The 55,196-nt window shown below is 51.6% G+C and carries 56 protein-coding genes and 2 tRNA genes; 28 read left to right on the top strand and 30 right to left on the bottom strand.

Annotated features, from left to right (window positions below; genetic code table 11):
- Window positions 1–53: 53 nt before the first annotated feature.
- The 6 genes from HMPREF2871_RS05550 to HMPREF2871_RS05525 all read right to left on the bottom strand — a co-directional run bounded on the left by HMPREF2871_RS05550 (window position 54) and on the right by HMPREF2871_RS05525 (window position 5,159).
- On the bottom strand, window positions 54–1,766 hold the full coding sequence (locus HMPREF2871_RS05550) for a flotillin family protein (RefSeq protein ID WP_004519001.1): 1,713 nt from the start codon (window positions 1,764–1,766) through the stop codon (window positions 54–56).
- A gap of 239 nt (window positions 1,767–2,005) precedes the next feature.
- Window positions 2,006–2,686: a hypothetical protein gene (locus HMPREF2871_RS05545; protein WP_049344987.1), complete on the bottom strand. Its 681-nt coding sequence runs from the start codon at window positions 2,684–2,686 to the stop codon at window positions 2,006–2,008.
- Window positions 2,687–2,735: 49 nt separating this feature from the next.
- Window positions 2,736–3,401 carry a YqiJ family protein gene (locus HMPREF2871_RS05540; protein WP_070629688.1) on the bottom strand — a complete coding sequence of 222 codons (666 nt, stop codon included), beginning with the start codon at window positions 3,399–3,401 and terminating at the stop codon, window positions 2,736–2,738.
- 90 nt (window positions 3,402–3,491) lie between these two features.
- Window positions 3,492–3,935 carry a hypothetical protein gene (locus tag HMPREF2871_RS05535; protein ID WP_049344989.1) on the bottom strand — a complete coding sequence of 148 codons (444 nt, stop codon included), beginning with the start codon at window positions 3,933–3,935 and terminating at the stop codon, window positions 3,492–3,494.
- Window position 3,936: 1 nt separating this feature from the next.
- Window positions 3,937–4,605: a PspA/IM30 family protein gene (locus tag HMPREF2871_RS05530; protein ID WP_049344990.1), complete on the bottom strand. Its 669-nt coding sequence runs from the start codon at window positions 4,603–4,605 to the stop codon at window positions 3,937–3,939.
- A 53-nt stretch (window positions 4,606–4,658) separates the two neighbouring features.
- Complete coding sequence (locus HMPREF2871_RS05525; protein WP_049344991.1) at window positions 4,659–5,159, bottom strand: hypothetical protein; 501 nt, start codon at window positions 5,157–5,159, stop codon at window positions 4,659–4,661.
- A 181-nt stretch (window positions 5,160–5,340) separates the two neighbouring features.
- Here HMPREF2871_RS05525 and polA point away from each other — a divergent pair, with 181 nt between their 5' ends.
- The 6 genes from polA to HMPREF2871_RS05495 all read left to right on the top strand — a co-directional run bounded on the left by polA (window position 5,341) and on the right by HMPREF2871_RS05495 (window position 14,756).
- Window positions 5,341–8,157, top strand: coding sequence for a DNA polymerase I (polA, locus tag HMPREF2871_RS05520; protein ID WP_049344992.1), 2,817 nt, complete (start codon window positions 5,341–5,343; stop codon window positions 8,155–8,157).
- Between the two features lie 12 nt (window positions 8,158–8,169).
- Complete coding sequence (locus HMPREF2871_RS05515) at window positions 8,170–8,850, top strand: hypothetical protein (RefSeq protein ID WP_049344993.1); 681 nt, start codon at window positions 8,170–8,172, stop codon at window positions 8,848–8,850.
- 395 nt (window positions 8,851–9,245) lie between these two features.
- Window positions 9,246–9,740 carry a GlcG/HbpS family heme-binding protein gene (locus tag HMPREF2871_RS05510; RefSeq protein WP_004518991.1) on the top strand — a complete coding sequence of 165 codons (495 nt, stop codon included), beginning with the start codon at window positions 9,246–9,248 and terminating at the stop codon, window positions 9,738–9,740.
- A 236-nt stretch (window positions 9,741–9,976) separates the two neighbouring features.
- On the top strand, window positions 9,977–13,264 hold the full coding sequence (locus HMPREF2871_RS05505) for a DUF2339 domain-containing protein (protein ID WP_141747917.1): 3,288 nt from the start codon (window positions 9,977–9,979) through the stop codon (window positions 13,262–13,264).
- A gap of 268 nt (window positions 13,265–13,532) precedes the next feature.
- Window positions 13,533–13,913 carry a putative zinc-binding protein gene (locus HMPREF2871_RS05500; protein WP_003748129.1) on the top strand — a complete coding sequence of 127 codons (381 nt, stop codon included), beginning with the start codon at window positions 13,533–13,535 and terminating at the stop codon, window positions 13,911–13,913.
- 42 nt (window positions 13,914–13,955) lie between these two features.
- Window positions 13,956–14,756, top strand: coding sequence for a sulfite exporter TauE/SafE family protein (locus HMPREF2871_RS05495; RefSeq protein WP_003748132.1), 801 nt, complete (start codon window positions 13,956–13,958; stop codon window positions 14,754–14,756).
- Between the two features lie 52 nt (window positions 14,757–14,808).
- Here HMPREF2871_RS05495 and HMPREF2871_RS05490 read toward each other — a convergent pair whose 3' ends face one another.
- The 3 genes from HMPREF2871_RS05490 to gap form a co-directional block, all read right to left on the bottom strand.
- On the bottom strand, window positions 14,809–15,342 hold the full coding sequence (locus HMPREF2871_RS05490) for an SMI1/KNR4 family protein (protein ID WP_049335999.1): 534 nt from the start codon (window positions 15,340–15,342) through the stop codon (window positions 14,809–14,811).
- 154 nt (window positions 15,343–15,496) lie between these two features.
- Window positions 15,497–17,704 (bottom strand): DNA helicase II, encoded by a 2,208-nt coding sequence (gene uvrD, locus HMPREF2871_RS05485; RefSeq protein ID WP_049335998.1) that lies wholly within the window; start codon window positions 17,702–17,704, stop codon window positions 15,497–15,499.
- A 100-nt stretch (window positions 17,705–17,804) separates the two neighbouring features.
- A complete protein-coding gene (gene gap, locus HMPREF2871_RS05480; protein ID WP_049335996.1) occupies window positions 17,805–18,833 on the bottom strand; it encodes a type I glyceraldehyde-3-phosphate dehydrogenase in 1,029 nt (342 codons plus the stop codon).
- A gap of 774 nt (window positions 18,834–19,607) precedes the next feature.
- Between gap and HMPREF2871_RS05470 the strand changes: the two genes are divergently transcribed.
- The 3 genes from HMPREF2871_RS05470 to HMPREF2871_RS05465 all read left to right on the top strand — a co-directional run bounded on the left by HMPREF2871_RS05470 (window position 19,608) and on the right by HMPREF2871_RS05465 (window position 21,921).
- Entirely contained in the window at window positions 19,608–21,143 is a 1,536-nt protein-coding gene (locus HMPREF2871_RS05470) for a sodium-dependent transporter (RefSeq protein ID WP_049335994.1), read from the top strand.
- Window positions 21,143–21,235, top strand: coding sequence for a methionine/alanine import family NSS transporter small subunit (locus HMPREF2871_RS11400; protein ID WP_036472778.1), 93 nt, complete (start codon window positions 21,143–21,145; stop codon window positions 21,233–21,235). Before HMPREF2871_RS05470 ends, HMPREF2871_RS11400 begins: the two co-directional genes overlap by 1 nt.
- 308 nt (window positions 21,236–21,543) lie before the next feature.
- The gene (locus tag HMPREF2871_RS05465) at window positions 21,544–21,921 is read left to right on the top strand and encodes a hypothetical protein (RefSeq protein WP_004518977.1); all 378 of its coding nucleotides are present in this window, start codon (window positions 21,544–21,546) and stop codon (window positions 21,919–21,921) included.
- An 80-nt stretch (window positions 21,922–22,001) separates the two neighbouring features.
- Here HMPREF2871_RS05465 and HMPREF2871_RS05460 read toward each other — a convergent pair whose 3' ends face one another.
- Window positions 22,002–22,697, bottom strand: a complete 696-nt coding sequence (locus HMPREF2871_RS05460; protein WP_039861867.1) for an LrgB family protein — start codon at window positions 22,695–22,697, stop codon at window positions 22,002–22,004.
- A 15-nt stretch (window positions 22,698–22,712) separates the two neighbouring features.
- Window positions 22,713–23,186: a CidA/LrgA family protein gene (locus tag HMPREF2871_RS05455; protein WP_004518974.1), complete on the bottom strand. Its 474-nt coding sequence runs from the start codon at window positions 23,184–23,186 to the stop codon at window positions 22,713–22,715.
- Between the two features lie 14 nt (window positions 23,187–23,200).
- On the opposite strand from HMPREF2871_RS05455, the gene HMPREF2871_RS05450 reads away from it, so the two are divergent.
- From HMPREF2871_RS05450 to HMPREF2871_RS05425, 6 genes are all read left to right on the top strand, one after another.
- Window positions 23,201–24,094 carry a LysR family transcriptional regulator gene (locus HMPREF2871_RS05450; RefSeq protein ID WP_049344995.1) on the top strand — a complete coding sequence of 298 codons (894 nt, stop codon included), beginning with the start codon at window positions 23,201–23,203 and terminating at the stop codon, window positions 24,092–24,094.
- 242 nt (window positions 24,095–24,336) lie between these two features.
- The gene (mgtE, locus tag HMPREF2871_RS05445) at window positions 24,337–25,809 is read left to right on the top strand and encodes a magnesium transporter (RefSeq protein ID WP_049344996.1); all 1,473 of its coding nucleotides are present in this window, start codon (window positions 24,337–24,339) and stop codon (window positions 25,807–25,809) included.
- 123 nt (window positions 25,810–25,932) lie between these two features.
- A complete protein-coding gene (gene thiE, locus HMPREF2871_RS05440; RefSeq protein WP_049344997.1) occupies window positions 25,933–26,550 on the top strand; it encodes a thiamine phosphate synthase in 618 nt (205 codons plus the stop codon).
- A gap of 41 nt (window positions 26,551–26,591) precedes the next feature.
- Entirely contained in the window at window positions 26,592–26,786 is a 195-nt protein-coding gene (gene thiS / locus HMPREF2871_RS05435; protein ID WP_049344998.1) for a sulfur carrier protein ThiS, read from the top strand.
- A gap of 58 nt (window positions 26,787–26,844) precedes the next feature.
- Window positions 26,845–27,138, top strand: a complete 294-nt coding sequence (locus HMPREF2871_RS05430) for a YciI family protein (protein WP_049344999.1) — start codon at window positions 26,845–26,847, stop codon at window positions 27,136–27,138.
- 53 nt (window positions 27,139–27,191) lie between these two features.
- Window positions 27,192–27,980 (top strand): thiazole synthase, encoded by a 789-nt coding sequence (locus tag HMPREF2871_RS05425; RefSeq protein WP_049345000.1) that lies wholly within the window; start codon window positions 27,192–27,194, stop codon window positions 27,978–27,980.
- A 71-nt stretch (window positions 27,981–28,051) separates the two neighbouring features.
- Here HMPREF2871_RS05425 and HMPREF2871_RS05420 read toward each other — a convergent pair whose 3' ends face one another.
- The 9 genes from HMPREF2871_RS05420 to HMPREF2871_RS05380 form a co-directional block, all read right to left on the bottom strand.
- The gene (locus HMPREF2871_RS05420; protein ID WP_049345001.1) at window positions 28,052–28,819 is read right to left on the bottom strand and encodes a uracil-DNA glycosylase family protein; all 768 of its coding nucleotides are present in this window, start codon (window positions 28,817–28,819) and stop codon (window positions 28,052–28,054) included.
- Entirely contained in the window at window positions 28,813–29,256 is a 444-nt protein-coding gene (gene rimI / locus HMPREF2871_RS05415) for a ribosomal protein S18-alanine N-acetyltransferase (RefSeq protein ID WP_049345002.1), read from the bottom strand. The genes HMPREF2871_RS05420 and rimI overlap by 7 nt, the downstream gene beginning before the upstream one ends.
- The gene (gene tsaB, locus HMPREF2871_RS05410; protein ID WP_049345003.1) at window positions 29,253–29,927 is read right to left on the bottom strand and encodes a tRNA (adenosine(37)-N6)-threonylcarbamoyltransferase complex dimerization subunit type 1 TsaB; all 675 of its coding nucleotides are present in this window, start codon (window positions 29,925–29,927) and stop codon (window positions 29,253–29,255) included. Before tsaB ends, rimI begins: the two co-directional genes overlap by 4 nt.
- A gap of 161 nt (window positions 29,928–30,088) precedes the next feature.
- On the bottom strand, window positions 30,089–30,763 hold the full coding sequence (locus HMPREF2871_RS05405; RefSeq protein ID WP_049345004.1) for a glutathione S-transferase family protein: 675 nt from the start codon (window positions 30,761–30,763) through the stop codon (window positions 30,089–30,091).
- 8 nt (window positions 30,764–30,771) lie between these two features.
- Window positions 30,772–31,167, bottom strand: coding sequence for a DarG family dialkylresorcinol biosynthesis protein (locus HMPREF2871_RS05400; protein WP_049345005.1), 396 nt, complete (start codon window positions 31,165–31,167; stop codon window positions 30,772–30,774).
- A complete protein-coding gene (locus tag HMPREF2871_RS05395; protein ID WP_049345006.1) occupies window positions 31,168–32,334 on the bottom strand; it encodes a beta-ketoacyl-ACP synthase III in 1,167 nt (388 codons plus the stop codon). It abuts the gene before it with no gap.
- 19 nt (window positions 32,335–32,353) lie between these two features.
- Window positions 32,354–32,599, bottom strand: coding sequence for a GNAT family N-acetyltransferase (locus HMPREF2871_RS05390; RefSeq protein ID WP_049336668.1), 246 nt, complete (start codon window positions 32,597–32,599; stop codon window positions 32,354–32,356).
- A gap of 34 nt (window positions 32,600–32,633) precedes the next feature.
- The gene (locus HMPREF2871_RS05385) at window positions 32,634–33,542 is read right to left on the bottom strand and encodes a hypothetical protein (protein WP_004518954.1); all 909 of its coding nucleotides are present in this window, start codon (window positions 33,540–33,542) and stop codon (window positions 32,634–32,636) included.
- 308 nt (window positions 33,543–33,850) lie between these two features.
- Window positions 33,851–33,926 (bottom strand) — tRNA-Phe (locus HMPREF2871_RS05380).
- Window positions 33,927–34,130: 204 nt separating this feature from the next.
- Between HMPREF2871_RS05380 and HMPREF2871_RS05375 the strand changes: the two genes are divergently transcribed.
- Window positions 34,131–34,691, top strand: coding sequence for a hypothetical protein (locus HMPREF2871_RS05375; RefSeq protein ID WP_049345007.1), 561 nt, complete (start codon window positions 34,131–34,133; stop codon window positions 34,689–34,691).
- Between the two features lie 47 nt (window positions 34,692–34,738).
- Here the strand turns inward: HMPREF2871_RS05375 and coaD are convergent, their stop codons facing one another.
- The 3 genes from coaD to HMPREF2871_RS05360 all read right to left on the bottom strand — a co-directional run bounded on the left by coaD (window position 34,739) and on the right by HMPREF2871_RS05360 (window position 36,484).
- Window positions 34,739–35,251, bottom strand: coding sequence for a pantetheine-phosphate adenylyltransferase (gene coaD / locus HMPREF2871_RS05370; protein ID WP_049345008.1), 513 nt, complete (start codon window positions 35,249–35,251; stop codon window positions 34,739–34,741).
- Between the two features lie 107 nt (window positions 35,252–35,358).
- The gene (locus HMPREF2871_RS05365; RefSeq protein ID WP_049345009.1) at window positions 35,359–36,045 is read right to left on the bottom strand and encodes a Bax inhibitor-1 family protein; all 687 of its coding nucleotides are present in this window, start codon (window positions 36,043–36,045) and stop codon (window positions 35,359–35,361) included.
- Between the two features lie 163 nt (window positions 36,046–36,208).
- On the bottom strand, window positions 36,209–36,484 hold the full coding sequence (locus HMPREF2871_RS05360; RefSeq protein ID WP_003682648.1) for an oxidative damage protection protein: 276 nt from the start codon (window positions 36,482–36,484) through the stop codon (window positions 36,209–36,211).
- Between the two features lie 128 nt (window positions 36,485–36,612).
- Between HMPREF2871_RS05360 and glnE the strand changes: the two genes are divergently transcribed.
- On the top strand, window positions 36,613–39,297 hold the full coding sequence (gene glnE / locus HMPREF2871_RS05355; RefSeq protein WP_049345010.1) for a bifunctional [glutamate--ammonia ligase]-adenylyl-L-tyrosine phosphorylase/[glutamate--ammonia-ligase] adenylyltransferase: 2,685 nt from the start codon (window positions 36,613–36,615) through the stop codon (window positions 39,295–39,297).
- A 90-nt stretch (window positions 39,298–39,387) separates the two neighbouring features.
- Window positions 39,388–39,900 carry an SH3 domain-containing protein gene (locus HMPREF2871_RS05350; RefSeq protein WP_049336662.1) on the top strand — a complete coding sequence of 171 codons (513 nt, stop codon included), beginning with the start codon at window positions 39,388–39,390 and terminating at the stop codon, window positions 39,898–39,900.
- A 110-nt stretch (window positions 39,901–40,010) separates the two neighbouring features.
- Here the strand turns inward: HMPREF2871_RS05350 and HMPREF2871_RS05345 are convergent, their stop codons facing one another.
- Entirely contained in the window at window positions 40,011–40,232 is a 222-nt protein-coding gene (locus HMPREF2871_RS05345) for a hypothetical protein (RefSeq protein WP_049336663.1), read from the bottom strand.
- A gap of 324 nt (window positions 40,233–40,556) precedes the next feature.
- Here HMPREF2871_RS05345 and HMPREF2871_RS05340 point away from each other — a divergent pair, with 324 nt between their 5' ends.
- The 4 genes from HMPREF2871_RS05340 (at window position 40,557) to HMPREF2871_RS05325 (ending at window position 45,261) form a co-directional block, all read left to right on the top strand.
- The gene (locus tag HMPREF2871_RS05340) at window positions 40,557–41,651 is read left to right on the top strand and encodes an FAD-dependent oxidoreductase (RefSeq protein ID WP_049345011.1); all 1,095 of its coding nucleotides are present in this window, start codon (window positions 40,557–40,559) and stop codon (window positions 41,649–41,651) included.
- Between the two features lie 168 nt (window positions 41,652–41,819).
- Window positions 41,820–43,883, top strand: a complete 2,064-nt coding sequence (gene glyS, locus HMPREF2871_RS05335; RefSeq protein WP_049345012.1) for a glycine--tRNA ligase subunit beta — start codon at window positions 41,820–41,822, stop codon at window positions 43,881–43,883.
- Window positions 43,884–44,047: 164 nt separating this feature from the next.
- Window positions 44,048–45,127, top strand: coding sequence for an iron-sulfur cluster carrier protein ApbC (gene apbC, locus HMPREF2871_RS05330; protein ID WP_049345013.1), 1,080 nt, complete (start codon window positions 44,048–44,050; stop codon window positions 45,125–45,127).
- Window positions 45,128–45,185: 58 nt separating this feature from the next.
- Window positions 45,186–45,261: transfer RNA gene (locus HMPREF2871_RS05325), tRNA-Lys, on the top strand.
- A 192-nt stretch (window positions 45,262–45,453) separates the two neighbouring features.
- Here the strand turns inward: HMPREF2871_RS05325 and HMPREF2871_RS05320 are convergent.
- The 5 genes from HMPREF2871_RS05320 to HMPREF2871_RS05300 all read right to left on the bottom strand — a co-directional run bounded on the left by HMPREF2871_RS05320 (window position 45,454) and on the right by HMPREF2871_RS05300 (window position 50,393).
- The gene (locus HMPREF2871_RS05320; protein ID WP_049335981.1) at window positions 45,454–46,707 is read right to left on the bottom strand and encodes an ABC transporter permease; all 1,254 of its coding nucleotides are present in this window, start codon (window positions 46,705–46,707) and stop codon (window positions 45,454–45,456) included.
- Entirely contained in the window at window positions 46,704–47,618 is a 915-nt protein-coding gene (locus HMPREF2871_RS05315) for an ABC transporter ATP-binding protein (protein ID WP_049335983.1), read from the bottom strand. Before HMPREF2871_RS05315 ends, HMPREF2871_RS05320 begins: the two co-directional genes overlap by 4 nt.
- Before the next feature lie 28 nt (window positions 47,619–47,646).
- Window positions 47,647–48,390, bottom strand: a complete 744-nt coding sequence (locus tag HMPREF2871_RS05310) for an SH3 domain-containing protein (RefSeq protein ID WP_049344556.1) — start codon at window positions 48,388–48,390, stop codon at window positions 47,647–47,649.
- Between the two features lie 82 nt (window positions 48,391–48,472).
- Window positions 48,473–49,471: a BtrH-related acyltransferase DarH gene (locus HMPREF2871_RS05305; protein WP_049335977.1), complete on the bottom strand. Its 999-nt coding sequence runs from the start codon at window positions 49,469–49,471 to the stop codon at window positions 48,473–48,475.
- 73 nt (window positions 49,472–49,544) lie between these two features.
- Entirely contained in the window at window positions 49,545–50,393 is an 849-nt protein-coding gene (locus tag HMPREF2871_RS05300; protein ID WP_039861917.1) for an RnfABCDGE type electron transport complex subunit B, read from the bottom strand.
- Window position 50,394: 1 nt separating this feature from the next.
- Between HMPREF2871_RS05300 and HMPREF2871_RS05295 the strand changes: the two genes are divergently transcribed.
- Together HMPREF2871_RS05295 and HMPREF2871_RS05290 are read left to right on the top strand one after the other, a co-directional pair.
- Window positions 50,395–50,574: a hypothetical protein gene (locus tag HMPREF2871_RS05295; protein ID WP_004518937.1), complete on the top strand. Its 180-nt coding sequence runs from the start codon at window positions 50,395–50,397 to the stop codon at window positions 50,572–50,574.
- A 6-nt stretch (window positions 50,575–50,580) separates the two neighbouring features.
- Entirely contained in the window at window positions 50,581–51,048 is a 468-nt protein-coding gene (locus tag HMPREF2871_RS05290) for a YchJ family protein (protein WP_004518935.1), read from the top strand.
- 264 nt (window positions 51,049–51,312) lie between these two features.
- Here the strand turns inward: HMPREF2871_RS05290 and HMPREF2871_RS05285 are convergent, their stop codons facing one another.
- On the bottom strand, window positions 51,313–52,101 hold the full coding sequence (locus HMPREF2871_RS05285) for an inositol monophosphatase family protein (RefSeq protein WP_004518934.1): 789 nt from the start codon (window positions 52,099–52,101) through the stop codon (window positions 51,313–51,315).
- 180 nt (window positions 52,102–52,281) lie between these two features.
- Here HMPREF2871_RS05285 and HMPREF2871_RS05280 point away from each other — a divergent pair, with 180 nt between their 5' ends.
- The 4 genes from HMPREF2871_RS05280 (at window position 52,282) to HMPREF2871_RS05265 (ending at window position 55,104) form a co-directional block, all read left to right on the top strand.
- Window positions 52,282–53,007: a 16S rRNA (uracil(1498)-N(3))-methyltransferase gene (locus HMPREF2871_RS05280; protein WP_004518933.1), complete on the top strand. Its 726-nt coding sequence runs from the start codon at window positions 52,282–52,284 to the stop codon at window positions 53,005–53,007.
- An 83-nt stretch (window positions 53,008–53,090) separates the two neighbouring features.
- The gene (locus HMPREF2871_RS05275; protein WP_003748215.1) at window positions 53,091–53,381 is read left to right on the top strand and encodes an acyl carrier protein; all 291 of its coding nucleotides are present in this window, start codon (window positions 53,091–53,093) and stop codon (window positions 53,379–53,381) included.
- Window positions 53,378–54,433, top strand: coding sequence for a beta-ketoacyl synthase N-terminal-like domain-containing protein (locus HMPREF2871_RS05270; protein ID WP_004518932.1), 1,056 nt, complete (start codon window positions 53,378–53,380; stop codon window positions 54,431–54,433). The genes HMPREF2871_RS05275 and HMPREF2871_RS05270 overlap by 4 nt, the downstream gene beginning before the upstream one ends.
- Window positions 54,415–55,104, top strand: coding sequence for a hypothetical protein (locus HMPREF2871_RS05265; RefSeq protein ID WP_004518931.1), 690 nt, complete (start codon window positions 54,415–54,417; stop codon window positions 55,102–55,104). Before HMPREF2871_RS05270 ends, HMPREF2871_RS05265 begins: the two co-directional genes overlap by 19 nt.
- Window positions 55,105–55,196 lie beyond the last annotated feature (92 nt).

Genomic DNA, 55,196 nt, shown 5'->3' with positions numbered 1-55,196 from the left:
AAGGCCGTCTGAAACTTTTCAGACGGCCTTTAAACCATTATTACGGTATTCATTTATGATTGGTCGATGGTTTTATCCAGTCCTTGGGTCAGACCGTTGATGTCGCCACCATTCAGTCCCAACTCTTTCAATAGACCGTCAACCAACGGAGCTTGGCTGCGGTAGCGCAGGGCGCTGTTGACCATTTGATCGGCAAGGCTGGCTTGTGTGGTTTGGCCGTCTGAAACACCTTCCGCACCGTTTGCACCACCGGCAAAGCCACCCAGACCATTGACTTGCAAGATTTTGATGTCTTCGATTTTTTCCATCGGGCGGACGGATTCGCGGATGATGTCCGGCAGGTGTTTTAAGAGGGCAAGGCGGACTTGCATTTCAACCTGTTCAACGCTCAGGACGTTGGCAGCCTCGTTTACAGCGCGGGTACCTTCTGCATCAACCTTGTATTGTTGCTCTTGCGCTTGCGCCAACAGAATTTTGGCATCGGCCTCACCTTTGGCTTGCAGGCGGTGTTTTTCGGCTTCGGCTTCGGCGGCAATACGCACGGCTTCAGCGCGGTCTTGTGCAGCTTGTTTTTCAGCTTCGGCGGCAACAGTGAGCGAAATCGCATCTTTTTGCGCGGCTTCTTCTGCGGCAATCAGTTCGACCGCTTTAGCACGCTCGGCGCGTTCGGTTTCGCGTACGGTAATCACGCTTTCTTCTTCACGAACAGCTGCGGCACGGGCTTTGTCGGCTTCGGCTTTGGCTTCGGATTCGGCGCGTGATTTTTCGGCAACGGCGATGGCGCGGTCTTGCTCGGCCAATTCGATGGCTTTGCGGCGTTCAACCTCTGCCTGTTCAACGGCTTGGGCTTTTCTAATGTCTTCGTTTTTAATATCGCGCTCGGCGGCAATGCGTTTCAAATCCACTTCGCGTTCAGCGGCAATTTTGGCTTCTTCCGCTTCACGTTTTTTCTGAGATTCTTGTTCGGCAATGCTGGCCTCTTGTTCGGCACGGCGGACGGCAATCTCACGCTCTTGTTCGAGTTTGGCGTATTCTTCTTCGCGTGAGATTTTCAGGCGTTGCTGCTCGGCTTCGAGGTTTTTGGTTTTGATTGCCAAATCGGTGTCTTGTTCGATTTCGTTACGTTTTTTGCGGCGGCCTTCGATGGTTTCGGTCAGTTTGGTCAAACCTTCCGCGTCAAAGGCGTTTTGCGGGTTGAAAAATTCGAAGCTGGTTTGGTCGAGGCCGGTCAGGGAAACGGTTTCGAGTTCGAGACCGTTTTTGAACAAGTCTTCACTCACGACTTGCTGTACTTTCTGAACGAAATCAACACGTTTTTCATGCAGTTCTTCCATCGCCATTTCGGCGGCAACAGCGCGCAGGGCGTCAACGAATTTACCTTCGACGAGGTCTTTCAGCTCATCGGGAGACATGGTTTTCATACCCAGCGTTTGTGCGGCGGTCGCAATGCTCTCGGCGCTGGGTTTGACGCGGACGTAAAATTCAGCCATCACGTCAACGCGCATACGGTCGCGGGTAATCAGCGCTTGTTGGGCAGCGCGGCGCACTTCAAGGCGCAGTGTATTCATGTTGACGGGGATGATTTCGTGCAATACGGGCAGCACCATCGCACCGCCGTTCATGATGACTTTTTCACCACCAAAACCGGTGCGGACAAATGAGACTTCTTTGCTGGCACGGCGATACAGACGGGTCAGGATGAGGCCGAGTACAAACAGCGCGACGAGTATGACGCCGGCGATAGTGCCGATGGAGACCAAATTCATGGTTTTTCCTTTCTTCTTGTTAATATGCCTTTGGGGGCGGTGGATTCAGAAGGCTTTGAGGGAAAGAGGCCGTCTGAAAGGGCTAAGAATTTTGGGTAGATGATAATTGCGTACTATTTCTGTTTTTTGCAAACCGTAGTGTGGGCTTTGTCCGCGATCTATTGCTGTTTGAATCAAACGATCATTCGAGCTGTTTGCTTCGTGAGCGAAGCCCACGCTACGGACTAGTTGTACCAAAACTATTCATCTTGATTAACCATTTGCGACATTTCCATTTCGTTATGATTTGTTTCTTGCTTTGCTACTATTTCTTTAGCTAAACGCATTCTCATTCCTTGAATCATGCAGAAAATAGATATTAAAAAAATAATGATAATTATGGAGTTTATGGTTATTGCCGTCTGCCACCAAGACCAATCTCTTTCATCAACAAACTTACTCTTAAAAACGACAACTATAAAACCATACCCAAATAAATAATATAGGAGAAATAACAAATAATTCCCAAGCCAAGATAAATTTCTTACCCATTTATTTTTATACCGACCTTTAAAAACGATGATATTTTTATCATAAGAATATTCTAAATATTTACCACGAACAGATGGATAATTATTCAAGAACAATGTTGGATTTTTTTGCTTTAAGCAATATAGTATTTCCGTTGCTGATAAATTTCCCTTACCTGTTAACGCATAAAATCCCTTTTCTATGAATAACGGATGTTCATATTCTTCTAAATTCTTATCTTTTTTCTTAATTTCAGACAAAAATTTTTTAGTAAAAACATAATCATCATGTCGGTTTTTACGTTTCCTATTAAAAGAGTTTGAAACAAAATTATTTGCAAGCCGCACAATTCCAAAAAAACCTCCTACAATAGCAACGATATTAGCCAATATTCCAAAATACAAACCCATAAATATCAATCCTTGTTCAAAAATTTAGATTTCTATCTTAAAAATAGCCTTAATCAACCAAGCTGCCGCTCGGATTCAAAATCGCTTTAAATGTATTTCCGTCCAACGACACCAGCAATACCGCATCTCCTTGTTTCAATACATCATCAGAGTCAGGTTCTACCATCACATAATGCTGTTGGCCGTAAGCATCTTTCACGCGCACCTGCGCCGCATTGCCTACCCGAGCTTCGCCCAATACCACCGTGCCGACGTGGCCGATTAAACTTTCCTGCAAAACGGCAGTGGTTTCATCTTTCGGCATAATTTTGTACAAACCACTAGCCGTTACGCGCACCAAGGGCAGGGAAAGAAACCAAACGATGACTGCTGCCAGCGTGCCATTCAGATAACTGCCGAATACAGTGGCAAAGGCCGTCTGAAACAGATAACCCGTCAGTCCGTATACGGCAAGAAACACCACCATCACCATCAACACCGGGATACGTCCGACATACAGCCAGCTCAGGAAACGCACGAATATGCCTGCGTCCGCCACATCCAATCCGACCTCGGCGTGCGCAGTTTCGGTCAGGCTGTCGGGCAACAGGTTGTCCAACCAGTCGCTGATACCGCCTGCCAGCATGGAAATGACTTCAAACACACCGAGCAAAACCATCAGCGCAATGGCAATGCCGAAGATTTCAGTTTCGGGGGCGTTGATTAAATTCCACATATTGCATTTCCTTATTCTTTTTAATTTTTTCTTTATTGGAGTTGTATTTGGAATAATACATTTTTAATGTTGGTGGGGTTTGTTTGGATTTTATCTATTTAATATAAGTAAATCTAAAAGCATCCACACCCAAAAGATATATGCAATCCAAAATAAACGGTGCTTGAAGAAGTTTTTAAACTGTATTTGAGTTAGGCATTTCTTCTCCAATAAATCTAAGAGTTTTTGCTGCTCTTGGTTGTCACATTTTTCCAAGATTTCGGTTTTTAACAATTTTATGGCTTTTTCAATAGAAACTTTCCGTCCATCTGCAATTAATTTGTCTCCATATTTTGTCTTCATGTCATTCATAATAATAACAGCATAGAATCCCATAATTAAAATAGCAGCAACTATTGCGGGTATGGGGTGATTATCACTAAGAGACCAAACCGCGATAGTTGATAACAGCAACCATGCAGCATGGTGATTCAACATCTTATGGCGGTAAGCAATCTGCTCAGCAAGCTCATAAATCTTATTAACAAAATTCATCTTATTTCCCTGCTTTCAATGCCGCCAATCTTTCGGCAATGCGGTTGTTGCGGCTTAAGTCTTCCAGTTCTTTCAGCTTTGCCAACTGCGCCGCATCGGTGCTGTTGTGTACCGCGTTCTGACGACCCATCACGCGGTCGAAAGCGTTGCCGCTTTTTTCAGCATCACGGGCAATGCGGTTGAGGTCGCTACCGTTGCCACCGGCTGTTTTGCCTGTACCCATGCTTTGCTGTGCGGCATGCCAGTCTTGCAACTGCTGCTGCATCTCGCGTTTTTTCGCCTGCAGGGCGGCGATAAAGCCTTCGAGCTCTTTTTCTTGTGCGGCACAGTCGGCAATGGTGTTTTCCAAGATGGGCAGACGCGCTTCGATGTCCATCTGCTCGGCGATACCCGCTTCGGCAAGATCATCGCGACCGGCATTTACGGCGGTTTGCAGGTTGGCATCGATGGCCTCGTGGCGGTTGCTTTCATCGGCCATTTTCTTGGCGGCAAGGTGTTTCTGCGCCAACACTTTGCCTAATTCAGTACGCACTTCATCTACTGCGCGTTCAATTTCGCGGATGCTTTCGTTCATGACCGCTTCAGGCGCGAGGTTTTCCGCCGCATCAATCAGGGCATGAAAACCGCCGCTCACCAGACGGCCTACTCGGCGGGATAGGGTTTCGCTCATTTGGATTTTCCTTTCACTAAAATGTGTTTGTTTCATTTGGTATGGCGGCAGTCTTAAACTTCATTTGCCTGCTGCACAATCTTCGCCAGTTTCAAAGTATTTTCAAGCTGTTGCAACACGGTATCGTCATATGCCGCGCCTTTGCCGGTTACGGCGAGTTGTAGGATGCTGTCGGTGAGGCGGACGATGCGCCACATCAGTTCGCGTTCGTATTTTTTCAAATCGTCGAGGTCAGCTTCTTCGGGCAGGTCGGCGGCGAGCGTCGCACCTAAGTCGGGAAGCTGTTCAAACAACCTCGCCACGATATGCGAATGCACTCCGGCCTGTTTTTCAGCGTGCAAGATTTCGTGTTTTGCCGCTTGGAAAAATTGCTCCTGCGCCGTCAGTGCGGAGCTGTAATCGCGTGTTTGCGTATGCGCCAAGCGAGCCAGTTTGAGCAATTCGCGGATTTTTTCAGACGGCGTATTTGCTCCTTCGATTTTAAGTTCGGCAATAAAATCAGCATCTTCCTGAGTGATGCGCACACTAATTGGGATACGGTTCGTTGCATTCATATTCGTCTGCTTTGGTTTGTATTCATTTGAATACAAATATACAAGATGGGATTCTGAGGCGCAATACCTGAAACCGTATATTTATGTAAACATCAGGCCGTCTGAAACTTGATTTTCGGTTTTCAGACGGCCTTTTCCTTTATAATCCGTACATTATTTTCATACACACAGCAGGTTCTCCATGTCCAACAAACCCACACTCCTTCTCGTTGACGGCTCTTCTTATCTTTACCGCGCCTATCATGCTATGGGGCAGAATTTGTCTGCGCCCGACGGTGCGCCGACTGGGGCGATGTATGGCGTGTTGAATATGCTGCGCCGGCTGCGTGCGGATTATGTGCACGACTATTGCGCGGTGGTGTTTGATGCTAAGGGTAAGAATTTCCGCCACGAGATGTTCCCCGACTATAAGGCGACGCGCCCGCCGATGCCGGACGATTTGCGCCCGCAGGCGGAAGCCTTGCCGGATTTGGTGCGCCTGATGGGCTGGCCGGTATTGGTGATTCCGCAGGTGGAAGCGGATGACGTTATCGGCACTTTGGCTAAGATGGCTAGCGAAGCAGGGTGGAACGTGGTGGTATCTACCGGCGATAAGGACATGGCGCAGTTGGTGAACGAGCGCGTGACGCTGGTGAACACGATGAGCGGCGAAACGCTGGACATTGAAGGCGTGAAAGAAAAATTCGGCGTGCGTCCCGACCAAATCCGCGATTATCTCGCGCTGATGGGCGACAAGGTGGACAACGTGCCGGGTGTGGAAAAATGCGGCCCGAAAACGGCGGTGAAGTGGCTGGAAGCCTACGGCTCGCTGGCCGGCGTGATGGAACACGCTGGCGAAGTCAAAGGCAAGGTCGGCGAAAACCTGCAAGCCGCTTTGGAACAACTGCCGCTGTCGTATGATTTGGTAACGATTAAAACCGATGTGGACTTGCACACCGAGCTTTCAGACGGCCTTGAAAGCCTGCGCCGTACTACGCCTAAATGGGCGCAGCTGGTTGTCGATTTCAAACGCTGGGGTTTCCGCACTTGGCTGAAAGAGGCGGAAAGCCGTATGCACGAAGCGCAAAACACAGATTTGTTCGGCAGTGAGCATATCGGCGAACAAGCCGCATTGGCGATGGAAACACAGCCTGAAAAACAACCCGAACTCGCCCCAGTCCCTGAAAAGCTGGATTATCAAGCCGTTACCACCGAAGCGCAGTTTGCCGCCTTGTTGGACAAACTGGCTCAGGCGGACAAAATCGGCATCGATACGGAAACCACGTCATTAGACGCGATGAACGCCGCGCTGGTTGGCATCAGCATCGCGTTCCAGGCAGGCGAAGCGGTTTACATCCCCGTAGGACACAGCCTGACTGCCGCACCCGAACAGCTCGATTTACAAGACGTATTAGGCCGTCTGAAACCGCATTTGGAAAATCCCGCCCTGAAAAAAATCGGGCAAAACCTCAAATACGACCAACATGTTTTCGCCAACTATGACATCGCCCTGAACGGCATTGCCGGCGATTCCATGCTCGCTTCCTATATCATCGAGAGCCATCTCGGACATGGCTTGGACGAGTTGTCCGAACGCTGGCTCGGCTTGGAAACCATTACCTACGAATCGTTGTGCGGCAAAGGCGCAAAGCAAATCAGTTTTGCCGATGTCGCCATCGTGCAGGCGACTGAATACGCCGCCCAAGACGCCGATTTTGCCCTGCGTCTCGAAGCGCACCTGCGCGCGCAAATGGACGACAAACAGCTTGAAATGTATGAAAAAATGGAGCTGCCCGTCGCGCAAGTATTGTTTGAAATGGAACGCAACGGCGTGCAAATCGACCGTGCCGAACTCGCCCGCCAAAGTGCAGAACTCGGCGCCGAGCTGATGAAGCTTGAACAAGAAGCCTACGCCGCCGCAGGCCAGCCGTTCAACCTCAACTCGCCCAAACAGCTGCAAGAAATCCTGTTCGACAAAATGGGCATCCCCACCAAAGGCCTGAAAAAAACCGCCAAAGGCGGCATTTCCACCAACGAAGCCGTGCTCGAACAGCTCGCGCCCGACTACCCCCTGCCCAAAATCATCCTGCAAAACCGCAGCCTGGCGAAGCTCAAATCCACCTACACCGACAAACTGCCCGAAATGATTTCCCCCAAAGACGGCCGCGTGCATACCACCTACGCCCAAGCCGTCGCCATTACCGGCCGCCTCGCCAGCAACAACCCCAACCTGCAAAACATCCCCATCCGCACCGCCGAAGGCCGCCGCGTGCGCCGCGCCTTCACCGCACCGCAAGGCAGCGTCATCGTTTCCGCCGACTATTCCCAAATCGAGCTGCGCATCATGGCGCACCTCTCCGGCGACAAAAACCTCATCGCCGCGTTCCAAAACGGCGAAGACGTACACCGCCGCACCGCCGCCGAAGTATTCGGCACTGCCCCCGAAAACGTCTCGTCCGAACAACGCCGCTACGCCAAAACCATCAACTTCGGCCTGATTTACGGCATGGGCCAATACGGCCTTGCCAAATCATTGAGCATCGACAACATCTCCGCCAAAAACTTTATCGACCGCTACTTCGCCCGCTATCCCGGCGTCGCCGAATACATGCAGCGCACCAAAGAACAAGCCGCCGCACAAGGCTTTGTCGAAACCCTGTTCGGCCGTCGCCTCTACCTGCCCGACATCCACAACAAAAACGCCAACGCCCGCGCCGGAGCCGAACGCGCCGCCATCAACGCCCCCATGCAAGGTACCGCCTCCGACCTCATCAAACGCGCCATGATAGACGTATCCTGCTGGCTTTCAGAGTGCGAAGCCTCCCCGTGGGACGACCTCTTGCAAAGCAAACTGATCATGCAGGTGCATGACGAACTGGTGCTGGAAGTACCCGAAGCCGAACTGGATTTGGTCAAAGAAAAACTGCCGCAGATTATGGCGAAAGTGGATGAAGGGATGTTGAACGTGCCACTGGTGGCGGAAGTGGGTGTGGGGATGAATTGGGAAGAGGCGCATTGAGACGGAGAAAATATGTTTTTTAAAAATAAAGATTTTGTAAGTATTAGTGATGTTAGAAGGTCAAAAAGGGAAAAAATAGAAACTTATTATGCTAATTTGAATTGGAATTTTCATGCAAAACCAATAATCTTAGAAGTAATCGAAGAGTTTGAATATGAAATTAAAGAAAAACTTAAAGATAGAGTATTTCATAATATATTAAAGGAACAAGGAAATGGAAGAATAAAAACAGATAAAACAATTTATGGAGATAGTATAACTATTTATTTTGGGCAACGTCCCCTTCCATGTAGACCAACTATTTTAAAACCAGGAGTCAGTATGGAAGTATTAGTAGAAAAAGGGCCATCATTAGTTTTTTCTTGTGCGTTTAATGGCTCCGTTGCTGCTTTTATCTATCCTCAAGAAACAGATTGGTCTCACTCCAGTCGTAACGCGTATGTTGTTTCGGCATGGAGAAACAGTAGGGAATTTAATAAATCCGATATTCGTAGGGTATTTAAACTTTTCATTCAAATTTATTTATTTGGAAGCTCTTATATATCAAGTAAAAAATCAGCAAAAGTTTATGCTAAATTAGAGGCAAAGCATTTACAGACTTTGGAAGGTAAAAATGCAATAATAGGATATTTATATTATTTAAAATATATTATAAATGGGCTAAGGAAAATTTATGGAATCGCGAAGCCCTAATAAACTGTAGTAGTTATAGGTCAGTAACTTAATATTTAGCAAAAACTATTCAGCAAAAGTTGGTGCTATTTCAAAAGCCAGTTGTAGGTCGAATACTTGGATCTGATAAAATCAGCAACCATCTCAAAAGTCGTTGGATCCAAGAATCTGACCTCTCCCAACCGAAACTACGTGCATGCCTTAAGCCGCTCACCCTACCTGAACATCACGCGAAACTGGGTATCGGGTGTAGGGTGTGTGCGGTACGCAGGCACGCGATGTTTGAAACCTAAAACCCATCCGAGGCCGTCTGAAAACCTATCTTATGGTTTTCAGACGGCCTTTATTCTTCCCGCCGATAGGCATACAATCAAAAGTGCAGTACCTTTCATTGATTCAATACAAGGAGACCAGTTATGCGCGGCATAAAATCAGTTGCATTGTTGTGTACTTTGGCATTGGGTGCGCCGGCGTTTTCTGAGGGTTTGACCAAAACGCTGCCAGGCGATTTGACGACGGCTCAGGCGCAGGCGGTGGTGCAGGCTTCGATGAAAAAGGCGCGTGAAATCAAGGTGCCGATGAATATCGCGGTTATGGACGCGGGCGGTAATTTGAAGGCGTTCGCGCGTATGGACGATGCGTTTATCGGCAGTATTGATATTGCGCAGAAAAAGGCGAAAACGGCGCGCTATTTCAATATGTCCACCCGCGATTTGGGCAAGGCTTCGCAGCCGGGCGGCGAGCTTTACGGTATTGAGGTGACCAACGACGGTTTGGTGATTTTTCCCGGCGGTGTGCTGTTGGTGGATAAAAACGGTGTTATCGTCGGCAGTGTCGGTGTGAGCGGCGGCTCGGTCGATGAAGACGAAAGCGTCGCGAAAGCAGGTGCGGCAGTATTGTCGGGAAGTTAAGCCGTAGTTTGAAACAAGACCCAATGCGTTTCTTTTCATGATTTGCGTTGGGTTGTTGAAATAGGTAGAGGCCGTCTGAAAATCCCTAAATATTTTCAGACGGTCTTTTTCTATTCCGATTCTCTATATTCTATTTGCCGTATGCTTTTATTCTCGGCCTTTTATCTCTTTTTTTCATGAATAATGTTGTCGGTGTTACAATCGGCATATTCTTATTGTTATCAAACAGGTGTTTCATGCAGTTTTTCGGCCTGCTTATTCCTATTATTATCGGCTATTTTGCTGATGAGATGTTCACCGGCGTCATTGTTGGGTCGTTGTTTTGGCTGGTTGCTTGGTCAATCTCGAAACAGCGTCAAGAAGAGCGTTTGGCTGAATCTGCTACGGCAGGCGACAGGATGCAGAAGCTGGAGCAGGAAATCGAGCTGCTGAAACAGCGTTTGTTGGTGTTGGAACATGAGGCTGTCCGTGATGAGGCGAAGGTAGGGCAGGGGCTTGAGGCTCGGGCTGTTGCCGATGTTCAGACGGCCTCTGAGCCGCTTCATGTTCGGGTTGAGCCTGAGGCGGAAGCTGCGCCTGTTAAGCAGAAAATTGAAGAGGCATTTGCTCCTTCTTTTTCTATACCTATTGATCCTGTACCTACCAAGGCTTCTGCTTCGTCTGAGCCTGTTGTGGAAGAAGTTGTCGAGGCGGTTGCTCCGGTTGCTGCTGAACAAGAAGAGCTGCCTAAAGAAGAGGTTGTTGTTGCTTCGATGCCGTCTGAAAACGAAGAGGCTCCATCGCGTCAATTCGTTATCCATAAAGATAAGGTGGAAGGCGGAGAATATAAGTTTTCCGACAATCCGATTGTTGCTTGGTTCTTGCGCGGTAATCCGCTGTTGAAAACCGGTATTGTGGTGCTGTTCCTCGGCTTGGCGTTCCTCTTGCGCTATGCCTCCGAGCGGGTTCATGTGCCGGTGGAGCTGCGTTATTTGACTGTGGCAGGCGCGGGTTTGGCGGCGGTAGTCGGCGGCTGGAAGCTGCAAAGCCGTAAGCGTGAATATGGCTTAGTGTTGCAGGGTTTTGGCGTGGCGGTAATGTATTTGACGGCATTGGCGGCGTTGAAACTGCATCCGCTGCTGCCTGTGTCGGTCGTGTTCGGGCTGATGGTGGCGATGGTTGTGCTGATGGCGTGGCTGGCGGTAAGGCAGAATGCGCAGATTATGGCGCAGGTTGCTTTAATCGGCGGTATGGCCGCGCCTTTGCTGACTTCAGACGGCAGCGGCAATTATTTGGTGCTGTTTTCTTATCTTGCCCTACTCAATGCCGGTGTGGCCGCGATTGCTTGGTTTAAGGCATGGCGTCCGCTGAACCTGACGGGCTTTGTCGCTACTTTTGCGATTGCCGCGCTGTGGGGCATGCGAAGTTATACGCCGCAACATTTCTCCACTACCGAGCCTTTCTTGATTTACCACTGGCTGCTCTATACCTTTATCGCGTATCTGTTCGCACGCCGTAAGCTGACGGAAAATAGCGAAGACGGCGTTACGCCGATTGCCGACAATGCGACTTTGGAAGAAATCGGCAAGAGTATTTATACACACGGCCTGCGCGTTCATGTCCTCGACCATACTTTATTGTTTGGCACGATGGCGGCAGCGTTTGGCCTGCAATACCGCATGGTGGAGCATTGGCCGTCTGCAGATGCGCTTTCCGCATTGGGTTTTGCCGCTGTTTACGGACTGGCCGCGCTGTTGCTGAAACGTCAGCAGGGGCTGTATATTTTGCGTCAGGCGTTTTTTGCGTTGGCGTTGTTGTTCCTCACGATTGCCGTTCCGCTTTATTTTGAACCGAGCAATACGGTCATTTTGTGGAGTGCCGAATCCGCACTGGTTTATTTCTTAGGTCTGCGCCAACAGCGTCCGCATATCCGTTTGGGTGCGCTGATGGTTTATCTCTTGGCGGCACTGATTCAGTTGGGCAATTATCAGGGCTTCGGCACGGATACCGTTCTGGAAGGGCAGTGGTTTACAACGGTTGTGGTGTTGCTTGGCGGAGCAGCGATTTACTTGCTGTGGTATTTCTTGCGTCGCGAAGGTTCGGCGCAATGGGAAAAATCCGTTCAGACGGCCGTGTTGTCTGCCGCCTTGCTGTACATCTCTATTTTGCCTTTGCTTTTCTTGGCCGACCAAGGCAGCATTGTCGCTCTCTCCGCTTTGGCGGCGGCGTGGGCATTCTGCCGGCGCAAACATGAGCCGAATGTGTTTATCACATTTGTCTTGGGCAATGTATTGTTCGCCCTGTTGCTGCAATCCAGCATCATTTATGAATCCCAAGGCTTCCTGAGTCATCTGTACCTTATTGCCGCTACGCCTTTGCTTTTTGCGGCTGCCTACGCGCTGCAATATCCACGCGTGCCGGTTAACACTGAAAAGCCGGAAGGAAACGAGGTTTACTTTGCGCAGGTTTCAGGCTGGATCATCCTGCTTACTGCGTTGGCAACAGGCAGCTACGCCCTCTATATGCAATGGACAGGCGAGGAAACCCTGTTTATCGAGTTGTGGATGTGGCCGATATTTGCCAGCTTGCTGCTGTTTGCAAAACGTTTGAAATGGGAAGAGCTGTTGCAGGCAAACTTGGCATTCCTGCCCGTGTTTGCCCTGCATTTCGTCTTCTATCATACCGAACACGCATGGACAGCCGCCGCAGCCTTGCCGCTTGCCGCCGCTACCGTGTTGAACTTCATTATTTTGAACAACTATCCGCGCCATGATCTGATTTGGTTGCACAAACTCAATATCACGATACTCGGCGTACTTTGGACGCTTTGGACGGCGCTGTATGTCGGCTGCCTCCTCTCCGGCGTTTGGTCGCAGCTCTCATGGCTGGTTGTACCTTTGGCGATGTGGATTGTTTTCCATACGCAGCGCCAACGTGGATTTTTCAGACGGCATCAAGCCATTTATCAGCATTTTGCTATGCTGTGGTGCGCCCTTGCCGCTGCCTGTTGGATGCTGTGGACCAACTTCTCCACGCCGTTCCAACCTTCGCCGTTGCCGTATATTCCCGTGCTCAATCCGGTGGAACTCGCTAGCGCCGGTATGCTTTGGTTTGCACTGAAATCCCTGCCCGAAGCCTTGCCGCCCGACCTTCGCCGTACCACGGCAACCACAGTTTCCGCCTTGGCATTTATACTGATCAGCGCAGGCGTGATGCGCGTATGGCATTTCTACGACGGCATCACTTGGCGTCTTGACATCATGCTCCAATCCTTCGGCCTGCAAGCCAGCCTCTCCGTCGTTTGGGCGGTAACCGCCATCATCTTGATGGTACTCGGCAACCGCCGCAAACAGCGTTCCTACTGGATGACAGGCGCGACGCTGATGGGCATCGTAGTCGTCAAACTCTTCCTGATCGAGCTTTCCAACAGCGGCGGTATTGAGCGCATTGCCTCCTTCATCATCGTCGGCTTACTGCTGCTTCTGGTCGGCTGGTTTGCACCCGTTCCGCCCAAAGCAGAGAATGATGGCGAACCTAAAGCCTAATTATTAATCTCAAATAAAAAGGCCGTCTAAAAAAGCAGCGTTATCTGTTTTCAGACGGCCTTTATTTTTTAGAAGGTGCAATCTGCTTTGTTCTAGAATGTCTAATCGTATTGAGTTATGATGCCTTTTAATATGTAAATGGATAAGCCATAGGCAGTCTGAAAAAACGGGTGCAACCCGAATACCCACATACCACGCATGATGCGCCCGACAGACTGACCATGGGTGGACATATAAAGATAAAAACCGCTACCGAAGGAAATAGAAAATGCCTAACCGCAATGAGCTTCCCTTAATTTATTCTTGTTCCGGATGCTCCGATGTGGCGCAGCTGGCCAACAACACTGCCGTGGCGCTCGACCATGCCGGAGAATTTGAAATGTCGTGCATTTCCGGTGTGGGCGGCAAAGTCGCGCCGTTGGTGCGCAAAGCGCAGTCCGGACGGCCGATGTTGGTTATTGACGGCTGTCATCTGCATTGTGCCAAATCGTGTTTGGAAAATGTGGGCGTCGAAATCCCGGAAGGGCATCATGTAAAACTATACGAACTGGGCTACAAAAAACGCTTTGGCAAAAGCTATGACGAAGCTACGGTAGAAGAAGTTTATCAATATGTTTTGACGAAGAAGGGCGATGTATTGAGCAGTTAATAACTTTTAATAACAAAGAATTTAATCAAGAGGAAACAATCCATGGAACAATTATTTATTCCCGGCAGCATTATTGCCGATTATTTTTATCTCGGCCTTTTCTTGCTGGTTGCCGCGTCTTTGATTGCGGGCTATGTCGATGCTATTGCGGGCGGAGCCGGGCTGATTTTGATTCCCGCATTTTTGATGGTAGGTTTACCGCCTCAGGTCGCGTTGGCACAGGAAAAATTGGTTAGTACCATCGGTACGGTGGCTGCGATTAAAAATTTTATGAAGAGCAGTTCGATTGTATGGCATATTGTGCCGGTTGGCATTGTTGCGGCTTTAATTGGGGCATTTGTCGGTGCAAAAGTCATTTTGATTCTTCCGGTGGAAACCATCAATTACATTATTCTTGCGTTTTTGCCCATAGGCTTGCTGGCAACTTTGTTTAAAGGTGTTTTGCTGAAAAAAGAAGACGAGCGTGGCGAGATAAAAAAATCCGTTATCGCCGTATTTTTAACTTGTCTGATTGTTGGTTTTTATGACGGTTTTTTTGGCCCGGGTACAGGTAGTATTTTCATCATTGCTTTGTTTGTCATTAACAAATTGTCGTTGTTGCAGGCTTCGGCTACTTCCAAGATTTTCAATTTTGCTTCTAACATCGGGGCATTTGTTGCCTTCTTGATAGCAGGGAAAATGGCGTTCCTAATCGGAATCCCGATGATTTTGGCAAATTTGTTGGGCAACCATTTTGGCAGCCTCCATGCTATCAATTCAAACGGAGAAGTTATTCGTAAGGTTTTGGTCGTAACGGTTTTGCTGATTATCGTTTCAATGGCATATAAGGCTTTTTCGGCTTAATAGGTAGATGTTAAAAGGCCGTCTGAAAAATTTTCAGACGGCCTACTTTTTATTAGTTATCTAAAAACTCATCTTCATGCCGCAAGTTGCGGATAAAGGTTTCGAAATTGGGGGCAAGTTCGATTATTTCAAAATCCCATTCTTGTTCGACAAGCACCACTTTCGGCTCGCCGTCTTTTCCACACTCTCGATAGTCCAAGGCAAACAGGGCATGACCTCCTGACGGGTCGGTGGCCAAATACACGCCGATAGGCGGATACTCCCATTCTTCCAACCAAAGTTTTTGCCCCATCGCGCCGCACAAACTCCCTTCTTTTTCAAAACCGATTCCCGACATCTCGCAAATTTGCACATGATCTTTCGCCCACGAATTTTTCTGCGTGGTCGGAAAGCAGTTTTTAACAAATATCCCGCCGTTTTGTACTGCCATCAATTCAATAAAACTTTGCGGCAATTTATAGCCTAGCTCACTTTCTACGGCAGCCAAAATTTCAGGGGTAAATGGGGCTTCTTTGTAGTTTTCATCTGCCCAACTATTAGTTTTCCATACGGAGGACAAATCAAAATCTTTAAAAACTTGGGACATAATGTTCTTCCTTATTGATTTCAGCTATAAACAGGGGTTAGGTATCTATACCCAACTTTTATCGTCCGTCATTCCCGCCTGCGCGAGAATGACGGCGGAGGTTTGGGAAAAATTTGCTGTTACCGGATTCAGACGGCCTATGCCATCTTCCTTTTCACATCTCTTCCAATTTTGCAAACTTGGTGTCCAACTCTTTCACGCCCTGTTTGCCGAAGTTGATGGTCAGTCGGGCGGATTCGCCTTTGTCCACGGCATCGATGATGACGCCGGTGCCGAATTTGGCGTGGCAGACGTTTTGGCCGATGCGGAAGCCTGCGTAGGTTTGCGGCTGTTTGAAGTCGTCGAGGATTTTGTCTTTGAACGTGGCGGTTTGGCGTGTGTTGCCGTAGCTGTCGTAGACGGGTTTTTTGACGGACAGGTAGTGCAATACTTCGGGCGGGATTTCTTCGACGAAGCGGGAGACGATGCCGAATTGGGTTTGTCCGTGCAGCATGCGTTGTTGCGCCATGGTGATGTAGAGGCGTTTACGGGCGCGGGTGATGGCGACGTACATGAGGCGGCGTTCTTCTTCGAGGCCGCCGCGTTCGGCGAGGCTCATTTCGCTGGGGAAGCGGCCTTCTTCCATGCCGGTAAGGAAGACGGCGTTAAATTCCAAGCCTTTGGAGGCGTGGACGGTCATGAGTTGGACGGCTTTTTCGCCTGCGCCTGCTTGGTTTTCGCCAGACTCGAGGGCGGCGTTGCTTAGGAAGGCGAGGATGGGGAAAGCGGGGTCGTCTGAAATGTTTTCAGGAAGGGTTTCAAAGTTGCTGTCTTCGGGTTTGAACTCGATGGCGGCGTTGACGAGTTCGTCGAGGTTGTCGAGACGGTCTTGGTTGTCGCCTTTTTGGGTTCGGTAGTGTTCGGTCAGGCCGCTGTCTTTGAGGATGCCGACGATGATTTCGGACAGGGGCAGTTGTCCGACTTGGTTGCGCAGGGCTTCAATCAGGCGGACGAAGGCGGCGATTTTGGTGGCTTTTGCGCCGGCGTTGCAGGCTGCCTGCCAGAGGGTGATGCCTTGTTCGTTTGAGGCCGTCTGAAGGTTTTCGATGGTGCGTGCGCCGATGCCGCGCGGTGGGAAGTTAATCACGCGCAAGAGGGCGTTGTCGTCGTCGGGGTTGACGGCGAGGCGCAGGTAGGCGAGGGCGTGTTTGATTTCTTGGCGTTCGTAAAAGCGCAGGCCGCCGTAGATTTTGTAGGGGATGCCGCTGCGGAACAGGCTTTGTTCGATGACGCGGGATTGGGCGTTGCTGCGGTAGAGGACGGCGATTTCGTCCAAATTCCAGCCTTCGCGTTCGAGGGCTTTGGTTTCGTCCACGATGAATTGGGCTTCTTCGAGGTCGGTAAAGGCGGAGTAATAGCGGATTTTGTCACCTGCTTCGGCGTCGGTGCGCAGGTTTTTGCCGAGGCGTTCGTCGTTGTTTTCGATGACGGCGTTGGCAGCGGCGAGGATGTTGCCGACGGAGCGGTAGTTTTGTTCGAGTTTGACGGGCGCGTCGATGTGGAATTCTTCCATCAGCGCGGTCATGTTGCCGACGTTTGCGCCGCGGAAACGGTAGATGCTTTGGTCATCGTCGCCGACGGCAAAGACGGCGGCATTGTTGCCGGCAATCAGTTTCAGCCATGCGTATTGCAGCTTGTTGGTGTCTTGGAACTCATCGACCAGAATGTGATTGAAGCGGTTTTGGTAGTGTTGGCGCAGGATTTCGTTGTTTTGCAGCATTTCGTAGCTGCGGAGCATGAGTTCGGCAAAATCGACCACGCCTTCGCGTTGGCAGATTTTGTCGTATTCGGCGTAGCACTCAATCATGCGGCGTGTGTGCGGATCGGGCGCGCTCAATACGGAAGCGCGCAAGCCAGATTCTTTTTGCGCGTTGATAAAGCCTTGCAGCGAACGCGGTGCGATGATTTCTTCGGCGATGTTGAGGCTTTTGAGCAGGCGTTTGATGAGGGAAAGCTGGTCGCCGCTGTCGAGGATTTGAAAGGAAGAGGGCAGGCCTGCGTCGCGGTGGTGCAGCCGTAGAAAGCGGTGGCAGAGACCGTGGAACGTGCCGAGCCACATGGCGCGGACGTTGACGGGAATCATTGCGCCCAAACGTGTCTGCATTTCTTTGGCGGCTTTGTTGGTAAACGTTACCGCCATAATGCTGTGTACGCTGGCTTGTCCGCTTTGCAAAAGCCATGCGATACGCGTGGTCAGCACGCGCGTTTTGCCGCTGCCTGCGCCTGCCAAAACGAGGGCGGATTGAGGCGGCCAGGTTACGGCGGAGAGTTGTTCGGGATTTAAGCCTTGCAGGAGGTTGGGGGCGGATTCGTTGGGAAACATGAAGAGGCCGTCTGAAAATAAATGGGAATGCGATATTTTAAAGGAAATACAAAAGGCCGTCTGAAAAGATGTTTCAGACGGCCTTTGTGTTGGAAGCCAATTAGAACGGACGTACTTCCAAACCGAACATACGGCGCGCGGTGTTCAGCATTTGGCAGCTGAAGCCCCACTCGTTGTCGTACCATGCGAACACTTTAACCATTTTGCCTGCGGTTACTTTGGTCAGCGTAGAGTCAAATGTGCTGGCTTGGGTAGTGTGGTTGAAGTCCATGGAAACCAGCGGCAGGGTATTGTAGGCCAATACGCCTTTCAGACGGCCTTCTTCGGAAGCGGCTTTCATCAGCGCGTTGATTTCTTCGGCGGAAGTGTCGCGGCCTGCTTGGAAGCTCAGGTCAACCAGGGAAACGTTGACGGTCGGTACGCGGATGGCGAGGCCGTCGAGTTTGCCTTTCAGGTCCGGCAATACCAAACCGACGGCTTTTGCAGCACCGGTTTTGGTCGGAATCATGTTTTCCACGCCGCTACGCGCACGGCGCAGGTCTTTGTGGCGTACGTCGGTTACGGTTTGGTCGTTGGTCAGCGCGTGGATGGTGGTCATCACGCCGTTTACGATGCCGATGTTTTCGTTCAATACTTTGGCCACGGGTGCCAGGCAGTTGGTGGTACAAGACGCGTTGGAGATAACGGTCATGTCGTCGGTAATCACGTCGTCGTTTACGCCGTAAACGATGGTTGCGTCAACGTCATCGCCGCCGGGAGCGGAAATCAGCACTTTTTTCGCGCCGCTTTCCAAGTGGATTTTGGCTTTCTCTTTGCTGGTGAACGCACCGGTACATTCCATTACCAGGTCAACGCCCAATTCGCCCCATGGCAATTCGGCAGGATTGCGGGTGGAGAAGTAAGGGATTTTTTTACCGTTGATGATGAGGTGTTTTTCATCATGGGAAACATCGGCGTCAAAGCGGCCGTGAACAGTGTCAAATTTGGTCAGGTGGGCGTTGGTCTCGATGCTACCGCTGGCGTTGATGGCAACGATGTCGAGTTGGTCTTGCAGTTTGTAGTCGAAAATAGCGCGCACTACTTGGCGGCCGATGCGGCCGTAACCGTTGATGGCAACTTTGATACCCATGGCTTTTCCTCTTCTTTTGGGTTTGGGTTGTGGATTGAATGGCGGCAATTATAGCAAAAATGTAGTGCTGTGTAATTAATGTTTTATTGAAATTTTTTGGTTTGATTATTTTTGATTGTAGATGATTAGAGTAGAAATACAGGTTTAAATTTAATGTTGTTTAATATTTTTTGAAATTTTATTTTTACTAATTCCATATTTTGGTGTTTTATGTCTGTTTTGAATCATGGTAATGAAGAAAACGGGAAAAGGCGGATTGTTTTTGTTTATATTAAACGGAATTTTGGGACGGTTTCTTGATTACAACATGCAACAGTGAAATTTTCAGACGGCCCGGATTGGACGGAAGGAAAACAGGCCGTCTGAAACATTTTGATGACGGGGGATTTGAATGCGTTGGGTTGCCGCTTTTCCTTACGGGATAAGGGAAAGGCGGTTTGCGGCGAGGGCGGTTGTCAGTGGGAAGGGGAGGGAAAAACGGGGCTTGGGTGTTGCGTTTGGCTTGTATATAAAGAAGTGTATGAAGATTTTAGTCGTAGTGCATGAAGATTTTCCTTGCGATTTTAATGCAATACTGACTTGCCAACAGTGTTAAATTTTTTTACGATAAGGTCAGATTATGTTTGCATGGTCATAAGCGGTGCATTCTCTATACCGGATATTATCCTTGTCCGAATATCTACTTTAACCGACCGGTTTGTCCGGCCTGATTCCTAAATATATACGCGCAAGGCTCAACGGCCTTGGCGACACTCGACTTTTAAGAGGTTCATCGTGTCAAATTCTCAATCCAGCGAACGCGCGACGTTTAGCAGTCGCCGCGCCTTTATGTTTGCTGCCATCGGCTCGGCCGTGGGCTTAGGCAACATTTGGCGATTCCCTTACATCGCTTTCGACAACGGCGGCGGTGCTTTCGTCCTCCCTTACTTGGTTGCGCTGTTGACGGCAGGTATTCCGCTGTTGCTGCTCGACTACGCCATCGGCCACCGTTACCGCGGCTCGCCTCCTCTGGCCTTCCGCCGCCTCGGCCGTTTGTTTGAGCCGATGGGTTGGTGGAACTTCCTGACCAACGTCATCATCTGTATCTACTACGCCGTGATTGTCGGCTGGGCGGCAAGCTATGCCTATTATTCTTTGACTTCGGCATGGGGTGCGGATCCGCAGGCATTCTTCTTCAAAGATTTCCTGCAAATGGCTGATGCCAAAGACTTGGGCTTGGATTTTGTCGGCAAAGTTGCCGGTCCGTTGATTGCCGTGTGGGTGTTTACGCTGGCGATTATGGCTTTGGGCGTACAAAAAGGCGTAGCCGGTGCATCCACATTCTTCATGCCTTTGTTGGTGGTAATGTTTGTCATCATGGTGGGCATTGCGCTGACTCTGCCGGGTGCGGCAAAAGGTTTGGACGCTTTGTTTACGCCTGACTGGAGCCGCTTGGCGGATCCGAAAGTCTGGGTAGCCGCATATGGTCAGATCTTCTTCTCGCTCTCCATCTGCTTCGGCATCATGATTACTTATTCTTCTTACCTGAAGAAAAAAACCGACTTGGGCGGCACCGGCTTGGTTGTCGGCTTTGCCAACAGCAGCTTTGAGTTGCTCGCCGGTATCGGCGTATTTGCCGCATTGGGCTTTATGGCTCAAGCCGCAGGCAAAGAAGTCAGCGAAGTGGCATCCAACGGTATCGGCTTGGCGTTTATCGCGTTCCCGACCATCATCAACCAAGCGCCGATGGGCGCGTTGATCGGCGTGTTGTTCTTCGGCTCGCTGGTGTTTGCCGGTGTAACTTCTATGATTTCCATCGTTGAAGTAATTGTGGCTGCAATTCAAGACAAAATGAACATCGGACGTGTCAGCGCAACGTTGATTGCTGGCGTTCCCATGGCGATTATTTCCACCTTGCTGTTCGGTACGACCACCGGCCTGCCTGTGTTGGACGTATTGGACAAATTCATCAATACTTATGGCATTGTGGCTTCCGGTTTTGTTTACGTTTTGGCGATTGTCTTGTTGAACAAGCTGCCGGAACTGCGTAACCACTTGAACGCGCTGTCTTCCATCCGTGTCGGCAAAGTGTGGACAGCCAGCGTGGTGGTTACCGTCGCCATGCTCGGCTATATGCTTTATCAGGATACTGCCGGCCTCCTAAAAGAGAATTACAGCGGCTATCCTGACAGCTTCCTCAATATCTTTGGTTGGGGCATGGTGGGCGCCATCCTCGTATTGTCGGTCTTGCTGTCATTCTTGCCGTGGGAACACGGTCAGGGCTTCAACGTCAAAGACGAACATGAACACGAACGTGAAGGAGACGAATAATGAGTACTTCAGCCATTATTATGATGCTTGTCGCATTGATCGTCATTTGGGGCGGATTCATCGTCTCCGTCCTGCGCCTGCCTAAAGAATAAGGTTTGAGCAAATGAAAAGGCCGTCTGAAAGTCATTTTTCAGACGGCCTTTTTGTTACATAGCAAGGGACGGAAGAGGGGGAATCATCTTGGTGGACGGCATGTGCGAGATTTTTAATAATGGATGACCGGGTATGATGTATAAATTATATCTATTTGTTTTAAAAAGATTTAAATACGATTATCGTGTTAATAAACCGTTGTTCCCTTCAATCTTTGCCCGCTGTTTTCTTTGTTCTAGAATAGAGTCCGCAATGCCTTTTATGAGGCATTAGGTACAGTATCCGTTTATTTGTTAAGGAGAATTTCATGGCTAAAGTACATCAACCAAGTAAAGAAAGTGATTCTGAAGATTTTGTTATCCGCCTCGATCCGCGCGAGTGGGACGGTACTTTTTCAGGAGAAGGCAAAGGGCCTAATGATGGCTATGACGATGATCATATCATCCGCCTTGATCCGCGTGAGTGGGAAGGTTTTGAGCCTGCACAGCCGGCCGCGAAGCCGATATTGGAATCCAAAGCTTTCGATGGAGATGAGCTTTTGAGCCGTGAGTTTGGTGAGGCTGATCCTCTTGATTCTTCTGCTGGTCTTTCCTCAGACAATGCGACCTATTCAAACAATGGTACAGGTTCATCTGCGTTGGATACCATTCATGATTTAGCAGAGGCTTCTATTTTCAAACTGTAATCGTTCCATAATATAAAAGGCCGTCTGAAACCGATATGTGTTTCAGACGGCCTTTTTGTGTATGGTCATCGGGACGAAGCCTAACTCATCATCCAAATTACCAAATGCACCATGGTTGGGCCAAACAATACCATAAACAGTCCGGCCAAAATCATGGTCAGGCTGGCCATTACGCCTTCAGTTTCATGGCGTTGTCCGGCGCGCGATGTGCCGAAGCCGTGGGCGGCATTGCCGAATGCCACGCCGTTGGCGGTACGGAAGCGGATACGGGTGAAGGCTAAAAACAGGTCGCCGAATATCATGCCGACAAAGCCAGTGATGATGGTGAACAGGGAAACGAGCGAGGCTGAACCGTGGATTTCGCTGGCGAGGACGACGGCAAACGGCGTGGAGATGGAGCGCGCCATTAGGCTGTTGGTTACTTCGTTGTTGAAGTGGAACATATGGCTCATGAGGAATGCGCTGACTACGCCGACAAACATGCCCACCATAATGGCGATGGAGAGGATGGGCAGCTGGCGGCGGATGACTTCGCGGTTTTCATAAATGGGGACGGCAAAGGCAACGGTAACCGGAGTGAGCAGGAAGACGATGCCTTGGGTATATTTGTGGTAGGTGTCGTAATTGACGCCGAATGCCAGCAGCAGGAGGATGGTGCTGACGGAGACGGTAACGACGGGGGAGAAAATCATTAAGGGTTTTTTGCGGTGGATTTTTTTGGCAACGACATAGGCAAAGCAAGTCCAGATGAAGCAGGCGAGGGCAGTGTAGTCCATTTTTATTCTCTATTTTTAGGAGTGGAGTTTTTTGTAGAGGCGGCGTTTCCAGCGGTAGCAGAAATCGAGAGTCAGGGCGGTGCTGATCATCACGAGCGCGGTGCCGACGGCGATGGTCAAAATCAGCTGCCAACCTTCGGACATCAGCAGGTCTTGATATTGCAAGACGGAAACCATGATGGGGATGAAGAAAAAGACGAGTTCGCCCAATGCCCATTTTGCGCCGCGATCAACCATGCCCGGGCGGATGATGCCGAGCCCTAAAAGGGCGAGCATGAGGAACAAGCCCAATACGCCTGAAGAAACAGGCAGATGCGTGAAGCGGACGATAAGGTCGGAGACGCCCCATACTGCGCCGATGATGGCAAGCTGCAAGGCCGTCTGAAAAAATCTGGTGAGGGAATCCATGATATGGGTGTGTGTTGAATGAAAGGCTTGATTATAGAAACCTAATTTCTGCATAATATGAATTATTAAACGAATAATCATGCCTTAGAGGAATAATGGATTTCAAAAGCCTGCATTGTTTTGCCGAACTCATCCGCCTGCAAAGTTTTTCGGCCACGGCTTCCGCGTTGAATTTGACGCAGCCGACGGTCAGCAAAATCATCCAGTCTTTGGAAGAAGAATTGGGCGTGCCGCTTTTGTGCAAAGAAAACGGACGTAAAAAGCGGCAGGTGCAGCCGACAGCAATCGGCGAAGAAGTCTATCGCCACGCTTTAAACCTTTTGCATGAACGCGATTTATTACTTGCCCGCATTGACGATTACCGCCATGTCAAAAGCGGGACGCTGCGTTTGGGTTTGGCCTTATTCGGCAGCGATTTGCTCAGTCATGCGCTGTTTGATTTCCACCAAAAATGGCCGGACATCGAATTGTCGTTTTTGGAACAAGGTTCGCTCGCCATCGAGCAATCCCTGCGCAACAACGAACTCGATGCCGGACAACTGCTCGCGCCGGTTCACGAAGACTTCGACAGCATTACTTTGTGCGACTATCCGCTGGTTGTTTTGATGCCGAAAAATCGGGCGAGACACGATGCGCTGACACTTAAAAGCCTGCAATACGAGCCCTTCATCCTTTTCGGTGCTGGCTTTTCCCTCAATGAAACCATTCAGACGGCCTGCCGCAATCAAGGTTTTACGCCCAACGTTGTCTGCCGTACCGGACAATGGAATTTGGTCGCCGACATGGTGGCGCACAATATGGGCATTGCCTTGTTGCCCGAATACTATGCCCGAAAAATTAATCCTGATGTCTTTGCCGCCATTCCTTTGGTCGAACCTGAAATCCGCTGGCAGCTCACCATGGCATGGAAAAAACACCAACGCCCGACGCCGGCTTTAAGGGCTTGGTTGGACGTGGTCAGGGAAGCGTTTGGCAGGCGGAACAAATAAAATCAAATCATCAGGCCGTCTGAAAAAGGGGATCGATATCACCCGATTTCAGACGGCCTTCCCCGTTAAAAATGGTAAAACGGCCCAAAAAAGAGTAGAATATGCACTGTTTGCAACTCTTCGCCTCTCAGTAGGCTTGAATTATGGACCTTCCCAGTTCGCCTTTGAACTTCCCATCTGATACACAACAACAATAATCATCCCGCCGAAATGCCTTCCCGCGTCCGGCGGGCGGAGCATTTATGAGCATCGAACAAACCCCTCCGAATCTCGACAATACCCCCGACAATGATGTGGTAGAAGACCGCATTTCTGACGATCGCATCTCTGACGATATCGACCGCATCCACGCCTTATGCGAAGTCCTCGAGCCGGCCTTTGAACAAATCGAAGCCGGTGTGCCGATTGAAGATGAAAGCCTGCGCGACAAGTTCACAGAGCTGACCGTCCTCTTGGCCGAGTTGCACCCTGCCGACGTGGCCGCCGTCTTGGAATCCCTGCCACCGCGCGAGCGTAACATCGTTTGGCTTTTGGTCGCCCCTGAAGACGACGGCGAAGTCTTGCTGGAAGTATCCGACTCCGTACGCGAAATGCTGATCGAGTCCATGGATAAAGACGAGCTGTTGGCCGCCGTCGATGATTTGGACGCAGACGAATTGGCAGAACTGGCAGACGACTTGCCGCACCAAGTGGTGTACGAAGCGCTGCAAACGCGTGATGAAGAAGAGCGCGAGCAGGTCAAAGCGGCGATGTCTTACGCAGACAACCAAGTCGGCGCGATTATGGACTTTGAATTGGTCAGCATCCGCGCCGATGTGACGTGTGAGGTCGTGTTGCGCTACTTGCGCCGTTTCGACAGCCTGCCCGACCATACCGATAAGATTTTCGTGGTCGATGAAAACGACGTGTTGCAAGGCGTGCTGCCCATCCGCAAACTCTTGGTCGCCGATCCCGAAGACATGGTGGCAGACGTGATGGCCACCGAAGTCGTGCGCTTTCGTCCGGAAGACGACGTGGAAGAAGCGGCGCAGGCGTTTGAACGTTATGACTTGGTAACTGCGCCGGTTGTTGATGAAAATAAAAAGCTGATCGGCAGGATCACCATTGACGAAATGGTGGACGTGATCCGTGAAGAATCCGAAGCCGACATGTTGAACATGGCCGGTTTGCAAGAAGAAGAGGACTTGTTCGCCCCGATTTTGGACTCGGTGAAAAACCGCTGGATGTGGCTCGCCATCAACCTGTGTACCGCCTTTATCGCCAGCCGCGTGATTGGCGCATTTGAAGGCAGTATCGAGAAAATCGTCGCACTGGCCGCGCTGATGCCCATCGTCGCCGGTATCGGCGGCAACTCTGGCAACCAAACCATCACCATGATCGTCCGCGCCATGGCGATGGGGCAAATGACCAGCACACAGGCAGGCCGCCTGCTGAAAAAAGAAGTTGGCGTCGCCCTCGTCAACGGCATTATTTGGGGCACGGTCATGGGCGTGATTTCATGGCTGCTCTATGGCAACATCGGCATCGGTTTGGTCATGGTGGCCGCGATGACCTTGAACCTTTTGCTGGCCGCGACCGTCGGCGTCCTTATCCCCGTCATGATGGACAAAGCCGGACGCGACCCGGCATTGGGCAGCTCAGTGCTGATTACCGCGGTTACCGACTCCGGCGGCTTCCTGATTTTCTTGGGATTGGCAACCATGTTCCTGTTGTAATAGGAAAAAAGGACGTGTTCGATACGTCCTTTTCAAACCGTTTAAAAGGCCGTCTGAAAACAAATATTATTCAGACGGCCTTTTCTGATAATATAACAACGAATTATTCCTTTCGGAGCTGTCATGACCTTCCCGCCACTCAAATCCCCCCTGAAATTTTACGCCGTTGTTCCCACTGCTGACTGGGTCGAGCGCATGGTCAAAGCAGGTGCCGACACGGTGCAACTGCGCTGTAAAATCCTGCATGGCGACGAGTTGAAACGCGAAATCGAACGTTGCGTCGCCGCCTGTCAAAACAGCGCAACCCAGCTTTTCATCAACGACCACTGGCGTGAAGCGATTGCCGCAGGTGCATACGGCATACATCTCGGGCAGGAAGACATGGACACCGCCGACCTCGCCGCGATTGAAGCTGCCGGTTTGCGCTTGGGCTTGAGTACGCACTCCGTCGCCGAACTCGACCGCGCTTTGTCCGTACACCCCAGCTATGTGGCCAGCGGCGCGATTTTCCCGACCACGACTAAACAAATGCCCACCGCCCCGCAAGGTTTGGATAAACTGCGCGAATACGTCAGACAGGCGCGCGGCACGCCCGTCGTTGCCATCGGAGGCATCGATTTGAACAACGCTGAAGATGTGCTGGCAACCGGCGTTTCCTCCCTCGCTGTCGTCCGCGCCGTTACCGAAGCGGAAAATCCCGAAGCGGTGGTTAAAGCGTTTCAGGCTTTGTGGAATGAATGAGCCGTCTGAAAATAAGAAGTCTGACAAGAGGAGCAAACATCATGAAGATTATATTGAACAATGAAACCATCACATTAAACGGCACAACCGTTGCCGACCTTATCGCCCAAACCGCGCCGCAAAAACCGTTTGCTGTTGCCGTCAATACCCATTTTGTCGCCAAAGGTGCGTATGCGGAAACGCTGTTGAACGAAAACGATAAAGTGGACATCGTGCGCCCCGTAGTCGGCGGATAAGCGGTTTTACTGCGCGTATGGCTGCGCTATTGGTTTAATGATTAGAAAAGGAAAAGAAATGTTTATCGTATCGTTGGAATATGTGAAAGACTTGGCTGCGGTTGAAACCTACCTGTCTGAGCATATTGCGTATCTCGAACGGTATTATCAAGAGGGTGTATTTGTTATGTCTGGACGCAAACAGCCGCGGACAGGCGGCGTTATCCTGATGCAAGCATCAGGCAGGGAACAGGTGGAAAAGTTAATTGCAGAAGACCCGTTTCACCGAGAAGGCGTAGCGAAATACACGATTACCGAGTTTATTCCGACTAAAGTCGCCGAAGGACTTGAAAACTATTTGGAAACTATCTGAAGATTTTTCAGAAGGCTCTTGCCCTAAAAAATAATATTACAAAGGAATCCATCATGTTTACCCTATATGGAGAAACTTTCCCTTCACGGCTGCTGCTCGGTACGGCTGCTTATCCGACGCCGGAAATCCTCAAGCAGTCTGTCCAAATTGCGCAACCGGCGATGATTACCGTTTCGTTGCGTCGTGCCGGCAGCGGCGGCGAAGCGCACGGGCAGGGTTTTTGGTCGTTGTTGGAAGAAATGGGCGTACCTGTGTTGCCCAATACCGCAGGCTGTCAAAGCGTGCAGGAAGCTGTGACCACTGCGCAAATGGCGCGCGAAGTGTTTGATACCGATTGGATCAAGCTCGAACTTATCGGTGATGATGACACATTGCAGCCCGATGTGTTCCAACTGGTCGAAGCGGCGGAAATCCTGATTAAAGACGGCTTCAAAGTGCTGCCTTATTGCACCGAGGATTTGATTGCCTGCCGCAGACTGCTCGACGCAGGCTGTCAGGCGTTGATGCCGTGGGCGGCGCCGATTGGCACAGGTTTGGGCGCTGTTCATGCGTATGCGCTGAAAGTCCTGCGCGAACGCCTGCCCGACACGCCGTTGATTATTGATGCCGGTTTGGGTTTGCCTTCGCAGGCGGCGCAAGTGATGGAATGGGGTTTTGACGGCGTGTTGCTGAATACCGCCGTTTCCCGCAGCGGCGATCCGGTCAATATGGCACGCGCTTTTGCACTTGCGGTCGAGTCGGGTTGTCTGGCTTATGAGGCGGAACCTGTGGAGGCGCGTGAGAAAGCGCGCGCCAGTACGCCGACGGTGGGTCAGCCTTTCTGGCATTCGGCAGAATATTGATAAACATTAGGGCGTGTCGAACACGCCCTTTTTTGTTGGTGAAAAACCTGATTTCAGGTTGAACAGAATGTTCAGACGGCCTTGATCAAAAGCTGTTTCAGTGGCTTTAAGATTTGCCATGCCTGCGCTTTGAGTTGCGGCTGCATCAGTAGGCGGGCAGGGTGGGGAATGACGAAATGCGGCCGCTCTGCGCACAATTCGTTCATCAGTCCGATCATGTCGGGGCTGTCGAAGATTTTGCCGAGGAACAATACTGCGCGCGCTTGCGAAGCGGTCAGCTCGTTTTGCATTTCGGCAAGCTCGGCGCGGATGTGTTCGGCATCGGGCAGGGCGGTAAATACGGGTGCGGTTTTGACCCATGCGGTTTTGTGCGCCTGATCGGGCTTGAGGCCGATGGCGGCGAGGATGTTGTCGAGAAGCGTGCCGACGTCGCCGCTAAACAGCGTACTGTGCAGGCTGTCTTCGGTGGACGGGCAAATGCTGATCACCATGATTTCAGACGGCCTGATGGTTACGTCAAGACGGGGTAGATTGTCTGAATGCGCGGCTTTTTCTGTTTTTGCCGGTGTTTCGGCAATGGCTTTGGGTGCCGCTTCGGGAACGCGGACAGCCGGTTTGGCCGTTTGCGCAGTAGCGATGGCGGCAGTGCGTGCCTGATGGGCGCCTGCGGATAAAGTACGCACGGCTTGCGCGGTATCGGCAGCAATGGTTTTGGGGCGGACGGGTGCGGCTGATGCTGCGGCTTGAGGCGCGGCATGGATGATTTTGGCGTTTTGGTTCAGCCACATCGGGCCCAAGCCCAAGGCTTCGTGCAGGTGCAGGTAGCGGCTGCTTAACATGATTTCTCCATCAATACGGCATCTTCGCTGCCACCGTCGGGCAGAGCGTAGTAGTTTTTGCGGCGGCCGCAGGTTTGGAAGCCGTGTTTGCGGTAGAGCTGTTGCGCGGTTTCATTGCTTGCACGGACTTCGAGTAGCAATCGGGTTGCGCCTTGCTGTTGCACTGTGTTTTGCCAGTGTTGCAGCAGGGCGGACGCAATGCCTTGGCGGCGGTATTCGGGCGCGACGGCAATCAGGTGCAGCTCGGATTCGTCAAACACGGTTTGCCACACGATAAAGCCGGTAATTTGGTGGTCGGTCTGGCTGAGCCAAATGCTGTCGGGATGGTGTTGAACGGCTGATTCAAACTGCTGCGCCGTCCACGACGAAGGATTGCCTTGTGCGTCGATGGCGGCAAGGGTGGGGCAGTCGGCAAGTACGGCTGGGCGCAGGTTCACGGTTTGGCCTTTTGTTGGGCTTGCTCTTGCGCGGTCAGGGCAATTTTGTTGCGGACGTAGAGCAGCTCGGCGTGTGCCGCATCGGTGGCAACATAGCGGCCGCTGCGGGCAAGTTTAAGATAGTCGGCAGCGGTCGGCATATCGGCTTGACCGTCAAAAGGCGGTTTGTCGGCGAGGGCAAAGGCATTGCCGATGCCGCCGCTAGGCGTTTTGCCCTCGGGCGCGGTAATGGCGGCGGCTTTGCCAACCGTGTAATCGCTCAAGCGGACGTGGTTTTGCGTATCAAACCATGCGTAGAACACTTCGCCCATACGCGCATCGGTGGCCGCCAGTACGCAGCTGGATGGCGGCAGCAGCGAAGCGGCGGCATCGAGGCAGGGAATGCCGATCATGGGCGTGTCAAACGGTGTGGCCAAACCTTGTGCAACCGCCGCGCCGATACGCAGGCCGGTAAATGCGCCGGGGCCCTGTGCATAAACGATGCAGCCCAAATCGGCGGCCGTGATGCCCGCTTCTTTAAAGAGGCGTTCGATTTGCGGCAGGATTTGTTCGGATTGCTTGGTGCCGACGTTTTCGTGAAACAGGCGGATTTCGCCTTGATGTTCCAATGCGATGGACAGAAAGGATGTGCTGGTGTCGATGGCAAGAGTCGGGCGGTTGTCGGTTGGCATGGTGTTATTTTTTAGAAGGATATGGGGTGCCATTATAGTGGAACGGCGAGGGGGAACAAAGCATTCGGGCGGCGCGTTGGTAAAACACCGTTTGCCGCAAAGCTATTCGATAAGAGAACCAAGGTTTCAGGCCGTCTGAAAACGTTTCAGACGGCCTTGTTTTATTTGTCGAGTTTCAATAAAGGCGAACCTGCTTTTTCAACGGCGCGGCGGTAGGCTTCATGCGCTTCGATACGTTGCAAATAAGCGCGGATATTGGGGTAGTCGGCAAAATCGAAGCGGTCGGCCGCGGCTTGCAGCGGATAGCTCATCATGATGTCGGCACCGCTGAGGCTGTTGCCGAGCAACCATTCGCGGTTTTCCAACTCGCTATTGATGTGGGCAAGATGCAGGGCGGCTTGCGGATGGATAAAGCTGCTTTTGACGCTGCCGCTGATTTTGCGGGCAATCGGTTTGACGAAAAACGGCATGGGTGCGCTTTCAATCCGGCGGAACACCAGTCCGAGCAACAATAACGGCATCAGTGAACCTTCAGCGTAATGCAGCCAGCGTTGATATTGCCAGTATTCGCGGCTGCCGCGTTCGGGCATCAGACGGCCGTTGCCGTAGGTTTGAATCAGATAGTCGGTAATCGCGCCGCTTTCCGCCAAGATAAAGCCGTCATCATCCAATAAAGGCGATTTGCCCAAGGGATGGATGGCTTTGAGTTCGTCAGGGGCGAGTAAAGTGTCGGAATGACGGCGGTAGGTTTGCAGGCGGTAGGGCGTACCGAGGATTTCAAGCAGCCAAACGATGCGCAGAGCGCGGGATTGCTCGAGAGAATGTAGGGTAATCATGAGGGACTTTAAATATCGGTTTGTTTGAGGCCGTCTATGCTGATTTGGCAGGCATCGGCGTATTTTTGCAGGGTTTTGGCCGGTAGTTTGGCGAATACTTCGGGACGGAAATGCCGACGAAGCTGCCATTTCCATACGCCTGCCGCCATGGCCAAGCCGGTTTCATCATAACGGCAGCGGAACATATGGTAGTACAGCGGCGAATATTCGCCTTTTTCGACAGCTTTGCGTGCGGCCTGCGTTTGGGCATCGAGTTCGCACACCGCCATTTCGGTGGCGTAGGCTTCGTCCTGCCAACCGTTGCTGGTGGCCGCTTCATAGTGGCCGTCGCGGGTGCCGTAGATGACTTTGCGGTGGCCGTGGTAGCTGGCGCTGTTGTCTTGAGGGATGTCGTCAATCTTCATTCAGACAGCCTTTACTGCTTCCAAAAGCATGAAACATGTTGAAAAGCGTCCGCTTTCCGGAACGTAACACAGGATTTTTTGGCCGTACTCGATGGGGAAAGTGCGCATAAATTCTTCAAGGATGATGTAAATCGAGGCCGAACCCGTGTTGCCCTTGCTGTGCAGATTGGTAAACCATTTTTCCTGCGGAATGTCGAAGCCGATGTTTTTCAGGCCGTCTGAAAGGCGGTCGCGGAAAAAGCCGGAAGAGTAGTGGGGCAGGAACCAATCGATTTCTTCGGCGCGGATGCCGTGTTTGGTGGCGATTTGGGAGAGGGGTTTTTCCACTGTATAGCGGACGATGTTTTCGTTCAGCAGTTTGACGTCCTGCTTGACCGCCATCAGGCTGTGGCGGCGGCTGTAATCGGCATCGGCGTGTTTCCAGCCTTCAAATACGCCGTCGCGGAATTCTGCGCCGGCATACATGCAGGGCGGCATTTCGTTGGCGTAGGAAAGCAGGTCTATCCAATGGATTTTCAGGCTGAGGCAGTCTGAATTGGGGCGGTCGGACAGATACACCGCGCCTGCGCCGTCAGACAGCATCCAGCGCAAAAAGTCTTTTTCAAACCCGATTTCGGGGGACGCGTTTTCCAGTTTTTTATGGTCGGTTTCGCTTTGGAACACTTCGCCGCGCATGACCGCCGAGGCGTTTTCGGAAGCAACGGAAACTGCATGTGCGTGTTCGCCGGTACGCACGGCGTTGTAGGCGTGTTTCATCGCCGCCATACCTGCCGCGCATACGCCTGCCATGCTGAACACTTCGCAAGGCGGCATATCCAGCAAACCATGCACCATCACGCCGTGTCCGGGCATGGTTTGGTCAGGGTAGGAAGTGGCGCACGCCAGGCTGCCGATGGCTTCTGCCGCAACGCCTTGGGCAAACAGGCCGTTGACCGCTTCGGCGGCCAATTCGGCATTGGTGTGCGTCGTGCGGCGGCTTTCGGGGTCGATGGCGTAATGGCGCGACAAAATGCCGTTGGAGCGCAAAATCATACGGCGCACGCGTGAAGGCACATCGCCTGCCATGCCGAGGACGGCTTCCATTTCGTCATTGCCGACAGGGGCGTTGGGCAAAAAGGCAGAAACGCGGTTGAGATAAACGTCTTTGAGTGTGTTATTCGATGTCATGATGTGTTTGTCAAAATAATCAACCGATAAACCGCGCCGCGTAGTCGCAGCTTGCAGTCAACGGGATGTGTTGTGTTTCGGCGTATTCCATCAGCGCGTCCACCAGCAGTTTGGCAATGCCGCGATGACGGAAGTTGGGCGAAACCTCGGTATGGTTTACGTCCCAGCCGCCGTTGTGTTCGGTATAGCTGATATAGCCTGCTTCCAAACCGTCAATGTCGATTTGAAAGCGACGGCGTTCGGGGTAGTGGATAACTTCGGGCATGATGGATTCCTGGTTTGAGGCCGTCTGAAAAGTATTATCTGCCTGACGGTTGCGCATAATAGTCCGCCAGCTTTTTCAGACGGCCTTTGAGCAGTGGATGCAGCAGTTTTTTCAAAATTACGCTGACGGGTAAAACTACCAAAATCATCGCCAATAAAAAGACGATGTAGAAGCACAGCAGCGCACGGCGCAAAAGTGGAGAAATACGGCCTGCCGCCATCAAAAGCTTGCCCCAGACGAAGAAGCTGCGGCCGGCGGCGCGTTCGCTGAAAATCAGTTTTTCATTCACTGTCACCGCGCCCATGTTTTGAAACAGGGTTTCGTCCAAAGGCTGTTGGTTTAACAGTGCATCGCGCAATTTCGCACCAAACCGCGCCGCATCCGCCAATTCTTCTTCAGCAATGCCGGCGGAGGGCAGGGAGCGGAAATAGCGTTTGTCGCCGGTCAGCATCCAGGCGGGCGTGGTAATGAAACTGGCCGCGCTGTTGCAGGCATCGATTTTTACGATGTTGCCGATGAGTTTGGCGCCGTTTTGTTTCAGCAAAGATTTCATTTTCTCTTGCGCGCCCAGCCACATATTGCGGCAGCCGATAAGCGTGATGACCGGTTTGCCGTCCAGCAGGCGGTGCGTTTCTTCGCGTTGCAAAAAGGCGGTCATCGGTTGCGAAGGGGAGAGGAACCAAACGGTGTAGGCAATGGCCACCACATCGTAATTTTCGGACGGAATGTGCGGCGGCAGAATCGGGGCGGGTTTTAAATGGACGGTTTCAGGAAAGGTATCGAAAAAACGCCAAAACGGCCACGGAAACGGAAACGCCTGCTCCGGTACGATATTGACGCAATCGACCTGTATGCCGGCTGTTTGCAACGGCGTGGCAAAATTTCGCGCCAGGCTGGAGAGCTGCCCCGTTTGCGAGTAATGCACAATCAGCACTTTTTTCATTATCTTCCCTGCAATGAGTAAGTTATGGTTGGTTTGGACGGTATTATATAGTAAACCGACCGGCCTTGAACTTTATTCATATTCAGTATGTTCGCGAAGGTTTCAGCCGATTTGGATGGAAGCGCCGTATTCTGTCGGAATGGGGCGGTAAAGCGGATTTTTATGCCATGCCAACATGAACAACGGCCGTCTGAAAATTTTCAGACGGCCTTGTGTGGAAATCGGGACGCATGGTCTGGAATGGGATTTGCGCTAAGTATGGCGTGCAAATCGTATAGATAAAAAAATAACCGCTTCAATGCGGTTGGTGGTGGCCAGAGGCGGAATCGAACCGCCGACACACGGATTTTCAATCCGTTGCTCTACCAACTGAGCTATCTGGCCTTCGCGTGTTTCGTTGCGAGATGTGAATTAAACCAAATTTCGTTGCCTTGTGCAAGTATTTGTAGGCTTTATTTTTGAGGCGGTAAATTAAGATTTTGTTTTGTATTGAATTATTTTTCGTTTTAATTGGCGGTTTTTAGGTTTGCCGGTTTGATTTTCAGACGGCCTAAGATACAATCGGCTTTTTTGCTTTGGATTTATGCCATGCTGTATGTGTTTGTTCGTGATATGTGGGATGTTTTGCGTTTGCGCTATCGTTCGCCGGAGACGTATTTGTATTCGCCTTTGGTGATGGCGGCGGTGCTGCTGCTGTTGGGTGTGGTGAACGCGGCCAGCATGTCGCCTTTGTTTGGCAGTGGCGCGGCGGCGGTTTGTCTGTCGGTGATTTTGGTAATTGTGAAATGGTTGGTGTTGAGCCGCTCGATGCGCAAGGTGCTGCATTATTACGGTGCGCCCCGGCTGCCTTTGTGGGGCTTTATTTTGGTGTCTGAGGCTTTGCTGCTGCCGCTGTTGCTGGTGTTGTATGTGCCGGCGTTGGCTGCGTTTGCGCTGTTGTGGCAGGCTTGGGTGTTTGTGGTGCAGGTACGCGGTTTGATGTGGATGGGAAATGCGACGCTAGGCCGTGTTTTGGTGGGCTATCTGTTGTATGGTATCGGCGTGCTGTGTGTGGGTACGGTGATTCTGATGCTGTTTATTGCCGCCGGTTGGTTGGATATGGAAACGTTGAATCAAAACCTGCAGGTGTTGACGTCTGCCCGTCAATAATTAATGAAAATTGAAAGGCCGTCTGAAATGTTCGGACGGCCTTTGTTTTATGTGTTTGTTTCGTGGTCTTGCAGGATTTTTTGATAGACGGGGTCGGGGAGGTAGCGGCCTATCATGTCGCGCCAGCCTTGTGGGCCGACCAGGCCTTTGACCATGGTGGAGGATACTTCGGCGATTTCGCGCGGCGGCATCAGGAAGACGGTGGAGATTTCGGGGGCGATGTCGCTGTTGATGTAGCGCATCGAGCGTTCGTATTCGTAGTCGGCGGCAGAACGGATGCCGCGGACGATGAAATTGGCTTTGGCTTCGCGGGCGTAATCGACTAAAAAGCGGTTTTCAAACACGCTGATGCGGACGTTGGGGAAGGGGTGGGTAATGGCATCGAGCATGGCGCGGCGTTCTTCTATGGTGTAGGTGCTGCGCTTTTCGGGATTAGTGCCGATGGCGACGATGAGTTCGTCAAAGAGGGATTGGGCTTCCTGTATCATCCACAGGTGGCCGAGGGTGGGAGGGTCGAAGCTGCCTGCGTACACGGCACGGCGCGGAGTGGTCGTGGTCATTTTGGGTTGGGAATGGGGTTTGTGTGGCGTTCAGGATAGGGGAGTTTGCCGGTGATGTCAAAAATCAAAAAGGCCGTCTGAAATTTCAGACGGCCTTTGCGGCTTGATCAGTCGTCACCGCTAAGAGAGATGAGGATTCTCAAGAGGCTGCTGAAAATGTTGTAGATGGAGATGAAGATGGTCAGCGCCGCGCTGATGTGGCTGTCTTCGCCGCCGTCGATAACGGCACGCACCTGCCACATAATCATCAGGGAACTGAAGACAACGAAGCCGGCCGCGATGGTCAGGCTCAGGGCAGGGATGTTGAGGAAGATGTTGGCCACAACGGCAATCATGAGCACGATCGCACCGGCGCCGAGGAAGCTGCCGAGTTTGTTCATGTTCATTGTGGTGCGGCGTGCCATAGCGGACATGGTGAAGAATACGCCGGCGGTCATGGCGGCGGCCGTACCGACGATTTGCGCGCCGTTGTTAATCGCCAGGGCGTATTGCAACATAGGGCTGATGGCAAGGCCCATGCCGAAAGTGAAGATCATCAACAGGGCTACGCCGACGTTGCTGTAACGGTTTTTCTCGATCAGGAAGGTCATGCCGTAGAAGAAGCCAAAGAAGGCAGCCAGGGCAATCCAAGATGAACCGAACATGGAGAAAATGTTAAAGCCTGTTTTGGCGGAAAAGAATGCGCCGGCAACGGCAGGAATGAAAGACAGGCCGAGCAGGCGGTAGGTTTTTTGCAGGACGGTATTTTTGGCAACCGAGCCTTGCGAGGTATAGTCGTAAACGTCGTTTTGCATGGCGTTTGCTCCAGTGTGGATTGAAATAAATGAAATTTGGATTCTAACAGAGAATCATGGGTTTGTATGATTTATCTGTTCTATTTGCCTAATATGCGGGGTAATCGGGAATTTTAAAGACCGTCTGAAAATCGGGTTTCAGACGGCCTTGGCTTTTCAATGCTTATTTAGGCTCTTGCGGAACGTAGCCTTGTACGGCATCTGCGCCGTCGCCGAAGAAGTATTGTTCCATCTGCTGGGCGAGGTATTCGCGTGCGCGCGGATCGGCAAGGCTTAGGCGGTTTTCGTTGATGAGCATGGTTTGGTGACGGGTCCAAGCCATCCATGCTTCTTGGGAAACGTTTTCAAAAATGCGTTTGCCCAATTCGTTGGGCAGCGGCGGAAATTTCATGCCTTCGGCTTCTTTGCCGAGTTTGACGCAGTGAACCATACGGGTCATGGCGGTTTCCTTATGTAGGGTTGCAAAGGTTGGTATTTTAGCCGATTGCACGGATAGGGGAAAGCGTGGGTTTCAGACGGCCTGAAACCTTGCTATGATGGTCTTTTCTGTTTATTCAGGCAAAGATTATGAACCGCCTCGATACTGCCCGCCGTTATTCCCTTTTTCTCGCCCGTAATCTTGATTCCGGCAAACTCAAGCCCGAAATTTTCCTGCCTATGCTGGACAAGGCGTTGACCGAAGCTGATTTTCAAGCTTTTGCCGATTGGGACAAAATCCGTGCGGAAGAAAACGAGGAAGAATTGGCGCGGCAGTTGCGCGAGTTGCGCCGTTATGTGGTGTCGCAGATTATCGTGCGCGATATCAACCGCATCAGCGATTTGAACGAAATTACTCGCACGATTACGCTGTTTGCCGATTTTGCCGTCAATACCGCGCTGGATTTCGCCTACGCTTATTATCAGGACATGTACGGCACGCCGATCGGGCGTTATACCAAATCGCCGCAGCATTTGAGCGTGGTGGCGATGGGCAAGGCGGGCGGCTATGAGTTGAACGTGTCTTCCGACATCGATTTGATTTTCGTCTACCCCGAATCGGGCGATACCGACGGCAGGCGCGAACGGAGCAATCAGGAATTTTTCACTAAAGTCGGGCAGAAACTGATTGCGCTGCTGAATGACATCACCGCCGACGGGCAGGTGTTCCGCGTTGATATGCGGCTGCGGCCGGACGGCGATTCGGGTGCTCTGGTATTGAGCGAAACCGCGCTGGAGCAATACCTGATTACGCAGGGGCGCGAATGGGAACGCTACGCATGGTGCAAAGGCCGCGTGGTTACGCCGTATCCGAACGACATCAAAGCACTGGTGCGCCCCTTTGTGTTCCGCAAATATCTGGATTACAGCGCGTATGAAGCAATGCGTACCCTGCACCGTCAAATCCGCAGCGAAGTCAGCAAAAAAGGCATGGCGGACAACATCAAACTCGGCGCGGGCGGCATCCGCGAAGTCGAATTTATTGCCCAGATTTTCCAAATGATACGCGGCGGCCAAATGCGCGCGCTGCAACTGAAAGGCACGCAGGAAACGCTGAAGAAGCTTGCCGAGCTGGGCATCATGCCGTCTGAAAACGTCGAAACCCTGCTGGCCGCCTACCGTTTCCTGCGCGACGTCGAACACCGCCTGCAATACTGGGACGACCAGCAAACCCAAACCCTGCCGACCTCGCCCGAACAACAACAGCTGCTCGCCGAAAGCATGGGTTTCGACAGCTATGCCGCTTTTTCAGACGGCCTCAATGTTCATCGGAACAAAGTCAATCAGTTGTTCAACGAAATTTTGAGCGAACCCGAAGAACAAACGCAAGACAACAGCGAATGGCAATGGGCATGGCAGGAAAAGCCCGACGAAGAAGAACGGCTAGGCCGTCTGAAAGAATATGGGTTTGATGCCGAAACCATCGCCGCAAGGCTCGACCAAATCCGGTACGGCCATAAATACCGCCACCTTTCCGCACACGCCCAGCCGCGTTTCGACGCCATTGTGCCGTTATTGGTACAGGCGGCGGCCGAGCAACCCAATCCGACCGATACATTAATGCGGCTGTTTGACTTCCTCGAAAACATCAGCCGCCGCTCCGCCTATCTCGCCTTCCTCAACGAACATCCGCAAACCTTGGCGCATCTGGCACAAATCATGAGCCAAAGCTCATGGGTGGCGTCGTATCTGAGCAAATACCCGATTCTGCTGGACGAACTTATCAGCGCGCAGCTTTTGGATACCGCGTTTGACTGGCCGGCACTTGCCGCCTCGCTTTCAAACGACCTCAAAGCCTGCGGCGGCGACACCGAAGCGCAAATGGACACACTGCGCCATTTCCAACACGCCCAAGTCTTCCGCCTCGCCGTTCAAGATCTTGCCGGATTGTGGACGGTAGAATCACTTTCCGACCAGCTCTCCGCACTTGCCGACACCATTCTTGCCGCCGCCCTGCCGTGCGCGTGGGCGGACATGCCCAAAAAACACCGCGAAACGCCGCAATTTGCCATCATCGGCTACGGCAAACTGGGCGGTAAAGAGCTCAGCTATTCCTCCGACCTCGACTTGGTCTATCTTTACGACGATCCGCATCCCGATGCAGGCGACGTGTACAGCCGCCTTGCCCGCCGCCTGACCAACTGGCTTTCCGCCGCCACCGGCGCAGGCAGCCTCTACGAAACCGACCTGCGCCTGCGCCCCAACGGCGACGCCGGTTTCCTTGCGCACAGCATCGCCGCCTTTGAAAAATACCAGCGTGAAAACGCATGGACATGGGAACACCAGTCCCTCACCCGCGCCCGCTTCATCTGCGGCACACCCGAAATTCAGACGGCCTTCGACCGCATCCGCACCGAAATCCTCACCGCCGAACGCGACCAAACTGCCTTGGCAGGCGAAATCATCGAAATGCGCGAAAAAATGTTCCCCACCCATCCGCCTGCCGACAGCAACGTCAAATACGCGCGCGGCGGCGTGGTCGACGTCGAATTTATCGTCCAATATCTGATACTTGCCCATGCCCGCCAGTATCCGCAACTCCTCGATAATTACGGCAACATTGCCTTGTTGAACATCGCTGCCGACTGCGGCCTCATCGACAAAACTCTCGCCGAACAAAGCCGCACCGCCTACCGCTTCTACCGCCAGCAGCAACACAACACCAAACTGCGAGATGCCAAAAAAACCGAAGTAACGGACGAATTGCTGACCCACTACGACAACGTGCGAAAACTATGGCGGGAAGTATTCGGGGTAGAAGTGAAATTCGGATAAGCAGGCGGGCGTATTCAGCGTCAAAGCCTGCACGGCAACATAATTTACCGCTACAACAAACTCACTCTAAACATATAAGGAAAACCAACCATGAAGAAAATAGCACTGTTTTTAACGGTTTTACTGTCGTCGGCCGCAGCCCAAGCCGCTGATTACTTTTTGCCTTATACCGAATGCGATGGCTCTGCAAACGTTCGTGCCGCTCCTGATACACGCAGCAAAATCATGACCGTACTGGATTATGAAAGCAAAAAACATAAAATACTCAGTAAACAGGGTAAATGGTTTCATATTCAATTAGACGGACACCGTACAGGCTACGTCCATCAGAGCCAAGGCTTTATCGTGCACAATTATGTTGTCGCCAGCCCTGACGAATCGGCAAACGTCCGTAACAACAGCTACCCCGAAGAACCGATCAGGCAAGGCGAAATCATCAAAACACTCCCAAACGGAACACGTGTACAGATCGCCCCAGCCTTCAGAAAAGGCGACTGGTTGTGGTACAGCAATCAGGGAGCTCACACAGAAAAAGACGAGTATGGTCATCATATTTCGATTCAGGGTTATATCCATAAAAGTCAACTTCGACGCGTGGAGTAATAAACAAGCAATTTATCCGATAAAGCATACTTTCGGACATAAAGTAGATACTGTTTTGCCGAAGATATAAAAAAGGCCGTCTGAACTTTTCAGACGGCCTTTTATGGTATTTATTCTTCTTCCTGTTCTGCTTCTACCTCTGCAGGTTTTTCAAGGAAATTGCCTGCCAACCACAGTAAAGCGCCACTACCTGTAATGCCTGCTTTAATCCATAGGGCGGTATCTTCGCCCCATTCGTAAATCCAGGCCAAGACTTTGGGGACGGCGTTCATATAATTCAAACCGAATGCCAATACGCCGAGGATAAATAAAGTACTGCCCAAGCTTTTCATCATTATTCCTTATAAAATCAAATGGGTGCATCAAAGCCAATCAGCAGGTGCAATGATGTTGAGTGAATGTAAATATGTCAAAAGATGGCATTATAGTAGGTTTTATGTAAGGAAGATATTTTTATAAAAGCTGATTGGCAGTCTGAGGCGATGGGTAACTGCTTGCAGAGGGAGGGATTCCGTCTGTTTGTTTATAAGTTATCGGCTTGATCTGGGCAATCATGATATGCAAAAACTTTTCTCATTTTCTGTCGATATTGTGATACAGCAAAACAAGTTCTAAAATATGCTGCTTATTTATATATTAAAAACAAGGAGAAACTGATGTCTAAGGTTGCGGTACTCGGTGGCGGTCTGTCGGGCCGTCTGATGGCGTTCCAGCTGGCAGAGCAGGGCATTTCGGTCGAGTTGTTTGAGAAAGGCGAACGCAACGGCGAACAAGCCGCCGCTTATGTTGCCGCGGCCATGTTAGCGCCGTCTGCCGAAGCGGTGGAGGCAACGCCCGAAGTCATCCGTTTGGGCAAACAAAGCATTGCGCTTTGGCGCGCTATTGTCGGTCGTCTGAATACGCCGGTGATGATGCAGGAAAACGGCAGCCTGATTGTCTGGCACACGCAGGACAAGCCGCTTTCCGCCGAGTTTGCCCGTCATTTGAAGCGCGGCGGCGTGGCGGAATATGAAACCATACGTTGGAACGCAGATGAAATCGCGGCAAACGAGCCGCAACTGGCAGGGCGGTTTTCAGACGGCCTGTATCTGCCGACAGAAGGGCAGTTGGACGGACGGCAGGTATTGAATGCGCTGGCCGATGCTTTGGAATCAATGAATGTAGCGTGTCATTGGTCATACGAACGTGAAGTCGAAGATTTGGCGGCGCAATACGATTGGGTCATCGACTGCCGCGGTTATGGTGCAAAGAGCGCGTGGAACACGCCGTCTGAAAGCGTTTTGCGCGGCGTTCGTGGCGAAGTGGCGCGCGTTTACGCCCCTGAAATCGAGCTGTCCCGCCCTGTGCGTCTGCTGCATCCGCGCTATCCTTTGTATATTGCGCCGAAGGAAAACCATATTTTTGTGATTGGTGCGACCCAAATCGAAAGCGAAAGCCAAGCACCGGCAAGCGTGCGTTCCGGTTTGGAACTTTTGTCCGCGCTGTATGCCGTGCATCCGGCATTTGGCGAGGCAAACCTTTTGGAACTGGCCACCGGCCTGCGCCCGACTTTAAACCACCACAATCCCGAAATCCGCTTCAACCGCGAACGCCGCCTGATTGAAGTCAACGGTCTGTTCCGCCACGGCTTTATGATTTCTCCGGCCGTTACCGGCGCGGCCGTGCGTTTGGCCGGTGCGCTGTTTGCCGGAAGCGACATTCCCGAATACGACGAAACCAGCGGTTTGCCGTATATCCGCGCTACGAATTGAAGCCTTTGCGGACGAAGTTACTTGGAAATCGGGCAAATTGTTTGTGAAAGACAGCCACAGGCTGTCTGAAAATGATAAAATCGCCGTCAATTCAATTAACCTTGCGTCTGAAAACCGCATGATGCCGTTTTCAGACGCCAAACCAATTTCCTATTTAACGATAAGCACATGACAACCCAAACCCTTTTAATCGAACTTCTCACTGAAGAGCTCCCGCCAAAAGCCCTCAATAATTTGGGCAACCATTTTGCCGCTTCCGTTGCCGAAGGCTTGGAAAAAGCGCAACTGATTGACGGCGCAGCCGAATACACTGCCTACGCTTCTCCGCGCCGTTTGGCCGTTCAAGTCAAAAACGTGAAAGCCGTTCAAGCCGACCAAAAAATCGTGAAAAAAGGCCCGGCCGTGGCGAATGCTATGAAAGACGGTGCGCCGACTAAGGCTTTGGAAGGTTTTGCGCGCGGTGCGGGTGCGAAAATCGAAGACCTGACCATCATCAACGACGGCAAGCAAGACGTGTACGCCTACGAGTACGTCCAAACCGGCAAACCGCTGGGCGAGCTCTTGGAAGACATCATCAATGCCGCAGTGAAAAAACTGCCGATTCCTAAAGTCATGCGTTGGGGCAGCAGCACATTTACCTTCGTGCGCCCTGTGCACAGCCTGATCGTGCTGCACGGCGGCGACATCGTAAACGTCAGCGTTTTGGGCCTGCAAAGCGGCAACAAAACATTGGGTCACCGCTTCCTTTCCAGCGGCGAAATCGCCATTGAAAATGCCGACAGCTACGCTGCACAAATGCGCGAGCAAGGCAAAGTGGAAGCCTCGTTTGCCGAACGCAAAGCCGCCATTCAGACGGCCTTGAACGAGCAGGCAGGCCGTCTGAACGCGACCGTTGCCGCCGATGAAGCATTGTTGGACGAAGTGACCGCATTGGTCGAATGGCCTGTGGTATTGGAAGCCGGTTTTGAAGAACACTTCCTCGCAGTGCCTCAAGAATGCTTGATTCTGACCATGCAGCAAAACCAAAAATACTTCCCGCTGCTCGATCAAAACGGCAAACTGATGAACCGCTTCCTGCTGGTGTCCAACCTGCAAACCGAAGATCCATCGCACATTATCCAAGGCAACGAACGCGTCTTGCGCGCGCGTTTGTCTGATGCCGAGTTCTTCTACAAACAAGACCAAAAGGCGACTTTGGAAAGCCGCCTGCCGAAATTGTCCAGCGTGGTTTACCACAACAAAATCGGTTCGCAAGCCGAGCGCATCGAGCGTCTGCAAAGCATTGCCGCCCATATCGCCAAAGCATTGGGCGAGGATGCCGCCGCAGCCGAGCGCGCCGCACGTTTGGCCAAAGCCGACTTGGTAACCGAAATGGTCGGCGAGTTCCCCGAACTGCAAGGCACCATGGGCAAATACTATGCTCGCTTGGACGGCGAAACAGAAGAAATCGCCGAAGCCATCGAGCAGCACTACCAACCGCGTTTTGCCGGCGACAACCTGCCGAACGGCAAAGTGGCAACCGCCGTTGCACTGGCCGACAAACTGGAAACCTTGGTCGGTATTTGGGGCATCGGCCTGATTCCGACCGGCGACAAAGACCCATATGCCCTGCGCCGCTCCGCATTGGGTATTTTGCGTATGCTGATGCAGTACGGTTTGGACGTAAACGAACTGATTCAGACGGCCTTCAACAGCTTCCCGCAAGGTTTGCTCAACGAGAAAACGCCGTCTGAAACCGCCGACTTCATGCAGGCGCGTTTGGCCGTGTTGCTGCAAAACGATTATCCGCAAGACATCGTTGCTGCCGTATTGGCGAAACAGCCGCGCCGTTTGGACGACGTAGTGGCCAAACTGCAGGCCGTTGCCGCGTTCAAACAGCTGCCCGAAGCCGCCGCACTGGCCGCAGCCAACAAACGTGTGCAAAACCTGCTGAAAAAAGCCGATGCCGAGTTGGGCGCGGTTAACGAAAGCCTGTTGCAACAAGACGAAGAAAAAGCCCTGTATGCTGCCGCGCAAGGTTTGCAGCCGAAAATTGCCGCCGCCGTTGCCGAAGGCAATTTCCAAACTGCTTTGTCCGAACTGGCTTCCGTCAAACCGCAGGTCGATGCCTTCTTCGACGGCGTGATGGTAATGGCCGAAGATGCCGCCGTGAAGCAAAACCGTTTGAACCTGCTGAACCGCTTGGCAGAACAAATGAACGCAGTTGCCGACATTGCGCTCTTGAGCGAATAAGGTCGCGTTTCATTTGACCCTTTTTTCAGGCTGCCCGATGTTTCAGGCAGCCTGAAGTTTTTCGGGCGTATCCCTTGCATGGCGTTCAAGGGTATAATTCAGCAGATTTGTCAGGCAGGCAAATCGCGCACATCAAACAATTTCCCACATTCAAGAGGCAGATTATGAATATTCCAGCCATCCGAACCGCACTCGATGCCGTGTTGATTCCCACCACAATACGCACTTTGGGCAGCGAAAAAGCCGTTTCGCTTCTGGAAGAGCATTCAGACGGCCTGCATATCGGCCTGAAATTCGCGTTCCCAGTTGCCCATATTGCCGTAGACATTGCTAACGCCCTCCAAGAAGCCGTCATTTCGCATACCGGCGATACCCACATTCACTTGAGTATCGATACCGAAATCGGTACGCATAAAGTTCAACCCGGCGTAGCAACCATCAAAGGCGTGAAAAACATTATCGCCGTTGCATCGGGCAAAGGCGGCGTCGGCAAATCAACGACCACAGCCAACCTTGCCACCGCAATGGCCAGAATGGGCGCGCGCGTCGGCGTACTCGATGCCGACCTGTACGGCCCAAGCCAGCCCACCATGCTCGGCGTACAAGACCGCAAACCCGATCAACAAAACAAAAAACTCATTCCCGTTGAAGCCGAAAGCGGCATTCAAGTGATGTCCATTGGTTTCCTGGTCGATACCGACCAAGCCATCGTTTGGCGTGGCCCGATGGTCAGCCAAGCCTTGCAACAGCTTATGTTCCAAAGCGAGTGGGACAATGTCGATTATCTCTTCATTGACCTGCCGCCCGGTACCGGCGATATCCAATTGACCCTGTCGCAAAAAATCCCCGTGACCGGCTCCGTTGTCGTCACCACGCCGCAAGACATCGCCCTGATTGATGCACGCAAAGCCGTGGATATGTTCAACAAAGTCAATATTCCGATTTTGGGTGTTTTGGAAAACATGTCTGTCCATATTTGCACCAACTGCGGCCATGCCGAAGCAATCTTCGGCGCAGAAGGCGGCAAAAACTTGGCAGAGCGTTTGAATGTACCGTTGCTCGGCCAGCTTCCGTTGAGCCTGCCTGTACGCGAAGCCATGGACAGCGGTACATCTTCGGCCTTGTTTGAAAACAACCAAACTATCGCCGACATCTACACCGAAGCCGCCTTCCAAATTGCACTGGCCATTGCCGATAAAGGCAAAGACTTCAGCAGCCGCTTCCCGAAAATCGTCGTCGAATAAAAAAGTTTAAAAAAGTGTTGACAGCTGCGTGCCCCATCTCTATAATGCACAGCTTATCGGGTCGTTAGCTCAGTCGGTAGAGCAGCGGACTTTTAATCCGTTGGTCGAGCGTTCGAATCGCTCACGACCCACCAAATATAAAAACCTGCTTTGAAAAAAGCAGGTTTTTTTACGTTTGGATTTTAGGATTTTGTTGAACATATTTTGTTATTGAAACAATTCATAGCATATCAAGCATCAGGCCGTCTGAAAGTATTTTCAGACGGCCTGGAGTTTTATAGGAATGGTTTTGAGAAATAAGTTTTCTACTTAGGGCAGACAAACGTTTAAAACCTTACCTGCGTCTGCAACTGCTTACGATAAACCAATACGGCAGCAGTCAATGTGGAAAAAGAGAACGCTGACAGTAGAAGCAGATAACGGCCGATTCCGTCCAGTCCGCTGCGGTTGAGCAGCAATTCTTGAAAAGCCTTCAAGCCCCAAGCCATCGGGGAAATCCAAGTGAGTTGCTGCATGGTTTCGGGCATGACGTGTGCAGGCACCATAATGCCGCCGATTGCCGCCATCAGGATAATGCCGCCGCCGCCGAGTACGACGGCGTGTTCGGTAGATTTGGCGCAGACGCTGATTAACAGCGCGTAGCCGAGTGCGGCGGCACTGACGGCAGCGGACAGCAACGCGTAGGGAACAAGGCTGCCATTGAGTATGAGGGCGGGCACGCCGATTTCAGGCAGCAGGTAGCGGCCGAGCAGCAGCATTCCGACAAACTGAAGCTGGTTAATCAGGAAATAGGGGACGAGCTTCGCCGCAATCAGGCCGAATGCGGAAGCACGGGCGAGGCGCAGGCGGGTGATGGTGTTGGTTTGGCGTTCCAGCGCCATGACGTTCGATAGCGGTATCATGATGAAAAACATACCGAAAATCAGCCATGCAGGAACGCTGTGCTGTACGGCGTTGGGTTTTTCCACCGTGCCGCTGCCTGCGCTCAGATAGTGTTCTTCCAGCATTTTTTTATCTAAAAAGCTGCGCACGGCGGCGAATTGTTCGTCGTTTTTTTCATCCACTTTTTTCTGAATGTCTTTGCGGATGGAACGAGGCAGTTTTTTATTGTCGATTTTGATGCCGTCGTTGTTGTCGAAATAAGCGTCCAGCCGCGTTTCAGTGTAGTGTTGCTGCAAAACGCCTTTGACAGCCGCCAGCCATGAAGGCTCGGTATCGGGCGGTACATAGATTTGCAGGGCTTTGTCGTCGGCGATTTTTCCGGAAGCGGAGTTCGGGTTGTGCAGCACCAGTTGGAAATGCTTGTCGTGCAGGCCGTTTTGCGCGTCGGTCAGTTTTTTAGACGGCATCAGTGTGACATGGATTTGCTCTTTTTCCAGCGCAGCGGCCAGCGCAGTATTGATACTATCGTTTGCTATGCCAACCAGCGCGATACGGCTGTCGGTGTGCGGATCTTGGTCGCGGCTCAGCGCCAACGACATAATCAGCATGAAGGCGATGGGCATCACAAACAACACTGCCAAACCGTGCAGGTCGCGGCAGAGCAGCTTGAGTTCTTTGAGGAGGGAGGAAATTGTCATTGTGGATTTTGCTTATCTGTTGCTGGCTCGTCTTTGCGCAGGAAATCAAGGTAAAACGTTTCCAGCGAACCGTGTCCCTGCTGGAAGTAGCGGATTTGCGCGCCGCTTTGTTGCAGGGCGGTGTAAACGGCGGCGGCATCGTGCGCTGTTTCCATCATGCCGCGGCTGTCCACTTGCTTTGCACCCAAAGCGGCCAGCGTTTGAGGCGGCAGCGGCGGTTCGACGGTAAAACGCACGACACCGGTTTGCGTGCTTAGAAGCTCGTCCAAACCGCCGTGGTACACAAGCTTGCCGTGTTGCAGCAGCGCGATTTTGTCGCAAAGCTGCTCGATTTCCGACAGATAGTGAGAGGTGTAAACCACCGTTACACCATGCCGTGTCAAATCTGCTACGCTGTCGAGGATAAAGCGGCGCGACTGCGGGTCGATGCCTACCGTGATTTCGTCGAGGAACACCAGTTGCGGCGTGTTAATCAGGCCGATAGCAAAATTCAGACGACGTTTAAGCCCGCCCGAAAGATGCTTCGCTGCTTTGTTTTTGTGGGCGGTCAGGTCGGTCTGTTCCAACAGTGCGTTCAGACGGCCTTTGTCGCGCACTTTGTAAAGCGAGGCGAAAAACAGCAGGTTGTCCCACACAGAAAGCTGCGGATAAAACGCAAAATCCTGCGGCACCAAACCGATTTTCTGCCGCTCGTTGCGGCTTAACAGGCGCAAAGGTTTGCCGTCAAACAAAATTTCGCCCTGCCGTACTTCCTGCAAGCCGGCCAAAAGCGACATCAGCGTCGTTTTCCCCGCACCGTTGTGGCCGAGCAGCCCCAGACATTCGCCGTCGGCAATATCGAACGACACATTGTCCAGCGCGGCAGTTTCGGCTTTGGGATAACGGTGGGAGAGGGATTGGATTTGAATCATGGTTTCAGACGACCTTTTCGAGCGATATTTATAGCGCAGCATTCCATAAATAGCGGCGCTGGAATTTGCCGTCCTTAAATATAAAGCAGACATCGAAACTACCGGCGCCCGAGCCTTGTCTGCTGAACAGATAAAGCGTCTTGTCGCTGCGGCGGTAATAGGCTTCCCAGCGGTCGTACACCTGGCTATCGCGTGCGGTGGCGGCAAAATCGGGCGAGAACAGTCCTTGCAGTTCGGCAGCGGGAACCGTTTGACCGTTTAGCGTGATACGTTCAAGCGCGAACACGCTTTTGTCAATGGTGTTGTCTGTGCCATAGAACGGTTTGCCTTGATAGAGACGCGCCGTGAAGTTGTCTTTGCTGATGCCCGAGAAGTCGCTGAGTTTTGGGTGGATGCGGCGGGCAACGATGTGTACCTTTTGTCCGCTACCGGACAAAGTCAGCGTATCGTCGCGACCGGATTGTTCGCGCAGTCGGACGAAGCTTTTATCGGAGGCGGGAAATATCAGACGGCTGTAATGGATGAAACCGTAGTCTTCTGCGGCAGGTTGTTGCAGCTGGGCAGTACAGAAACTCAGGCTGCCTTCGCCGCCATCACCCAAACATTTCAACGGTGTGCCGTTGGGAATTTTTGCCAAGATTTTGGCATTCAAATCGGGGCTTTCGCGTAAGTTGGTGTGTCCATCGGCATCATGAACCAAGGCAAAGCCGTCCGGCGGCGCGGCATGGGTTAAGGCGGAACACAATAATAAGAGTGTGGCTAAGTAACGCATTTTTATCTTTTCTTTTAGTTTTCAGACGGCCTGAGTGTCAAAATAATCCACGGTAGATTAATCGGGATCGAATAAATCCTGATTATTTCAATAATCCGCGCCACAATGCTTCTTCATTATCCGCAATTTTGCGCAGAAATTCGGCGATGTTGCGGCAGCCGTTTTCAGACGGCTTTTTGCACTGCTTCACGCACATTGCTGCGAATTGACGCCATTGGTCGCCGATGGCGGTCATTTGTTCTGAGGCCGTCTGAAATGCAGGTTCGTTGCAGATATGGGCGGCCTGTTCGAGGAAGTAGGCGTAGATGTAGCGGAAACCTGCGCCGCCGGTGCCGATTTCTTCCTGCATCCGTACCAAATGGCCGAGAAACAGTTTTTGGTATTTGTCGTTTTGTTTGGCAGGCAGGGATTCGATTTTTTTGGCCAGCGTGCGGATGCCTTTGACGCCGATGAAAAAGACTGGCGCGAGCATATGTTTGGCGTTTTTGCGTATGGCCTTGCGGATAATGGCGGGTAAGTCTGCCATGATTTTCTCAGACGGCCTGTTGTCTTCCAAGGTGTACATCATGCCTTTTGCCGCCAATACGCCTTTGGCAAAGCGCGCCCGTTGCAAATCTTCGGCGGCGCAGCGTTGTACGGTTTCAAATACGGGGTCGCTGATCAGGTAGTCGTTTCCGTCTTTGCCGTACACCAAGAGATTGTGTGCGTTGAAATGGAAACGCATTTGTGGCGGGAAGTAGGGCAGCCAAAAGACGGAGGTTTGCAAACCGGCCAATTTGCCTGAGGATAGCGCGGCATCCAACGCGGCTTGTCCGCTTTGTGCGTCGGAAAATTTGCGCACGGATAATTTCAGCCCCAATGCTTTGCAGGTATTTTTGATAATGCTGCGCGGCGCGGTACGGTAGGAAACCAGCGGCATGCCGTTTAATTTGATCAGCGGCATCCAGACAAATGTCAGCGCGTGGGAAATGCCGAAAATCATGGCTTCGTCTAAATTGTGGCCATGGTATTTGAGCAGGGTGGACATCACACCGCTTTCGCAATGGGCGGTATGCTGGTGTGGAAATTCTTGTATGGTCATAAAGTTATTGGTTTTCGTGCAATGTTTTCAGACGGCCTGAAGTTTTATAGGAATGGGTTTGTTGTTTTGGAAATCAGCGCGCTTCTTTGACCGCTTCCTGCGCGGCTTTGTAGCGGCGCAGAAATTCGATGGCGGCGGCTTTTTCGGCTTCGTTGCCGTATTTGGCATCACGTTGGGCGCGGCGCAGTTCGGCGCGTTCTTTGGCTTCTTCGATTTGGCGCGCTTTGAAGTCTTCGCGGTTGTCGGAGGAGACGAGTTTGTCCTGTTGTGATTGCGCTTTGGCCATGGCTTTGGCAATCAAATCCATGGGGTTGAATGCGGCGCTTGTTGCGGCTATTTGGGCTTGTGCCTGTGCGGCCTGTTTGGCTTTGACGGCGGCTTCACGTTGCGCCAGTAGGGCTTTGCGTTCGGCATCATCGCGCTGTTTGCGCGCGGTATGGCGTTCAAAACGGCTTTGCGCGTGTTCGGCGGCGGCGAAGCGCGGTTCGGCAGAGGTGCTGAAACGGCGTGCGGACGGCAGGAAGGGCTGCGATACGGGAACCATGTCGATGCAGTCGACGGGGCAGGGGGCAACGCACAAGCCGCAGCCGGTGCATTCGTCGCTGATGACGGTGTGCATTAGTTTGGACGCGCCCATAATGGCATCGACGGGACAGGCGCGGATGCAGGCGGTACAGCCGATGCAGACGGCCTCGTCAATCAGGGCTACGGCTTTGATTTGTGTTTTTGCCGGGGCGAGGTAGGGCTTGCCCAATAGGTCGGCAATGTCTTTCATGACGGTTTCCCCACCCGGCGCGCACAGGTTTACCGGCGCTTCTCCTGCCGACAGGGCGCGCGCATAGGGTAGGCAGCCTTCATAGCCGCACTCACGGCATTGGGTTTGCGGCAACAGGCGGCTGATGCTTTGGATGGGAATGGTCATCATGGATAGTCAAAATCGAAAAGGCGCATTATATCAGATTGTTGCGTTTGTTTTGGCGAAACCCGCTTTGCTTATTTTAGTGAAACTCTCTACACTCGTTTTAGCGAAACGCGCTACGCTCGTTTTCAGACGGCCTGAGTCGGGTTTGCGTTATAATTTTGAAATGGATTTATTCGGGTAATTAGGAATGACGGCTACACTTTGCCCCTGTCAGTCGGGGCGTGTTTATACGGAATGTTGCGCACCGTTTCATGCGCGTGAGGCGGCGGCCTCGACGGCGGAAGAGTTGATGCGTTCGCGTTACAGCGCGTATGTTTTGCAGGAAATCGACTATATCGTGGACACGACTGTCCCTGCGCAGCAGAATTTGTTGGACAAGCAGGATTTGGCGGCATGGAGTAGGCAGATGCAGTGGTCGGGATTGAAGGTTATCCGTCATGTGCCGTTTGGCAAGCTGCATGCTTTGGTCGAGTTTGAGGCGTATTTTGAAGAGAACGGGCAAACTGAGTGCCATCATGAATTGTCGGCATTTGTGAAAATAGACGGGCGTTGGTACTTTATTGAGCCGACCGTTGCGTTACCGACGATGAAACAGCCTTGTTTGTGCGGTTCGGGCAAAAAGTTTAAGGCGTGTTGCGGACAGTTTTTCAAATAGTAGTGTAAACAGGCCGTCTGAACGTTCAGACGGCCTAAGCTGTTTTTGCAGATAAAAAAAACCATTCATACTAAGGGAGAAGTATGAATGGCCAATACATTGCGGGAAAACGTCTTACTTGCTGCACCGCCCAAAAGGGATGAAAGAGCGGTGTTGTGTCAGCGATTGATATTCTACCGTTTTTAGTATTAAATGCTGTTAAGAAGTGAAATAATTTCAATAAGTTGCAAGATAATCGTGATATTTTGAAGATAAACGGTATTTTTACTGATTTTCTCGAATCCATTTCACCCATTGCTGAAACAGCTCGGGTTGCAATGCGGCGATGACGGAACGCTTAAATACATGTTCGCCGCTCCAAAAATCGTCGCCTTCCAAAGTGGTCAGGCAGCCGCCGGCTTCTTCAAAAATTAATGCACCGGCAGCGTAGTCCCACAGCTTTTGTCCGCCGTGGATGTAAATATCGTAGCGGCCGCTGGCAAGGTAGCACCAATCGAGCGTGCTGCTGCCCATACTGCGGATTGTGCCGAATGGGGCAAGGGTATTCATGCGGCTGGCGAGTTTGCCCGAACGCAGGTATTTGATTTCTACGCCGGCAATGGATTCGTTGAGTTTTTTGTTTTCCGAACGCAGCGGCAGCGGCGTGCCGTTGAGAAATGCGCCTTTGCCGCGTTCGGCATAGAAACATTCGCCGCTGACCGGATTGTAAATCACGCCCAATTCGGCATGGCCGTTTTTAACCAGCGCGACGGATACGGCAAAATGCGGCAAACCGTTGACGAAGTTGTTTGTGCCGTCGATAGGGTCGACAATCCATAGGCCGTCTGAATGTTCGTTCCACAAACGGGTTTGTTCCTGAAAGCTCATTTCCTCGCCCAACATCGGACAATCCTCCAATAAGGGAAGGGCGGCGGCAAAAGCGGTTTGTGCGGCCAAATCTGCTTCACTCAAAACCGATCCGTCTTCCTTGCGTCGTGACGGCGTGTTCAGAAAACGCGGCATGACTTCGGTTTGGGCGATGTGGCGGACGACTTTCTGTAAACGGTATAGCACGGCGTATCCTTGTTTTTTGCAGTTTTGCGCGACAGTGGATTAAAATTCGGGAAGTTTTCAAATTATAGTGGATGAAATCGAAAGCAGGCAGGAGTATGTCGCCGTGTTTCAACTTCATTCACGAAATTTTAAATTTAAATTATATACATTAAATTATATACATGAATAAAGCAGGAAACCATGCCCCGATTTTATGTTGATTTTGCCTTAAGCCCCGACAGCGTGGTCGAATTGCCCGATAATGTGGTGCGCCATCTGAATGTATTGCGCGTGAAAAACACGGAAGAAATCGTGTTGTTCAACGGCAATGGCAAGGCATATCCGGCTTTGCCAGAAGTTTTGGAAAAACGCCGAGCCAGCGTGCGGATTTTGCGTGAAGAGGCAACGGACAACGAATCGCCGCTGAACATTACATTGGTACAGGCGGTATCCGCCGCCGAGCGCATGGATTTCACTTTGCAGAAAAGCGTGGAATTGGGCGTGGCAGAAATTCGCCCGGTCATCAGCGAACGCTGTGTCGTCCGCTTGAGCGGCGAACGTGCTGAAAAGCGGGTAGCGCGTTGGCAGGAAATTGTTGTTTCGGCGTGTGAACAAAGCGGCCGCAATATTGTGCCGAAGGTTTTGCCGCTGACGACTTATGCACAGGCTCTGCAACAGTTGCCGCAGGAAACGACCAAACTGTTAATGAGTTTGAACCGCGCACAAAAACTGAGCGATGTTCAGCCGCAATCCGGCAAAGTCGTGTTTATGGTCGGCCCTGAAGGCGGCTGGACGGAGAAGGAAGAGCAGCAGGCATTTGATGCCGGTTTTCAATCCGTTACGCTCGGCAAACGGGTGTTGCGTACCGAAACCGCCTCACTTGCGGCCATTGCCGCCATGCAGACGCTTTGGGGCGATTTTGCATAAAGTTCAGGCCGTCTGAAAACGAGCGTAGCGAGTTTCGCTAAAACGAGCTGTTGCTTCATGAGATAAAAATGGGAGTTTAAAAAATGTCTTACACCTTTACACTGGCCGAGCACGAGCTGGAAGCGGAATTGAAAAAGTTAATCGTGCAAGAGGCCGATAAGGCCGACGATGTGGATATGGATGATTTCACCGACGATGCGCTTTTGTTTGGCGATGACAGTCCGGTCGGTTTGGATTCGCTTGATGCGCTGCAAATCAGCGTTGCTTTGCAACAGTATTTCCAAGTGCGCCTGCAGGGCGACCGTATGGTGCGCAAACATATGATGTGCGTACGCGATTTGGCGGCGTTTATCCGTGCGGAGCATGGTGCGTGAGTTGGGTTTTCGGTACGGCGGCCACTTCTGCCTTGAATCCGCAAACGGACTTCAGACGGCCTGATGCGGTGTCTTATACGTTTTTAAACCAGCCGCAGCAGGCTGCTTATTTTCGTGCATTTGCTAGCGACAGTTTGGGGCGGAAGGAATTGGCGGATATCGCCGAACAACATTTGCGCCTAGCTGCCGAAAATGCAGGCTGGCCATCTGAAAGTTGGCATGATGCGCCGGTGTTTATCGGGTCTAGTTCCTATTCCATCTCCGAATATGAAAACCGCCATTTTGTGGGCAATAGGGCGGAAGAAGAACACAATCTGCTTTATCTCGCCGAAGATTTGCGCCGGCGCAGCGGCAATCGGCAGATTTTCAGTTTCGCTACTGCCTGCACTTCATCCGCCCATGCGCTCATTCAGGCGGATAACTGCTTGCGCGGCGAGGCGGAGCGTGCCTTTGTGCTTGGGATTGAAAACCTCAACCGACTGACTTTGCTGCATTTTCACAGCTTGGGTTTGCTGACCGAACAGTATCAGCCTTTTGGCGGAAACGGTTTGATTTTAGGCGAAGGTGTTGCCGCGCTTGCCTTATCTTCCGCTGCTCCTGAATCTTCAGGCCGTCTGAAACTTATAGGACACGCTGCCAATACAGGCAATGACCTGATTCAAAGCGATGGCCAAGCGCAAGAGCAAGTGATGCGACGTGCGTTAGATATTGCAGGCATCGTTCCTGAAAGCATTGCGGCCGTTAAAACACACGGCATCGGCACGGCTGACAGCGATGCCGCCGAATTGGCCGCACTGGAAAATATATTCGGTACACTGCCGCCCTTGATGGCGTTCAAACCGCAAATCGGACACACGCTTGGCGCAACGGCAGCCCTTGAAACAGCCTTGCTTTTATCCGCTCTAAAACAAGGCGGAAGCAACGATTATCAGGGGTGGAAAATTCGTTTTTCCGAGTGCGCGGCTTCACAAAAAGGCGGCTTTTTCTGTTTGGCCAATCAGTTTGGTTTTGGCGGCAGCAACACATCTTTGGTATGGCAATGGCAACCGTAAATCCTAATATCCGTATTACCGCCGCCGTGCGTTTTGATACTGACGCCGGCACCGGCGGTAAAATCCTCAAACAAATCTTAAAGCAGCAAAGCGGTATAGATACTCGCCGCCTCAGCCGCTTGAGTTTGATTGCCGCGCTTGGTGCAGGGCAGCTAAAGGAACAAAGCGAAATCCGCCCTGATTGCGCCGTTTTTCTTGGTACGCCGTTTTCTTCGCCATCCGTGTTTGAAAAAATGGCAGACAATGTGCTGAACCATCACGCCGCGATGCCGTTTGACTTTATTGCCAACCTGCACAACTCCCCAGTCTTTCATGCCGCGCAAGCGTTAGGCACGCATGGTGCAACTTTGGTCGTTACTGCCGACAACAATGTAGATACCTGCTTTCATCCATTATCTCTGGCGATGCAGTCTTTGCAAAATGGCGGACAAGCTGCGGTTGGCTGGGCATATGAACATCAAGTAGCCCGAGCCGATACCCATGAAGGCAGTATTTGGATTGTGCTTGAAGCCGGTGCAGAGCAGGGTGTTCCCGTTGTGTTGAATGATGAAGTGATGCAGACTGATAGGTCGTCTGAAAAGCCGCAATATTATTGGCAAAATATCGCCGATTGGATAGAAGCAGTAATGGCGCACGAGGGTAGGGATGTGAAGAAATGTACTTTGGCGTGATCAGCAAATGATTTTAGAGAAAGTATTTGTCTGTTGAATAAATAAGGTCTGTACCATTAAAAAGGCCGTCTGAAAATGTTTTCAGACGGCCT

This window comes from Neisseria sp. HMSC067G12 (assembly GCF_001812725.1).
GTDB classification, from domain to species: Bacteria; Pseudomonadota; Gammaproteobacteria; order Burkholderiales; family Neisseriaceae; genus Neisseria; species Neisseria perflava.
Note: the sequence above shows the minus strand (reverse complement) of the source record. Positions and strands in the feature narration are given on the sequence as shown.

What these genes read in the sequence shown, in the direction of transcription:
- HMPREF2871_RS05550 (WP_004519001.1), bottom strand. Translation starts at nt 1,766, where the DNA reads ATGAATTTGGTCTCCATCGGCACTATCGCCGGCGTCATACTCGTCGCG.
- HMPREF2871_RS05545 (WP_049344987.1), bottom strand. Translation starts at nt 2,686, where the DNA reads ATGGGTTTGTATTTTGGAATATTGGCTAATATCGTTGCTATTGTAGGA.
- HMPREF2871_RS05540 (WP_070629688.1), bottom strand. Translation starts at nt 3,401, where the DNA reads ATGTGGAATTTAATCAACGCCCCCGAAACTGAAATCTTCGGCATTGCC.
- HMPREF2871_RS05535 (WP_049344989.1), bottom strand. Translation starts at nt 3,935, where the DNA reads ATGAATTTTGTTAATAAGATTTATGAGCTTGCTGAGCAGATTGCTTAC.
- HMPREF2871_RS05530 (WP_049344990.1), bottom strand. Translation starts at nt 4,605, where the DNA reads ATGAGCGAAACCCTATCCCGCCGAGTAGGCCGTCTGGTGAGCGGCGGT.
- HMPREF2871_RS05525 (WP_049344991.1), bottom strand. Translation starts at nt 5,159, where the DNA reads ATGAATGCAACGAACCGTATCCCAATTAGTGTGCGCATCACTCAGGAA.
- polA (WP_049344992.1), top strand. Translation starts at nt 5,341, where the DNA reads ATGTCCAACAAACCCACACTCCTTCTCGTTGACGGCTCTTCTTATCTT.
- HMPREF2871_RS05515 (WP_049344993.1), top strand. Translation starts at nt 8,170, where the DNA reads ATGTTTTTTAAAAATAAAGATTTTGTAAGTATTAGTGATGTTAGAAGG.
- HMPREF2871_RS05510 (WP_004518991.1), top strand. Translation starts at nt 9,246, where the DNA reads ATGCGCGGCATAAAATCAGTTGCATTGTTGTGTACTTTGGCATTGGGT.
- HMPREF2871_RS05505 (WP_141747917.1), top strand. Translation starts at nt 9,977, where the DNA reads ATGCAGTTTTTCGGCCTGCTTATTCCTATTATTATCGGCTATTTTGCT.
- HMPREF2871_RS05500 (WP_003748129.1), top strand. Translation starts at nt 13,533, where the DNA reads ATGCCTAACCGCAATGAGCTTCCCTTAATTTATTCTTGTTCCGGATGC.
- HMPREF2871_RS05495 (WP_003748132.1), top strand. Translation starts at nt 13,956, where the DNA reads ATGGAACAATTATTTATTCCCGGCAGCATTATTGCCGATTATTTTTAT.
- HMPREF2871_RS05490 (WP_049335999.1), bottom strand. Translation starts at nt 15,342, where the DNA reads ATGTCCCAAGTTTTTAAAGATTTTGATTTGTCCTCCGTATGGAAAACT.
- uvrD (WP_049335998.1), bottom strand. Translation starts at nt 17,704, where the DNA reads ATGTTTCCCAACGAATCCGCCCCCAACCTCCTGCAAGGCTTAAATCCC.
- gap (WP_049335996.1), bottom strand. Translation starts at nt 18,833, where the DNA reads ATGGGTATCAAAGTTGCCATCAACGGTTACGGCCGCATCGGCCGCCAA.
- HMPREF2871_RS11400 (WP_036472778.1), top strand. Translation starts at nt 21,143, where the DNA reads ATGAGTACTTCAGCCATTATTATGATGCTTGTCGCATTGATCGTCATT.
- HMPREF2871_RS05465 (WP_004518977.1), top strand. Translation starts at nt 21,544, where the DNA reads ATGGCTAAAGTACATCAACCAAGTAAAGAAAGTGATTCTGAAGATTTT.
- HMPREF2871_RS05460 (WP_039861867.1), bottom strand. Translation starts at nt 22,697, where the DNA reads ATGGACTACACTGCCCTCGCCTGCTTCATCTGGACTTGCTTTGCCTAT.
- HMPREF2871_RS05455 (WP_004518974.1), bottom strand. Translation starts at nt 23,186, where the DNA reads ATGATTATTCGTTTAATAATTCATATTATGCAGAAATTAGGTTTCTAT.
- HMPREF2871_RS05450 (WP_049344995.1), top strand. Translation starts at nt 23,201, where the DNA reads ATGGATTTCAAAAGCCTGCATTGTTTTGCCGAACTCATCCGCCTGCAA.
- mgtE (WP_049344996.1), top strand. Translation starts at nt 24,337, where the DNA reads ATGAGCATCGAACAAACCCCTCCGAATCTCGACAATACCCCCGACAAT.
- thiE (WP_049344997.1), top strand. Translation starts at nt 25,933, where the DNA reads ATGACCTTCCCGCCACTCAAATCCCCCCTGAAATTTTACGCCGTTGTT.
- thiS (WP_049344998.1), top strand. Translation starts at nt 26,592, where the DNA reads ATGAAGATTATATTGAACAATGAAACCATCACATTAAACGGCACAACC.
- HMPREF2871_RS05430 (WP_049344999.1), top strand. Translation starts at nt 26,845, where the DNA reads ATGTTTATCGTATCGTTGGAATATGTGAAAGACTTGGCTGCGGTTGAA.
- HMPREF2871_RS05425 (WP_049345000.1), top strand. Translation starts at nt 27,192, where the DNA reads ATGTTTACCCTATATGGAGAAACTTTCCCTTCACGGCTGCTGCTCGGT.
- HMPREF2871_RS05420 (WP_049345001.1), bottom strand. Translation starts at nt 28,819, where the DNA reads ATGTTAAGCAGCCGCTACCTGCACCTGCACGAAGCCTTGGGCTTGGGC.
- tsaB (WP_049345003.1), bottom strand. Translation starts at nt 29,927, where the DNA reads ATGCCAACCGACAACCGCCCGACTCTTGCCATCGACACCAGCACATCC.
- HMPREF2871_RS05405 (WP_049345004.1), bottom strand. Translation starts at nt 30,763, where the DNA reads ATGATTACCCTACATTCTCTCGAGCAATCCCGCGCTCTGCGCATCGTT.
- HMPREF2871_RS05400 (WP_049345005.1), bottom strand. Translation starts at nt 31,167, where the DNA reads ATGAAGATTGACGACATCCCTCAAGACAACAGCGCCAGCTACCACGGC.
- HMPREF2871_RS05395 (WP_049345006.1), bottom strand. Translation starts at nt 32,334, where the DNA reads ATGACATCGAATAACACACTCAAAGACGTTTATCTCAACCGCGTTTCT.
- HMPREF2871_RS05390 (WP_049336668.1), bottom strand. Translation starts at nt 32,599, where the DNA reads ATGCCCGAAGTTATCCACTACCCCGAACGCCGTCGCTTTCAAATCGAC.
- HMPREF2871_RS05385 (WP_004518954.1), bottom strand. Translation starts at nt 33,542, where the DNA reads ATGAAAAAAGTGCTGATTGTGCATTACTCGCAAACGGGGCAGCTCTCC.
- HMPREF2871_RS05375 (WP_049345007.1), top strand. Translation starts at nt 34,131, where the DNA reads ATGCTGTATGTGTTTGTTCGTGATATGTGGGATGTTTTGCGTTTGCGC.
- coaD (WP_049345008.1), bottom strand. Translation starts at nt 35,251, where the DNA reads ATGACCACGACCACTCCGCGCCGTGCCGTGTACGCAGGCAGCTTCGAC.
- HMPREF2871_RS05365 (WP_049345009.1), bottom strand. Translation starts at nt 36,045, where the DNA reads ATGCAAAACGACGTTTACGACTATACCTCGCAAGGCTCGGTTGCCAAA.
- HMPREF2871_RS05360 (WP_003682648.1), bottom strand. Translation starts at nt 36,484, where the DNA reads ATGACCCGTATGGTTCACTGCGTCAAACTCGGCAAAGAAGCCGAAGGC.
- glnE (WP_049345010.1), top strand. Translation starts at nt 36,613, where the DNA reads ATGAACCGCCTCGATACTGCCCGCCGTTATTCCCTTTTTCTCGCCCGT.
- HMPREF2871_RS05350 (WP_049336662.1), top strand. Translation starts at nt 39,388, where the DNA reads ATGAAGAAAATAGCACTGTTTTTAACGGTTTTACTGTCGTCGGCCGCA.
- HMPREF2871_RS05345 (WP_049336663.1), bottom strand. Translation starts at nt 40,232, where the DNA reads ATGAAAAGCTTGGGCAGTACTTTATTTATCCTCGGCGTATTGGCATTC.
- HMPREF2871_RS05340 (WP_049345011.1), top strand. Translation starts at nt 40,557, where the DNA reads ATGTCTAAGGTTGCGGTACTCGGTGGCGGTCTGTCGGGCCGTCTGATG.
- glyS (WP_049345012.1), top strand. Translation starts at nt 41,820, where the DNA reads ATGACAACCCAAACCCTTTTAATCGAACTTCTCACTGAAGAGCTCCCG.
- apbC (WP_049345013.1), top strand. Translation starts at nt 44,048, where the DNA reads ATGAATATTCCAGCCATCCGAACCGCACTCGATGCCGTGTTGATTCCC.
- HMPREF2871_RS05320 (WP_049335981.1), bottom strand. Translation starts at nt 46,707, where the DNA reads ATGACAATTTCCTCCCTCCTCAAAGAACTCAAGCTGCTCTGCCGCGAC.
- HMPREF2871_RS05315 (WP_049335983.1), bottom strand. Translation starts at nt 47,618, where the DNA reads ATGATTCAAATCCAATCCCTCTCCCACCGTTATCCCAAAGCCGAAACT.
- HMPREF2871_RS05310 (WP_049344556.1), bottom strand. Translation starts at nt 48,390, where the DNA reads ATGCGTTACTTAGCCACACTCTTATTATTGTGTTCCGCCTTAACCCAT.
- HMPREF2871_RS05305 (WP_049335977.1), bottom strand. Translation starts at nt 49,471, where the DNA reads ATGACCATACAAGAATTTCCACACCAGCATACCGCCCATTGCGAAAGC.
- HMPREF2871_RS05300 (WP_039861917.1), bottom strand. Translation starts at nt 50,393, where the DNA reads ATGACCATTCCCATCCAAAGCATCAGCCGCCTGTTGCCGCAAACCCAA.
- HMPREF2871_RS05295 (WP_004518937.1), top strand. Translation starts at nt 50,395, where the DNA reads ATGGATAGTCAAAATCGAAAAGGCGCATTATATCAGATTGTTGCGTTT.
- HMPREF2871_RS05290 (WP_004518935.1), top strand. Translation starts at nt 50,581, where the DNA reads ATGACGGCTACACTTTGCCCCTGTCAGTCGGGGCGTGTTTATACGGAA.
- HMPREF2871_RS05280 (WP_004518933.1), top strand. Translation starts at nt 52,282, where the DNA reads ATGCCCCGATTTTATGTTGATTTTGCCTTAAGCCCCGACAGCGTGGTC.
- HMPREF2871_RS05275 (WP_003748215.1), top strand. Translation starts at nt 53,091, where the DNA reads ATGTCTTACACCTTTACACTGGCCGAGCACGAGCTGGAAGCGGAATTG.
- HMPREF2871_RS05265 (WP_004518931.1), top strand. Translation starts at nt 54,415, where the DNA reads ATGGCAATGGCAACCGTAAATCCTAATATCCGTATTACCGCCGCCGTG.